Genomic DNA, 57,671 nt, shown 5'->3' on the forward strand with positions numbered 1-57,671 from the left:
TGTAAATGAAGCAGATAGAATTAAAGATATAGTAGAACAGCAAAAAGGTTTTATTGGCGGAGAATTTCGTTTAGGAATTATCCCAACGATTATGCCTACTCTTTTACCTATGTTTCTAAATAACTTTATAAAAAAATATCCTAAAGTAAAACTCTTAATCGAAGAATTAAATACGGATGAGATTATTATAAAATTAAAGAACGGTCATTTAGACGCTGCAATTGCTGCAACTCCTCTGGAAGATGAAAAAATAAAAGAGATCGTTTTATATTTCGAGCCATTTGTGGCTTATATTCCGGAACATCATGTGAGTTTCCAGAAAGAAGAAATTGAAGTTGCCGATTTAAACATTAATGAAATCCTGCTTTTGCAAGACGGACATTGTTTTAGGGACGGAATCCTGAATTTATGTAAAAACGGAACTGATATCGACCAGAATAATTTTCAGATACAAAGCGGAAGCTTTGAAACTTTAATAAAACTAGCCGATGAAGGTTTGGGTACAACGTTACTTCCGTACTTGCACACCTTAGACTTAAAAGATTCCGACAAACTGAAACTACGAAATTTTAAGGAACCAAAACCTGCCCGTGAGGTAAGTTTAATTTACCCAAAGAGCGAATTAAAAATGCAAATCATTGACGCCCTAAGATCTACAATCGCCGGAGTTGTAAAAGGGGCAATTGTTTTTCAGAACGTTCAAATCGTTAGTCCGCTACAAAAGAAATAGAAATAAAAAAGGAGCCAAATTGGCTCCTTTTTTTATACTTTAATTAGTAGTAAACTTTGTTTTAGTTCTGGTTTTTCAACAATAAAGTTCAATAACCATTCTTGTAATTGCTCCATCTCGTATGGTAACAGTGTTTTGATAGCTTTCTCTAGTTCTTTACAGAAAAGTATCGGATCGAAACTTACTCTCTCAAGTATTGATTTCGTGTAATCAAACATCATTTTTGACATAATAAAATAAGATTTTTGGGGGTTATCTATATTTTTAAACTCGCACAAATTTAATCAAATATCATTCATACGCATTCATTTTAACTATTTTTTTTAAAAACTTTAGCAACGAATACGTTTTCTTAATATATATAAATCAATATAGAACGATTCTAAACAACTCATTTAAACCTTTTTAAAGGCTCTAAACATTTCTCGTTTTCCCGGAGGACCTGCTAATTTTTCGACAGTAAACCCAACTTCGATCATACTTCTTTTAACAACTCCGCGAGCTGCATAAGTTACCAGGACTCCGTTTGGTTTTAAACTATTATACATTTTCCTAAAGATTTCAGTACTCCAAAGCTCCGGTTGGACCCTATATCCGAAGGCGTCAAAGTAAATCAAATCAAAAATTTCAAAATCGTTTATTTCATCAAAAAATTGTTTCCTTTTGGTTAACGAAAAAGCATTGCAAATTTCAATTTTTTTGTTCCATTCTGATTTATGCATTTTCTCAAAAATGTTCTCAAATTCCAATGCGTTCAGTTCACTCACATAATTCATTTCTAAAACTTCTGCCGCTTCAACAGGATAAGCTTCTACTCCAACATAATCAATTTTCTGATTTTTTTGATTTGACTCTAAAAAAGTGATAAAAGCATTTAATCCTGTTCCAAAACCTATTTCAAGAATATTTACCGGATTATTTTCAAATAAAGAAAGTCCGTTTTTTATAAAAACATGTTTTGCTTCCTGTATAGCTCCATGTTTTGAATGATAACATTCATCCCATTCTGCTAGATGAATTGTCGTTGAACCATCTAGCGTTTTAATTATTTCTCTTTTCACTTTTTTCGGAATTTATAATCTGATTTTATTGGTATTCAGCGCTTTTTGCGAGTCAAATTTAGTCAAAACAAATGCGTAAAGCCTTAAAAAACGGCTGTTTTTTCATAAATTCTTTATAAAAATGTCCTAATTTTTTCACTTTATTATAAGATAAATAAATCTCAGTTAAAGCCCATAAATAATGCAGTTTTACTAAGCAAATTATATATTTTTATTTAATTTTGCATTTATTAAATTCTATTTTACACCAAATCATTACTTTAGAATCTTCTATTGAAATGAAAATTACATAAAAACTTTATATAATTATGAGTACAACTCAAACAAGCAAAATTGAAATCAGAAAAGCCACTTCGTCAAAAATAAGCGGAGTAGACTTTCAAAACTTAAGCTTTGGTGCTGTTTTTACAGACCATTTATTCGAATGTGATTTTAAAAATGGAGAGTGGCAAAACCCGGTCATTAAGCCTTATGCTCCAATTTTAATGGATCCTTCTTCAAAAGTCTTTCATTACGGACAAGCTATTTTTGAAGGAATGAAAGCTTATAAAGATGACAATAATGATGTTTGGTTGTTCAGACCTGATGAAAACTTCAAACGTTTTAATAATTCTGCAGTTCGTATGGCAATGCCAGAAGTTCCGGAAGCTATTTTTATGGATGGTCTAAATGAATTATTAAAAATTGATCAGGAATGGATTCAGAGAGGAAACGGAAGCAGTATGTACATTCGTCCTTTTATGATTGCTACAGGTGCCGGTGTTGTTGCCAATCCTTCTGACGAATATAAATTCATGATTTTACTTTCTCCGGCACAATCTTATTATGCAGGCGAAGTAAAAGTCATTATTGCTGAACATTACAGCAGGGCAGCAAATGGCGGTATTGGAGCTGCAAAAGCTGCAGGAAACTATGCTGCACAATTTTACCCAACAAATTTAGCTAATAAAGACGGCTTTCAGCAAGTTATCTGGACAGATGACGCAACGCATACTAAACTGGAAGAAGCGGGAACAATGAACGTTTTCTTTAGAATTAACGATACATTATTGACTGCTCCTACAAGCGAAAGAATCTTAGATGGTATTACCAGAAAAAGTTTGATTGCAATGGCAGAAAAAGAAGGTCTTAATGTAGAGGTTCGTCCTCTTATTGTTTCAGAATTGGTAGAAGCGGCTAAAAACGGATCTTTAAAAGAAATCTTTGGCGCCGGAACTGCTGCAGTTATAAGCGTTATTAAAGGTTTCTCTTATCAGGATGTTTATTATGAAATGACTCCGGTAGAAAATTCATATGCTTCACAATTGAAAGAAAAACTAACTAATCTTCAAAACAAACTTTCTGAAGATACTTTTGGCTGGACTGTAAAGGTGCAATAACCAAAAAAGTTTATAAAATAAATACAAGCCCGACGTACGAATGAATCGAAACGTCGGGCTTATTTTTTATATTTGCTTTTCAAACCTCATCAAAGAATGATTCAAAATCTGGTTTTACAAAATATTGCTAAACATATTTCGCTTGACGAAAATGAAACAGCTTATTTTCTGTCTATTCTAAAAGAAAAGAAATACCCAAAAAAGAGTATTATTTTAAAAGAAGGTGAAATTTGTAAAACGATAAATTTTGTTCAATCCGGAATTTTACGTGCATTCTACAGAGATCAGGAAGGAAAAGAATCTACTATTATGTTTGCTATTTCGGACTGGTGGATTACAGATATGGCTTGCTTTATAAAGCAACAACCTGCGATGCTCAATATTGAAACAATTGAAGACAGTCAGGTATTTTTTTTACAAAAAGAAGATTTGGATGAATTGTATCTCAAAGTTCCAAAATTCGAGCGTTTTTTCAGGATTATCATGCAAAATGCCTACATAAGAGAGCAGTTAAGAGTTATTCAAAATCTATCACTTTCTGCAGAACAGCGTTATTATATCTTTCTGGAAAAATATCCTCAGGTTGCAAAACAAGTTACACAAAAACAAATTGCATCATATTTAGGTATTACTCCTGAATTTTTAAGCATGATTCGCGCTAACAAAAATAAACAGGCATTTTCTTAAACTACATTATTTTTTTACAATAACAACTTCACGTGCTTTGTAAAAAATATAAAGACATGCTTATACTTATTGCAGGACCATATCGTGGTGGGACAAATGATGATCCCAAATTAATTCAACAAAATTTAGAAAAATTAGAAGCCGTAGCGCTGCCTTTATTCAGAATGGGACATTTGCCCATAATTGGCGAATGGCTTGCGTTGCCTTTATTGAATTTAGCCGGTTCTAAATATATTGGTGATAGTGTATGGGACGAAATACAATATCCTGTTGCACACAGGCTTTTAGAAAAATGCGATGCTGTTCTTCGTCTCGAAGGTGAATCAAAAGGAGCTGACAACGATGTTAGAATTGCTCAGGAAAGAGGTTTGGAAATTTATTATCGTTTAGAAGATATTCCTAATGCGGAATAACAAATCTAAAAAACAAAAAATCCCTAATAGGTTTTAGAAACTTATTAGGGATTTGTATTTATAGAAGTTTAGAAAAATCAGGTTTAAAATAATTCGGCCCTTTCATTACCTTACCGTCTTCTCTGTAAATAGGTTGTCCGTCTTCACCTAATTTACTCATATTACTACGCTGAATTTCATCAAAAACGGCTTCAATTTTATCTTGCAGACCGTGTTCGATAATTGTTCCGCACAAAATATACATCATATCACCAAGAGCATCAGCAATTTCGACTAAATCATTATTCTGAACTGCTTCAAGATATTCTTCGTTTTCTTCTTTCATCAAATTATAGCGAAGTATTTTCTTTGTTTCGCCTAAATCAGCAATTGGGGTCTGACTATGACCAATTTTAAAAGCAGTATGAAATTCTGTTACGGCATCAAGTTGTTTCTTCATGATATTATTTGATTAAATGAGATGGCAAATTAGCAACTATTCGTGTACAATTCTCTAAATTTGTCAAAAATAATTTTCAACTATGTTTAGTCAAGGACAATTAATATTCGCTCTCTGTTTTTTTATTGCATTTGTAATCGTAATGATATTTGCTTACCGTAAAGATCTCGCTTTGCATAAAGTTTTTTATAAAGGAAATTACAAAGTTTTAATTGTATTCTTGATTTTTATTGCTCTTCTATTTGTTATTAAATTCTTCTTTAAAAGATAATTTATAGAATTTATTGCTATATTTAGAATAAAATAATTTTAAGAGCTTTTACAATTAAACATCTTCAAAAACGTTTATTTAAAAGCTTTTTTTGACCAATATAATTTATAAAGTGTACTTTTATTGCTCCGCTATTATTGCGACAGGTAATTTAAATTTATAACTTTACGACACAAAATAAACGACTACAATGAAGATTCTAAAATATTTATTTCTACTATTATTATTAAGCTTAGTTGCTCTTACTGTTTTTGTCGCTACCCAAAAAGGGATTTTTTCTGTTGAAAGAAGCAAAGTGATTAATTCGCCAAAAGCAACAGTTTATAATTACATAAATGATTTTAGAAATTACGAAGATTTTGAATCGTGGTATGTCGAAGACTCATCAATAAAAATGACATTCCCTAATAAAACATCCGGCAACGGGGCTTCTTATTATTGGGACGGAACTGAAGGAAAAGGAAATTCCATTACCCTAAAAGCAATTGACGGTGAAAGTATTCAGCAAAAAATGAAATACGACGGTACAGAAGCTGATGTAAACTGGACATTTAAAGATACTTTAGCAGGAAAAACAAAAGTGACCTGGAAAGCAAGCGGAACAATGAGTTTTTTATTTAAAGTTTATACTGCCTTAAACGGAGGTTCTGATAAAGTTATTGGAACTATTTATGAAAAAAGCCTTGCCAACATCGACAAAAATTTAGACTACGAAACCAAAACTTTTGCGATTAACGTAAATGGTGTCGTAAAGAAAACTGAAACACCATATATCAAACAGACTTTTACAAGCGAAATCTCTAAAATAAACAAAAATGCGAGAATTGTAATTCCGAAACTTATTGAGTTTAGTAAAAACAATGGTTTATCTACAAACGGAAAACCTTTTATAATTTATCACACTTACGATACGGAAAAGGGATTAGCAAAAATATCGATTTGTTTACCTACAAATAAAGAAATCATGACCACATCCGGAAGTGATATTTTAGGAGGAAAACTCAATGGTTTTGAAGCCGTAAAAACAACTCTAAAAGGCGATTACACACATTTGAATGCCGCAATTGCAAAAACTACAGCTTTTATCAACAAAGAAAAAATTACGCCTGAGTTAAGCTGGTCTCATCTTGAAATTCTGACTATTAGCAAACTGGATGTAAAAAGCCCTTCTAAATTGATGACAGAAATTTATTTTCCTGTAAAACCTAAAGTAGTTCCTGTAGTCAAAACTCCTGTATATACTACTCCAACAGCAGAACCTACAACACCTAAACCTGCAACGGAAACACCAAAACCAGCACCAAAACCTACTACGGAAGAAGAGCAGTCAGAATTTTAAAATAAATGATGCATTAAACCTTTTGTTTAAAGTTCATTCTAATAAGATAAATCGAAAAATTTGACAGACGAGAAGGAATTTATACAACAATTATTAGATCCTAAAACGCAGAATACAGCGTTTCAAAAACTCTTGTCTGATTACCAAAAACCATTATATTCTCATATTCGAAACATTGTTTTGAACCATGATGATACAGATGATGTATTGCAGAATACGTTTGTAAAAGTTTTTCAGTATTTAAAGAATTTTAAGGGAGAAAGTAAACTCTTTTCCTGGATGTACCGCATTGCAACTAACGAAGCCCTAACTTTTTTAAATCAGAAAGCCAAATTAAACGGATTAACATCTGAAGCATTACAAAATAAAACCATTGACAATCTGAAAGCTGATGTTTATTTTGATGGCGACGAAATCCAGATAAAACTTCAAAAAGCAATTGTAACCTTGCCGGAAAAGCAACAATTGGTTTTTAAAATGAAATATTTTCAAGAATTAAAATACGAAGAAATAGCTGAAATTCTGGGAACTTCAGTTGGCGCTTTGAAAGCATCTTATCATCATGCCGTAAAAAAAATTGAAATATATGTTACATCAAATTAAACCTTTTGTTATAAAACATATCTTATAGACATTATGAAAGCATTTAAATTAGAAAACGAACCGAAAATAACAACTGGATTTAAAACTCCGGAACATTACTTTGATAATTTTTCGGCAAAAGTTTTACAACAAGTAAACGAAGAAAAAGAAGTAAAAGTAATCCCGATTTACAAACGTAAAAAAGTGCTTTCGCTTCTTGCTGCAGCAGTTGTTGTTATTGCATTAATGATTCCTATAATAAACAATTACAATAACACTTCTAAAGATCTTGATGAAGATACCTTAGAAACTTATTTATCTTACCAATCGAATTTAAATCAATATGATTTGATTCAAAAATTAGATACAAAAGACATTCAGGAACTAAGTAAAAATGTTGCAATTGAAGATGAAACCCTGGAGGATATTCTGGCAACAAATCCAAATATTGAGCATTTAATATCCGAATAAAACAATTAAAAAATGAAAATCAAAAATATACTTCCGATAATACTCTTTCTGATTAGTTTTTCGTTTTATGCCCAAAGTGGTAAAACGGATGAAAAACGAGAAAAAATTAAAGCTTATAAAGTTTCATTTTTAACGACTGAGCTGGAATTAACTTCTACAGAAGCTGAAAAATTCTGGCCCATTTATAATGCTTATGACGATAAACAATTTGAATTAAGACATCAGAAAATGAAAACGTACATGCGCAAATTAGATGATGACAATATCAATTCAATGTCTGAAAAGGAAGCCGTAACACTTTTATCACAGATGGAAAGTACAGACAAAGAATTGTATCTTTTGCGCGATAAATACATGACGAATTTAAAGAAAGTACTTTCAGCAAAAAAAATACTAAAACTTAAAAAATCAGAAGACGATTTTAATCGCAAATTACTGCAGCAATATCGAGATAAAGCAGGTAAAGATTAAAACACATTTTACAGTACAACAGCGACAGGAACCCTATATAATAATACTTACTTTATTATTTAGGGTTCTTGTTATTTAAAATTAATTCGAACCATTTTATTATAACCTGCAGCAATTGCAGTATTTTTATTTAGAAAGCGAATTGTAAAAAGTTTGGTATCATCTGACAATTGCACCCATGAAGCTCCGTTATCAGTTGAATATTGCAATCCTCCTGATCCCACACACACGAGTTGCTGTCCATTTGTTCCCGGAACATACTGCACACAAGAAGCATAACCAAAACCTTCATTTTGTCCTATCAAATTCCATGTTTTCCCCCCATCTTTTGTAAAGGCTTTATTATCCTTTTTTTCATCTGGTAAATCATAATCGCCTCCGGCAATAAAACCGTTTTTTGCATCATAAAAATCAGCCGTAAAAATTCCGGTCATTTGTTTACCCTGAACTATCGGAGTTTCAATTACTTTCCAGGTTTTACCTTTATCCGGAGAATAAAAAGTCCTGGCTTTTTTTCCGCCTGAAAAAATCCAGGTTTCATTTCCTTTTATAATAATATTCGAATTACTGGCTGCAAAGGCTGACTCGCCTGTAGCGTTTGTAGGTAGTTTATCAGACAATAATTTAGTCCAGTTTTCGCCTCCGTCGCGTGTAATAATAATTGAAAAAGTATCTTCGGTGGGATCACCTACAGCAATTCCTTCTTTATCATTCCAGAATTGCATACTATCATAAAATACTTTATCATGTACTTCTTTGTATACTAATTTTACTTTTTGAGTTTTTTTAGAAACCTGATAAAGTAGTGCGGGATTTCCTATACTTAATAAAAAAACATCGTTTGAAGTTTGGGCTATACTTCTAAATTCTAATTTTAAAGTATCACGATAAATATGTTCTTCAAATTTCTCATTTTTATCTAAATCATAGTATCCAAAACGAGAATTATCGCCGCCGTACCAGACCTTATTTTTATCTATTGAGATGGCGCGAATACTAATTTTATCCTTAAATAAAGTATCAATTTTCACAGTCGAAAAATAACCATTCAACCCTATTTTATCACTGTAATTCAGCGTCTTAAAAGACATAAACAAAACGAAAGCGCAACAAAATAAAATTAGTTTTTTCATAATAAATTAAAGTTTATTCGGCGCTAAAATACAATTATTTACAAAATATAAAATAAGTTAGGTGTTTTTTTCTGGCACAGTAATTGGATATCTCACAATATTAATCTTAATATGATTTAAAATGAAAACTAAACTACTTTTTATAGCCCTGCTAACACTAGGTTTTAGTTCTGTACAAGTACAAAGCCAAACTACTGTATATGCAAAAAATTCAGATATAAGCGATAATTTAGATTTAAGAGCTGTGGCATCTATGTTTGGAGAATCAGCCAATCTTCAGGATTTTGAAAGAAGATTGAATGACCCAAAATATCAAATTTCAAATCTTGACTTAAATGACGACAATGAAGTTGATTATTTAAGAGTGATAGAATCAGTAGAAAACAGAACCCATGTTGTAATTATTCAAGCAGTTCTTGATCGTGATGTTTATCAGGATGTTGCTACAATTGATGTAGAAAGAGATAATTATAATAAAGTTAGCGTTCAGGTTGTTGGTAACACTTATTTGTACGGAGACAATTATATCTACGAGCCGGTTTATAGCGTTGCTCCGGTAATTTACAGCTCATTTTGGGTTACAAATTACAGACCATATTATTCTACATGGGGTTGGAATATGTATCCAACTTATTATGCAGCATGGAGACCTTACCCAATTTACAGATATAGAAACAACATCAATATATGTATCAACGTAAATAATCATTACAATTATGTAAATACAAGAAGAAGTTATGTTGCACCGGTTTTATACCAATCCAGACGTACCTACGGTTACGAAACAAGGCGTCCTGACTATAGCTTTGCTCAAAGACATTCGAATGTGTCTAACAGATATGATCTGGATCAAAGACGTGTTGCAAGCAGAGAATCAGGCAGAAGCCAAAATTACGGCACAAACAGATCAAATACAGGAAGAGTATCTTCAACAGACAACAGAACTGCTCCAAACAGAAATTATGCTGAAAACAGAACTAATACTGACAGAAGCTATAATACGAATCGTTCAGTGTCTTCAGACAGAAACACATCAAATTCCGTAAACAATTCTCCAGTAAATAATCCTGTAAGAGTTGAAAACACTCAAAGAACAGAAAACAGAAGAGATTATAGTCAGAACAATTCGAATGTTTCAAGAGGAAATTCACAAAATCCTGTAAATACTAACAGACCTGCTCCAACTCAAAGAACTGAAACTTCCAGAAGTTATTCTGATAACAGAGGAAATACTGAAAATAGAGGATCTTCAATGAGAACTCAAAATACGCAACGTTCTGAAGCTCCAAGAGCAAGTCAGGAATCAAGAAGCAGCCAGCCTCAAAGAGAAAGTGGTGCGGGAGGAAGAAGCTCAGGAGGAAGAAGAGGTTAATAATAAATTCGCATTTCTAAATAAAAAACTAAAGCACAATTTGACGATTGTGCTTTTTTTTATCTTTTTAATTATAATTGATGCTAATTTGTTTTAAAACAGTAAATTTGCAACCGTCTTTTATAAAAACATACATGAGCGCATCGCATAAAAACTTACATAGTAAGTTGTCTATAGGGGGTTTATTGATAACATTAGGGATTATTTATGGGGATATTGGTACTTCTCCATTGTATGTAATGAAAGCCATACTTGGTGAATACGCCATTAATTCTGATATTGTTCTGGGTGGAATTTCTTGTGTTTTCTGGACTTTGACCCTACAAACTACCATAAAGTACGTTCTTATTACCTTAAGCGCTGATAATCACGGCGAAGGTGGTATTTTTGCACTGTACGCACTGGTCAAAAAAACTAAAATTCAATGGCTCATTGTGCCCGCCATAATTGGAGGTAGTGCTTTGCTTGCCGATGGAATTATAACCCCTCCTATTTCGATATCTTCAGCAGTAGAAGGAATCAGAGCTTTTTATCCTACCATGCAAACCGAGACAATTGTATATATTGTTATCGGAATTTTGTTCATATTATTTACCATACAACAATTTGGAACCAAGCTGGTTGGAAAGTTTTTTGCTCCAATGATGCTTATCTGGTTTGCCATGTTGGGAACCCTTGGAACTATCCAGATTATAAATCATCCGGAGGTAATAAAAGCAGTAAATCCTTATTATGCTTACCATTTATTATCTATTCATCCTGATGGTTTCTTCGTACTTGGTTTTGTGTTTTTATGTACAACAGGTGCAGAAGCTTTATACTCTGACATGGGACACTGTGGAAGAAAAAATATCAGAATTAGTTGGATTTTTGTAAAAACAACTTTAGTACTAAACTATTTTGGCCAGGCAGCTTATTTAATTCACCACGAAGGAAGCACTTTACAGCAATTAGGCGGAGAAAACGGGAACCCTTTTTACCTCATCATGCCACATTGGTTTCTTCCGTTTGGGATTGTCGTTGCAACTTTAGCAGCGGTTATTGCTTCTCAGGCACTTATTAGTGGTTCATTTACTTTGATAAATGAAGCAATGCGATTGAATTTCTGGCCAAAAGTAAAAATCAAATATCCTACTGAAGTCAAAGGACAATTATATATCCCGTCGATTAACTGGTTATTGTTTTTTGGTTGTGTTGGAATCGTTCTGCATTTCGAAAAATCAGGCAATATGGAGCACGCCTACGGTCTTGCTATCATTCTTTGTATGATCATGACTACCATTTTACTTAATTATTATTTAATAATGAAACGAGTAAAATTGTATTTGATGGTACCGCTTATCACGATTTATTTATTGATAGAATTTAGCTTCTTAATTGCTAATATCACCAAATTTGCCGAAGGTGGTTATGTAACACTTATCATTGCAATGATCCTTATTTCGATTATGACAATTTGGTATTTGGCTAAGAAAATTAATAAAAGCTATACTAAAATCATCAAAATTGACGATTATAAAAAAGTATTAATGGAGTTGAGTGAAGATCTATCAATTCCTAAATATGCCACGCATTTGGTTTACATGACCAATGCAAATCGTGTTGATGAATTAGAGGAAAAAGTAATTTATTCTATATTACAAAAACGTCCTAAAAGAGCTGATATTTATTGGTTTGTACATGTAAACATTCTTACTGAACCTTATAAAACACAATATAAAGTTACTGAGATTGCAAAAGATGATATCTACAGAATCGATTTTAACCTAGGTTTTAGAGAACCTACAAAAATCAATTTAATGTTCAGGGAAGTAATTCGTGATATGGTAAAACGCGGAGAAGTAGATATTACAAGCCGTTACGAATCATTGAACAAAAACAATATTATTGGTGACTTTAAATTTGTATTGTCTGAGAAATTCCTATCGAATGACAACGATTTAAGATGGCACGAAAACATTATCATGAACTCTTATTTCTTTATCAAGAAACTGAGTTTATCTGAAGAAAGAGCATTTGGTTTAGACAGTAGTTCTGTAAAAATAGAGAAATTTCCAATGGTGCTTCACGCTCCGGAAAATATCGGATTAACGAGAATTATAAAATAAGCACTTATAAAATACATCAAAAAAACACTCTTTTAAACTTTATCAGAGTGTTTTTTTTCTTTTTAAAAGAAGTTAAAATAACAAACAAAATTAAAAATTTAACTTTCAATCAATTAATAGTACCTTTGCAACTCAAATAATTAAAATGAGATTACACAGAAATTTAGTTTATACTACCATCGATTCTTTAAATGCAATTTTCAATGAAGGAGAATATGCAGACAAAGTGGTAGCAAGAGCATTAAAAAAAGACAAACGTTGGGGAAGTTCTGACAGGAAGTTTGTTGCTGAAACGATATACGAAATTGTTCGTTGGAAACGATTATACGCAGAAATTGCCGAAGTAAAAGAGCCTTTCGACAGAGAGAATCTATGGAGAATGTTCGCAGTTTGGGCTGTTTTAAGAGGATATCCTATTCCGGATTGGAAACAACTGGAAGGAACTCCTGAAAGAAAAATAAAAGGACGTTTTGATGAACTTTCTAAAATCAGAGCATTAAAAGAATCTATTCCGGACTGGATGGATGAATTGGGTGTGAAAGAATTAGGCGAAAAAGTTTGGGCTACAGAAATTGCTGCTCAAAACCAACCTGCCAAAGTTATTTTAAGAACTAACACACTTAAAGGAACTAAAGAAAGCCTTAGAAATACGTTGATGGATTTGAATATTGAAACAGAATATTTGAAAGATCAACCGGAAGCTTTAGTTTTAAAAGAAAGAGCAAATGTATTTTTGACAGATGCTTTTAAACAAGGACTTTTTGAAGTTCAGGATGCAAACTCACAATTAGTTGCCGGTTTTATGGATGTAAAACCAGGAATGCGTGTTGTAGATACTTGTGCCGGAGCTGGAGGAAAAACATTGCACATTGCTTCTTTAATGGAAAACAAAGGACAATTGATTGCAATGGATTTGTATGAAAGTAAATTGAAGCAATTAAAATTAAGAGCAAAAAGAAATGGCGCTTTTAATATTGAATACCGTATCATTGACACTACAAAGGTTATTAAAAAATTACACGAAAAAGCAGATCGTGTTTTAATTGATGCACCATGTAGTGGTTTAGGAGTTCTTAAAAGAAATCCAGATGCTAAATGGAAATTACAACCTGAGTTTATTGATAACATTCGCAAAGTTCAGGCAGAAGTTTTAGAAAGTTATTCTAAGATTGTAAAACCGGGCGGAAAATTAGTTTATGCAACTTGTTCTGTTTTACCATCAGAAAATCAGGAACAAGTAGAAAAATTCTTAAAAACAGAAATCGGAAAACAATTTACTTTCATAAAAGATCGTAAAATTTTAGCTTCAGAGTCTGGTTTCGATGGATTTTACATGGCATTATTAGAACGCAAAAATGCTGTAATAGCTGAATAAATTCAACATTACTTTATAAAAAAGCCTTTAGAAACAATCTCTAAAGGCTTTTTTATTTTCATTATTATATAGTATTACAGCAAACTTGGTTTACGTAACAACTTTCCGTTTTCATTTTCTTTAAATTTAGGAACAAAAACAATTTCCTTTGGCTTTTCGTATTTATCAAGAACATCAAAAAAGCCTGAAGCAAAATCCTGCTTTTCGCCTTCGATAACCAAAATCAATTTTTCGCCTAAATTCGTATCAGGAACTCCGGTAACAAAAAATCTCGTGTTTATTTTACCAATCAGCTTTGCTTCGATCTGCTCCGGAATTAGCTTTACTCCTCCACTATTTACGACATTATCAATTCGACCCAGGAATATAAATTGATTTTCTCTTACTACCTCAACTAAATCATTGGTAACAATAGGCTCTTCAGAAATAGTTGGAACCGTAATAACCAAACATCCACGATCATCCTGGGCAATTTTTACATTTGGTAAAACTGTAAAAACATTTTCTCCCACTTTCTTTGCTGCAATATGAGTAATGGTTTCAGTCATACCATATGTCTCGTAGACTTCTGTTTTAACTAATGGCAAAACTTTTTCTTCGAGTGAAGCATCCATTTTAGCTCCGCCAACTATTAATTTTTTAATATTCTTTAGCGCTTCAATAGAATTTTGAACTTGCAAAGGAACCATGGCTACAAAATCATAAACTTTTGAATTTAATGCCAATGGATGTGTACTTGGTTCTACAATATCCAGTTCAAGTCCTAAAATTATACTTCGCACCAACATCATTTTACCCGCAATAAATTTTACAGGCAAACAAAGTAAAGCTTTATCTCCGGGCTCTAATCTAAAAAAGTCACCTGTGGCTAAAGCTGACTGAATCATAGCTTGCTTTTCTAATTGCACTAATTTTGGTAATCCGGTAGTTCCGGAAGTTCTCATTTCGATATATTCTTTATCATCGAACCAATCCAGTAAAAATTCACCAATCGCCTGTTCGTTGCTATTACCTTCTTTTATATAATCATAAGCAACACGGCGCAACTCTTCTGCGTTTAAATGAAAACCATTTATTTTAAAATAATTGTGAACATTTTTATGTGTTAAATGTGACATGATATTATTGATTTGAAATTTCTAAAACATTTATTTTACCTGTTAATTTTTCTTTCCAGTTTGTCCAATTGTATTTTCTGCTAAAAATAAAAAGCAAAATAGGATAAATCACTACGATAGGAAGTATTACATCAAGACCGGCAGATGGATCTGACATGTCTTTAAAAAGAGAGTGTGTTTGAAAAACTGACCAATCTGAAGTAACCAGTAAAGCACCAACCAAATTATTGGCAGCATGAAAACCTAAGGCCAATTCTATACCTTCATCCATAAGGGTAATAACTCCTAAAAATAATCCTGTACCAATATAATAGATCATAATAACGTAACCCATTTTTGTTACTTCCGGATTAAAAACGTGCATTGAACCAAATATAAGCGACGTCATCAATAACGGAAACCATCTGTTGTGTGCCAAATTAGCAAATCCCTGCATCAAATAACCTCTAAAAACATATTCTTCGGTACTGGTTTGTATTGGAATCAAAATCGCCCCTACAGCAACTAAACATAAAAAAGGAATTAATTTAAAATTCCATATAAAATTCTCAGGAGATTTTAAATATACAGCCAGAAAACTTAAAACTGAAAAGAAAGACCATAAGAAAAAAGAAAAACTAACACGTTTCCAATCTACTTTATTTCTTGAGGTTGTAATGGACAAAAATGTTTGATGATGCAAATATTTTACGACATAATAAATTCCTGCAAGCGCAAAAGCAAAAGATATCATTACCAGAAACAAGGTCATATTGGGCTCGAATACTTTCATAACAGCAGCATTATCTGTTGGGAAAACCTCTTTACTGCTAAAAGTTTTATATAACACTGCAACCGAAAAAGGAATCTGACCAATAAATGACGCAATAATAATTAAAACGGATCCTATAAGATAGAGCCAAAATTTATTCTGAGGTTTAATTCCTTGTTCTAAAAACATATTTATAATAATTTAAAAATGAGAATTCGATTTGATAAGTAAATCTTATTTTTGGTCTTGCTAAAATACCGATTTTTTAGTTTAATTATCTTACAACACTTTAAATTTAGTAAAATGATACAAATTTACCATAATCCTCGTTGCGGAAAATCAAGAAACTGTCTTGCCTTTATTGAGCAAACAAATCAGGAATATGAAATAATCCCTTATTTAACAGAAACTCCAAATTTTGATGAATTGAAAAAACTTCTGGAAAAACTAAATCTTCAACCAATTGAATTAGTTCGAATTAAGGAAAAAATCTGGATTGAAAATTATAAAGGAAAAGAACTCACAAACGAACATATTATTCAGGCTATGATTGATAATCCAATTTTGATTGAACGTCCAATTGTAATAAAAGACGGAAAAGCTATTATAGGCCGGGATTTAGATCGTGTAGCCTCTTTTTTAGATTGATTATAAAGAACCATATTAACATATTTTTGTGATTTTCCTCTTTAAACCAAAAGCTACATTTGCGGTCTAAAAAGTAATTGAAACCAAAAATAACAATGAAAAAAATCAAATTTGCTGTATTGCTTGTATTCTTTCTTACAAGTTTTTACAACTATGCACAACAGGAACCACCTGCCAAGAATAAGGTAAAAGTAACGGGAAAAGTTTTCGAAAAAATAAGTAAACAACCCCTTGAATATGCAACAATTTCAATCACTGCGCCCAATGACACCAAAGTTATTGCAGGCGGAATTACAAATCCGAAAGGAGAATTTGATATAGCGGTTGCACCGGGAACTTATGATATAAAAATTGAATTTATTTCGTTTAAACCTACTGAAATCAAAGGAAGAAACATTCAGGATGATACCAATTTAGGTGTTGTAAATTTATCTGAAGATGCAGCACAATTAAATGAAGTTGTTATACGTCAGGAAAAATCGACTGTAGAAATAAAACTGGACAAAAAAGTATACAATGTTGGTCAGGATATGATGGTTAAGGGCGGAACAGTAAGTGATGTTCTGGACAACGTTCCATCTGTTTCTGTTGATACCGAAGGGAATGTAAGCTTAAGAGGAAGTGATAATATCAGAATATTAATTGACGGAAGACCCTCTAATGCCATCAATGTTGCCGAAGCTTTACGCCAGCTTCCAGCTGATGCGATTGACAAAGTAGAAGTAATCACAAACCCATCTGCGCGTTATGATGCTGAGGGTGGATCAGGGATTATCAATATTATTCTTAAAAAAGGAAAAAATCAAGGCTTCAACGGAACTTTTATTGCCTCAACAGGTCTTCCGGAAACTTATGGTGCAAGTGCCAATTTGAATTATAAGACTGAAAAATTGAACTATTTTACTACTGCCGGATATAACTACAGAACAAATGAAGGAGCTGGTTTAACTAATTCTGAATATTTTAATCCGGACGGTACAACTAAAAACTTCCTTGATGAAGATCGTGATACCAAAAGAACCAGAGAAGGTTTTAACGGTAGAGCTGGTATCGAATGGACTGTTGCACCAAATACATTCTGGACAAATGCCATTAATTACCAAAAGAATACTGGTGAAGACAGAGATTTAATCAATTATAACAACTTCGATGCCGGTCGCAACTTTACCGGTTCAACTTATCGTTTAAATACCGGAAATACCGGAAGTGAAAACGTAGAATATACTTCGAACTTAATTAAGAACTTCAACGATAAAGGTCATAAATTAACTGCTGATTTATCGATTTCAAGAAATACTGATGACAGTAATAGTGTTATTACAGGTTCTGACGATTTTAACAATACACTAAACAATCAAGTTCAAAAACAAGTACAATTACAGGCTGATTACGTTTTGCCATTAGGTAAAGGAAGTCAGTTTGAAGCTGGATACAAAGGAAGTTTTGGAGATTTGAATAACGAATATTTTGTTCGTGATGATCAGGGAGAAGCACTTCCTAATTTATCAAATACCTTAGAATATAAAGAGAACATCAATGCACTTTATGCTTCATATGGTTTTAAAGTTAATAAATTCTCTTATTTATTTGGTTTACGTTGGGAAGACACAAACATTCAGGTTAATTTATTAGACACAAACGATTTTAATACTAAAAAATACAACAACTTGTTTCCAAGTGCATTTATTAGTTATGAAATCTCTGATCAAAGCAATTTTACTGCAAGTTACAGCAAGCGTTTATCAAGACCAAGAGGACGTTTTATGAATCCGGCGGTAAACTACTCCAGTAATATCAATATTTTTCAGGGTAATCCAGACTTAGATCCATCTCTTACAGATAAATACGATATAGGATTTATCAAACGCTGGGATAAAGTAACCTTTAATACCTCAGCATATTTTGAAGACACTAAAGATGTTTTCAGTTTTGTTCGTTCTCCTACGGGCGAAGACGTAAATGGAATTCCTGTTATTTTGAGCAGACCTATTAACTTAGGAAAAGAGCAAAAATTCGGTTTTGAATTTACACTAAATTATACTCCGTTTAAATGGTGGAAATTAAACAGTAACTTCAATTTTTACAATGTAAAAACAACTGGAGAAAACAGTTATACAGATGCAAACGGTTTACTTGTTGTACAAAATCTGGACAATCAGGCAAACTCATGGTTCGCCAGAATCAACTCAAAAGTAACTTTACCATACAAAATCGACTGGCAATTAACCGGTATGTATAACGGAGAGCAAAAAACGGCTCAGGGTAAAAACTTAGGTCAGTTTGGTATGAATACTGCTTTGAGCAAAGATGTCCTAAAAGATAAAGCTACAATTGCTTTTAATATTAGTGATGTTTTCAATTCAAGAATCATGAAATCATACACGTATCTAGAGAACCAAACGTCGTATGGAGAAATGCAATTTCGTAAACGTCAGTTCAACTTATCGTTTACCTATCGTTTCAACAAAGCTAAAAGCGATAGAGAAAAACCGGGAACACCTAAAAATGAAGGTGACGGCGGAGGAGAATTTCCTGGATAATCTTCAACAAATAATTTATAAGAGGACTCGTGAAAACGGGTCCTTTTTTTTTTGAGTTAAAAAACATAAAGCATAAAAAAAAGGACTCGTAAAAACGGGTCCTTTTTTTATGCAGACAATTTAAAATTAAATTGCTTGTTCTTGTTTCTTTTTTGCTCTTTTCTCTTTGATAAGTTCCCAGCTTGCTCCCGTAACCCAATAAGATACGAAACCAACTAAGAAAAACATCAACCAAAACCCTATAGTTAGTATGGTCAAGAAAAGTAAAAAACCTAAGTACTGTGAAAATTCAAACATGTTTTCCGGAATTTTTGAATGTAAGCACAAATGTATGTTTTATATTTTTCGTTAGCAATAAAATCCAAATCAATTTTCGTAAAATCACAATAATCCGTATATTTAAACTCATTTTAAATAAGGATTTTTTCAATTATTATTTAACTATCTAAACTATAAGAACATGAGTATTTTCAGGAGCTATTTCCCGCTATTCGTTACAATCTTTTATGATTTTTAAAGAAAAAACATAAAAGGATTTCCTCTTCTATCGCGGCTAGGATATACGTTTTTATAAGAAATCTTAAGCATCAGAATCTTAACAGACTTTTAAAGTGAACGAACAAGAGATAAAATCCATCTTAATCTGCGTCTTTACGAAGTAAATCAGCGTCATCCGCGTTCTATTTACACCAACATTAAACAATCCACATTTCAAATAATAATATATAACAACTCACATAAATAAAATAAAATGAAATACAGAATAGAAAAAGACACAATGGGCGAAGTTCAGGTCCCGGCAGATAAATATTGGGGAGCACAAACAGAACGTTCCCGAAACAATTTTAAAATTGGCGCTTCGGCATCTATGCCACAGGAAATTATCGAGGGTTTTGCCTATCTTAAAAAAGCTGCTGCTTATGCCAATGCCGATTTAGGAGTTTTACCAAGCGAGAAACGTGATGCCATTGCCGCAGTTTGTGATGAAATTCTGGCCGGAGAATTAAAAGACGAATTTCCATTGGTAATTTGGCAAACCGGTTCTGGAACACAAAGTAATATGAACGTAAACGAAGTCGTCGCCAATCGCGCGCAAGTTTTAAAAGGATTCAATATTGGCGAAGGTGAACCTTTTATAAAAGCAAATGACGATGTAAACAAATCACAATCTTCAAACGATACCTTCCCTACTGCCATGCATATTGCAGCGTACAAAATGGTAATTGAAACTACTATTCCAGGTGTAGAAAAACTTCACGCTACTTTATCAGCAAAAGCAACCGAATTTGAAGCTGTTGTAAAAATTGGCCGTACACATCTTATGGACGCTACTCCACTCACATTAGGACAAGAAATTTCAGGATATGCTGCTCAATTGTCTTTTGGATTAAAAGCATTAAAAAATACTTTAGCACATTTATCTGAAATCGCTTTGGGCGGAACCGCTGTAGGAACCGGATTAAATACCCCAAAAGGATACGACGTAAAAGTTGCCGAATATATTGCAAAATTCACAAATCTCCCTTTCGTTACTGCCGAAAATAAATTTGAAGCACTTGCAGCACACGATGCAATTGTAGAAACTCATGGAGCATTAAAACAACTGGCTGTTTCGCTAAACAAAATAGCAAATGATATTAGAATGCTGGCATCAGGACCACGTTCCGGAATTGGAGAAATTCATATTCCAGAAAATGAACCGGGATCTTCTATCATGCCCGGAAAAGTAAATCCAACACAATGCGAAGCTTTAACAATGGTTTGTGCCCAGGTTATTGGTAACGATATGGCCATTGCTGTTGGTGGAATGCAAGGACATTATGAGCTAAATGTTTTTAAACCTGTTATGGCGGCTAACTTTTTGCAATCAGCACGTTTATTAGGCGATGCCTGTGTTTCATTTGACGAACATTGCGCTCAGGGAATTGAACCTAACTACAAACGCATCAAAGAATTAGTAGATAATTCATTGATGTTGGTTACTGCCTTAAACACAAAAATAGGATATTACAAAGCAGCTGAAATTGCACAAACCGCTCACAAAAACGGAACAACTCTTAAAGATGAAGCCGTTCGTTTGGGTTATGTGACTCCGGAAGATTTTGATGCCTGGGTAAAACCGGAGGAAATGGTATAAAAAAGTTTTCAGTTTTTATTCTCAGTTTTCAGTTCTTCTAATTGGTCAAACTTTGTTAAAGTTCTGCACTGAGACTGAAAACTGAGACTTTTTACTTATTTCCCGTCTACATAATCTTGCAGATAACTAAATCTTTCTGTTAATTTTCCTTTTTCTGTAATTTTGGCGCGTTTTAGGATTCCGTCTTTATCATCATTAAAGAAAGCTGGAATCACGTATTCCATAAATTGTTCTCCAAAACCTTCACTGGCATCTTTTGGAATTTCACATGGTAAATTATCCACTGCCATTACTACAACTGCCGCCGGATGAAAAACCTCAACTTCTCTATCTTCCAAAGGAAAATATCCGTAGATAGGTTCTTCAATTGTCGAAGAACGCAATGTACAAGCGATTGGCCCTTTTACATCACAAGAAATATCAGCAACGACTTTTAGTTTACAATCACTGGCATTCAGCATTTCTCTGGTTAAAATCATTGGCGCGCCGCTAGCATAAAAATGTCCTGCAAAATAAATATCCGATACTTTCGTAAACTTTTCAAAGTCAGAAACATATTCGTCCGGATGTGCTACAAAATCATTAAAATCAATAACTTCTCCATCTATTCGTTTATTGTATTCTAAAACATCTAGCTGAACATAAACTGGCTGAGCATAATTTTTGCTTAAATAATTCTCAATCGTAATTTCTTTTACTTTAATAGCATCGAGAATTTCTTTTGCCCCGCTGCCCACTTTTCCGGTTCCGGTAAGTACAAATTTTAATGCCGGCAAATTGATACGTTTCAAGTGCATAATCAAGGCATCTTTTCCTGCAAGAGTTTCTGCTTTGGGTAATTTAAACAATTCGAATTTTATTCCAAAAGCACGAATTCCGTTATAAACACCAACCATTCCGGCATATTTACCAAAACCTATTAAACGACGATTTTGATCATCAACAATTGTTTCATGATCATAAAGGTCAATATTTTTTTCTAAAATTGCTTTTATCAACTTCTGATTATAAGGCTGTTTCTTTATGGTATGAGAAAAAAAGAAATAGGCTTTATTTGGAATCAAATTTTCAACAGGAACTTCTTTTACGCCAAATAGTACATCACATTCAGAAACGTCATCTGTAATCGTAATTCCCATACTTTTATATTGAACATCCGAAAAAATCCTAATATCCGAACTCTCTACCTCTATAACAGCATCATGATATGTTTGTTTAAGTTTTGCAAGTTCATTTGGTGAAAATACAACACGTCTGTCCGGCGGACTTTTTCTTTCTTTTATAATTCCAAATTTCATTTATAGCTGATTAAAATAATTATTAATATAACTTTTTAAGTTCAATTTGTTTCAAATATAACAAATTTAGTTAAAGTTTTGTTGTTAAAATACAATTTAGAATGTTTTGAAACCGTTAGAAGCTGACTTACAATCAACTAATTAAACAAAGTCTTAATTTTTTGTTAAAAAAACGTTTGCAATAATCGAAAAATGCCAAAACATAAATATTGAATTCTATATATTTGTTTTTAAAGAACGATGAAAATGATTTTCCTTAAAAAAACAAAGATACCACAAATACTTTTCTCAATACTAGTTTTGAGCTCTTGTGGTAATGACAAAAAGACTCAAACAAATACAACTCCTGAAGTCGAAGATACTTTACCTAAAATGAAACCATTAGGTCCGGAAACTAAGATTTCGCAAGCTTATATAAATTCAGTAACTGGACGAATAAATCATTTTTATGTTAAAAACTGGCCTAACAATAGTATGAACGGAAGTTTTTTAGTGGCAAAAAACGGTCAGATTATTTTTGAAAGATATAATGGTTTTGCTAATAAAAATGAAGGAACTAAAATTACGGCAGAAACACCGGTGCAAATTGCCTCTGTAAGTAAAGTTTTGACTGCAACAGCAGTTTTAAAATTGGTAAATGCCGGTAAAATCGATTTAGATCAAAAAGTAAATACAATCCTGAAAACATTTCCATATGAAGATTGTACGATCAGAATGCTTTTAAGCCATCGCAGCGGAATGCGTAATTACGCTTATTTTACAGATCACGATAAAACTGTTTGGGACAGACACAATCAACTTACCAATAAGGATATCCTAGATATTTTAGCAACAAAAGATGTTGGGTTAGAATCAAGAACCGGAACACGTTTTAGTTATTGCAATACAAATTATGCAATGCTTGCTCTTATTATTGAAAAAATAACAGGATTGACTTATAAAGAAGCTATGTCTCAAATGATTTTTAAACCTTTGGGAATGACACATACTTATGTTTTTGATGATGATAAAGACAGAAAAAAGATTGTTCCATCTTATAAAGGAAATGGTGTAGAAATTGGTTTTGATTATCTGGATAATGTTTACGGAGATAAAAATGTTTTTTCTACAGTACGAGATCTTTTAAAATTTGACAGAGCGAGAAATGCCCCGGGATTTTTAAAGCCTGAACTTTTAAAACAAGTTTATGCAGGTTACAGCAACGAACGCAAAGGAACAAAAAATTACGGTCTTGGTATTCGAATGATCAATTGGGATTCAGGACAAAACTATTACTTTCATAACGGTTGGTGGCATGGTAATACCTCATCGTATATTCCGTTGATGAAAGAGCATGTTACTATTATTGCATTATCAAATAAAATGACCAGAAACACTTATGCGGTTCGTAAACTGGCTCCTATTTTTGGTGATTATCCATTTAAATTTAAGGATGAAGAATAATATTATTTTTCTGCAAAATTTATTACAAACCTAACTTCAAATAGTATAAATTTGCAAACTCATTTTTGGGGTCGACTGGTTTTGACAGCAAGTCGAATTGAAAAGTAAGCACGTCGAGCATTGAGACCTTGCTCGTAAATATAAGATCTTACAATTTTACACGGCGAAAATAACTACGCTTTAGCTGCATAATCCGAATTATAGTAAGATTAAGCCACGTCCCTATCAGATAGGGAAGCTGGATTCTCCTTGAAAGCCTTGGTTTGTGGCGGTCAGTACAGGGGAACCGTAAAAATAGACCTAGATTTCCATGAGCTTCGGGTGGATATCGAAATTAAGAAGATAAGTGTTGAGTGGTTGTTCCTGACCTAGCTTAACATCGAAAATCCAATCAGGAAATAAACGCGTAGAAAGCTCTTTAGTTGCTTGTTTGGACCCGGGTTCGATTCCCGGCGACTCCACAAAAAAAAATCGCATTTACCTATAATAATGGTAATTGCGATTTTTTATTTTACATTTTAGCCTACATTATGCCGACAACATTTTTTTTAACTACTTAATATTGTACGGCAATTCAAAAGTAAAATAAAACCTTTGTATAATAGTGGATAATCTTTGCTCTTCAATTCCATTGTCGTTACGTTTTATATTTCCAACATTTAAATGAAGTACCAATGATTCTCTTGATGTCTCATTATAAATGTAACCTTCTAACTTCCCTTTGTTTATACGTACTAAAGCAAATGCTCCGCCGATAAAAATTTGTGCAAGGTTAGAATCGAAATGTTTATCAAGACTTTCGATAGCATACGTAAGCGTTGGACTAAATTCTAAACTAATTAATAATTCTTTACTATTAGGTTTATTAACAAAGTCGTAATTCGTTTGTCTTAATAACTTTAAAGTTTCTTCCATGATTTCCTGGATCATTCGGTCTTGTAAGATAGCCTGAGCAAATTTATGTTGATAAAAATCGAAATTACGCTCCTTTGGTCCTGTACCTGTTGCAAATTCATAAAGCAAAATAGCTACTGAGGCTTCGTAACTTTTTCTAAACAATGCTTGTTTTTCGTTTTCATGATCCAGTCTTCTAACTCCTGGATAAATTCGGTTTGCAGTTTTAGCCAATACGTTTCCAGCTATTTCATTAGGTAAATCACTAATTTCCTGCTTAATTTTTTCACGTATTTTTATTCTTTTTTCTTTTATTTTTTCTGCTATCTTTTCCTCTATTTTTTTTCTTATATCATTAATTTCTTTTATTTCATTATATAAATTTTTAATTAAATCAACATATGTTTCACTATAATGATCACTTAATTTCGTTCTTTCAAATTCTTCCCTAATTTCATCATAAAGATCTGTTAGGTCTGTTGTTACTTCTTCACCAATATCTATTAATGAATATATTACTTCTTCAATTGCAGAAATTCCAGTATTCAAAACAAGTATAACAACCTCATCTAAATTTGACAATACATAGATTACTTTTTCATTAAGTTTACCTTTTATTCTTGATAAACGCTCAAGTAACTTGTATTCTTTTAAATGTTTTGACTCTTCTTTTATTGCCTTTTTTGGATCAATCTTAAAATGCACAAACGTTTCAACTTTATATTTTCCAGGATCTTTCAGGATTTTATCAATATTATCCACTTTAAAAGTATCGCTCAGTTTTAAATAATACAATTCTTTTACCATCAATTGCCCAAGCTTTACCCTATCATCATATTTTGCAAAATTGAAAGTTATCTTTTTGTTTGTGGTAAAATGTTTTTCCATAATATCTTCTGTGATATCAGGAGCCATCCAAAGTGTAAAATTCTCATTAATCTGCTTAATAATAGCGTCTAATTCCTTATTTCCAGTAGTTTCTGAAACCTCATCTAATGATTTTTTCAGAAAACTATTGTTTAAATCATTAAAAGATGAATTTATATAATCCTGAACTAGAGTTTGTTCAAATTCTACCAATTTAAAATCTAATTCTTTCTGAGATAAATTTTTAAAACTTTGTTTATTTCCTTTGGCATCTATAAATTCTCCATTCAAACTTCCTTTACCTTCTAAAAGTAGTTTGACATTATTCATATTATCAGCAAACAAATATTTGTTTCCTCCTTTTAAGAAATCATCAGTTTCATCAGATAAGAACCAGAGATTTACAGGCATTTCTGGTGCTCCTAATGCCATTTCACCATCCATGGCAGTTCTAATAGACCCCATTGTTACTCTTGCTGCAGCATCAAACCATTCAGATATTATACCTTTAGTTTTTAAATAAGCATCAACGAATTGATAATACGCGTGACGCTGCGCAATTGTATGATATAAATAATGCTGACCATTAAGGGTATTATACAAGGATGCATCCCAAAAAGTAGATCCTTCTTTGGTTGGATTATCAATTCTGTCGTAGTCATACCATTCACCGGTTTTTAATGCGGGATAATTCCAAAATATATCACTTTCTATTTCACCTATACCATATTTAATCTCTACCTCATCTAACAATGTTCCTGACCAAATAAAATACATGTCTTCTAACCCAATGTTAGGGTACATTTTTTGAGGACTTAAGTTTGGATATATTACTTTTTGGGTCTGAATAGTTATTTTGCCAGGCAAATTAGGGAAAACTGATTTTAATAATAAGAATAATTCGTCATGTTCTGAAAATAGCTTTTGGACATTTATATCAGGATTTTTAATTTCTTTAATCATCCTTTTATAATATATTCTCAAATTTTCATTTGTTTCTTCCTTTGATAACTGCAATAATTTCAGAATCATTAATTCGCTTGTCTCTCCCCAATTTATATTATTAATTGCAGGCTCTTCAATTGTAGCGAGACGCCATTTTTGCAATCCAAAATACATTTTTGTAAAAAGTTCATGATCCTTTTTACCATTAAAATCCTGAACAGTGGCTCCTTTTTTAAAAGCCATAGTAATCTGTCTCCAATATGCTATTTCTTCAGTATTTTTTATTGCAATAGCAGCATCTAATTTCTTTTTGATTTCTGCTTTAATAGTTTCTAATGTAGGTTCATTGCTCTTTGTTTGAGGTATTGTTAAGGTTTGATTTACAGCAACACCCGCATAGGTCTGCGTAGTAATACCGTTACTGAAGTTTAATGTATTATTTCCTGCTCCTGATATCAGAGGAGTAATGTTGCCTGATGAGGAAGAACTCATTGTTGTTATTCCAGTGTTATCAGCAACGCCTCCCCCGATTAGAGCGCTTGAAGTTGTTTCTCCAAAAACCGAAGAAGTATTGCTAACCGATGTTGCTGTTTTTTTGATAGTTTCAGCAGTGGTATTGGCAGCGCCTTCTTCGATTGCGGTAGTATTTTTATTATTTTGCTCTTGCCATTCCTGCACTATATCTCTTTGCTGGCTCATTTCTTTGGAGACTTTGGCTAACTCTTTTATAATTGCATTGGTCAGTTCTTCTGAGCTTTTTAAATCAGCAGTATTTTTTATTGAAAGATTGAAATTGTGAATTGAATTTTTACTCATCGCTAGGTGTTTTTCTGAGTGTAAAAGTAATATCAATATTTAGGTTTTCTAAATTTTAAAACACTTGTATTCAGTAGTTTCAGCAGAAATACAACTTACTGAAACTACCGAATTCACAAGGCTTTTTTTTGCAGTTTTTCTATTCTTCTGTTCTACTTTTACACCCTCAAAAAAGTAACATTTATGCAATTTTTATTTGCAAATTCTGCTGTTATTTTCTTAAAAACAATCACCACATTATATATTAATCAAACTAAAAACGATAGCCATTATGGATTATTTATTATCGAAAGGCAGGAGAAAAATGCCAAAAATTCCAGACAAGAATAAATGTCAATATTCTTTTGATCAACCATTGAAAAATGTTGGTTTTCAGCAAAATTTATAATCTAATTAACTAAAAACAAGAAATATGGCCATACAAACATTAAGCACCATAAAAAACTGGTTTAGAACTGGTTTAAAACCAACACAGGCTCAATTTTGGGATACTTGGGATTCCTTTAGACATAAATACGAAAAAATTCCTGCAAAAGACATTGAAGGAATTGATGAATTATTAGCCGGAGATAAAATTATTCCGTCCGGACAGTTTTTAATTTTTAAGGTTAATCCAAATACAGCCAATGAATTAGAAGTTGGTGATAGCGTAATAGGATATTGTGAAGGTAATTTCCTTAACGAAGCAACTTATTACGGCGGAGATACGAGTTTGATGAGCAGTTTTACTAAATCAAATAATAGTGTAGGAAAAATTATAACATTCGGTTATAACGATCCAAACTATGGTGACTTTATAATTTATGAGCTTAATGATGAAATATTGCAAAGGGATTATAGCTGTGGAACATATAATGGAGTTACACTTATGTCTAAAAGACCGGGACAATTCGAATTTTCAGCAGAATATTTTAGTGCTTCCTACCCAAAAACATCGGTACAATGGCTTGAATTAACTCCTGGCACTATTATTAAATTAAGAGATACTATTGGTGATTTTGACGATTCGAAAGAATTTATAATACCAAACGTAGAAAAATAAGCATAAACATTAAAACAAATCAATATGAAAAAAGCAATTATACTGTGCATGTTAATCATCTGGATGGTGGCTGATGCACAAAATCAGATTACAACTAAACCACTACAACTTAACACAGTAAACAAAGGATTTGCCAGCGATAGTGTACTTGTATGGGGCAAAGATAAAATTGTGAAGTTTGTACCTAAAAGCAGTTTCAGAGCTGGCTCATCAACTCATATTACAGCTGGTTACAACATAACGATCAACGGATCTGGGGATATAAACAATCCATATATAATCAACTCCAGTTATCCAACAAATGGAGCAAGTTATTCTGATAATCCTTTTACGGCCTACTGTTTTATATATCCAGACAGAGGTTTTCAATATTATAAAAAAGAATCTCAAAGCAATGAAGGAAGATCTGCTCAGACAACTTATTCTGACTCAAGTATAAATTATTGGTTAGAAGGGAATGCTACATGGCCACAAAGTAATAATTCCCAATTAGAATTAAAATTTCCAAAACCTATTTCCGGTTACAATACTCACACCTTACCAATATCTGTTAATGGGAACTTTGCTGATTCAAGCGGTAACATTGAAATTTCAGAAGGTGGAGACCAAGTACCTAATTTAAGTCAAGTGCTAATATCAGGAAGCACAGATAGAACTGGGCAACTACTAAAATTTGAATCTCCAAATACAGGTTATATCGATAGTGCTTTTATGCTATATAATGGAATACATGTTTATGGAGCAAATAATGCTACACAAGTTTTCAATGATGGAATTAGTTTTAGCAACGAAATTTCAGATAGTTTCATAACTAATGTAAGATTAAAAGGATCACCAACAAAAGACAACACTAAAACAAGTACCTATAGATTTCCCGATAAGGTAAATGGAGAATACACCTTGGCTTCTACAGATGATTTAGGAACAATGGTTACTACAAATGGTACTGTTACCGGAACACAAACTTTTAAATTAGAAAGTAATGATCATATAACTTCAACTTACATGAAGAATAATGAGATTGGATCACAGAGTTCATCCGGAAAAGTTTATTTAAGAAATAATGCTTTGTCTTTTTTATCAGGAGGTTCATGTATTCAATTATCAAAATCTTCAACGCAAAGATCAAGCACACAAATTTTTGTCACAATGCCTGATAATAACGGTCAATTGGCCTTAAGAGATGAGTTTGCCTATGACAGTTCTGCAACTACAGCAATATCAGCAACAAATTTAAATTCAGACTTTACAAATGTCCCAAATGGTTTTAAAGTTAGAACGCAAATTGTAGACCCTTCTGACACATCAAAATTTATCATGTATGAAAAGACCTCTACAGGATGGATAGAATACTCATTTAAAAAAGTAACTCCTTAAAAATCAAAATATGAACAAAACAAAAATTGCAGTAATCGTTAGTTTATTAATTGTCTTAACAGGATTTATAGACACGAAGTTCGATCTTTTGCAAGAAGCAGGTTTTTCATTGATAACCATCAATAGAATCAAATTACTTGGGTTGTTTTTATCAGCTGCATTACCTGGCATTACACCTTTATTTTCGAAAGAAGAAAAGTAAAAACTGATTCTAAAAAGACTTAAAAATTTATTGAGATTTAAAAAAAACTCTTATCTCATTTAAACAAATATATCCAAGATTCTAAAGAGCCTAAATTTCCTAAGATCTTGGGTATATCTTGAAAGGTTTCCCCAAAAAAAACAATACATAAATTAAATTAAAAAATGGCAATACAAACATTAAACACGATAAAAAACTGGTTTAGAACTAGTTCAAAACCAACACAAGCTCAATTTTGGGATACTTGGGATTCCTTCCGACATAAATATGACAAAGTTCCCGTAAAAGATATTGAGGGAATTGATGAATTGCTTAAATCAAAAACAGAACAATCTGATTTTAAAACAATCAATGGTCAATCTTTAATAGGTTCCGGAGATATATCTGTAGGAGATGTGGGATCAGAAAATTTAGATCAGGTATTAACAAATGGTAATAGATCATCTCAAGAAATATTTATTGGAGAAGAATCAATACAGCAAGTTCATGTAAAAGATTATGGAGTATATATATCAACTAAAGACAAACAATGGGCTGAGTTTTCAAGCAATGGTTCATATCTGACTACTCAAAATGAAACAGAAGTTTTAACAGAATCTTCTTTTGGTACTGAACAATTATATTTTTCTGTTAATGGCGGAACAAGACAAGCTTTTTTTGGTCATCTTAATGGTCTGTTCTTAAAGATGGGACAAGGAGGTTCTTTTAATCTTAGATCTGACCTTCTTACTGAGGCGTTAACCGTAAATGTACCTAATACAGCAGGATACCAAACTATGCCGTTGTCTGTAAACGGAAACTTTGCAGATGAAACTGGAAATATTGTAATTGAAGGTGTTGAGAGTTCACAAACATTAGATCAAGTATTAGAAAATGGCAATACTTCCGGCAAATCTGCCAATATAGGAGGCGTCTGGATAAATCCAACACCAGGAAACAATGTACTTTTAGGATCTGCCAATACCGGACAGGGTTTACCTAATAGCAATTACAATACAATAGTTGGTATTGGAGCTGGAGCATATGCATCAGAAAATTATTATTCAAGTATGTTTGGAACTTATGCCGGACAATCAAGTTCAGGAATGAGTAATACATTTTTAGGATCTTTTTCTGGTAATCTTAATTCTGGATCAGGTGCAGTAGGTATAGGAATAAATGCAGGAAGAAGTAATACAAATAACAATGTTATAGTATTGTCCGGATTAAAATATGGAGATGGAGGTACTTTATTACCATCAAATGACCATCAATTTGTTATTGGATCTGTCGCTGACAAACCAATACGATTTAATACTAATGTAGAAACTCCTTTAGATTTTAATTTTCCATCACGATCAGGGACATTAGCAACCACAGATGACATAGCAGCAAACCCCACATTACAGCAAGTCGTTACACAAAACCCAATAATTTCTAATGGTCAAAACATTATAAATGAGCTTGGAGCAGGAAGAACGGTTGTAGGTCCCGGAGTTATATCAATATATGAATCTGGTACATTTGAAAAACACAGTCACTACGGAAGCCGTCATATACAGTTCCTTGACGGAACTGGTAATCACGCAACAATATGGGGAGAAGGTGGTAACGGAACTTATTTTATGCCAAATAAAGCAAATGGTAACTATACTCTGGCAACTACCAAAGATATTAAAATAGGGACAAATGCTCCCAGCTCATCTACTGATACAGGAGAGCCAGGAGAAATTAGATTAGTAGCGGGCTATATATACTGGTGTACGGCACCTAATACATGGTTTAGATCTGAAGCCTCATCCTTTTAAAAACAATCCCAAAAACTGTACTTTTTTAAAGAGTAATAATCTAAATTTTTCAAAATCTAAAATTCAATTACCTAGTAAATTCATTTATATGGCAACAAATATCACCACCATTCTCAACTGGTTTAAAACCGGTAAAAAGCCAACTCAGGAACAATTCTGGAGTACCTGGCAAAGCTTTTGGCACAAGGACGAAACAATCCCGCAAAGCAGCATAACAAATCTGGTAAGTTCACTGGATGCTAAGGAAAACTTAGGAAATAAAAGCTTAACCATTTCCTCATCATCAACAAACAATGATTATCCGTCTTCAAAAACGGTTTATGATTTTGTAAATGAATTTGTAAAAACCGAAAACAATTTAAATACTGAAGATATTTTAAATCTGGTTGAATCTAACTCTTTGATTCCGGGTAATTATTATTTGATAAATGATTTTCAAACCATTTATACAATTAACGGTTCAGACTCTGCTCCAAAAATAACAACAAAACGAATTGATTCTTTTCCGGCAAATTACGCTGCTCTAAACGGTGGATATGATTTAAATTTAATTGTAGGCAAAACTGTGGTAATTAGTAAGCTTCCGGCCGGTTATTCAGGGGCGTTAACCGTTGGTTCAAGCACAACTGTTTCCCTTTCATATATGGGTTATTATTTCCGTTTTGCTAATGGAATGCAAAATGTTTTAGGATTAGAATTTGAATATTCAATGCCCAGATATTCTAATGGAATTGCTGATAATTTAGTTGTTAACGATTCTAACGGAAAACCTGTAATACGCCCCGGAGGAGTATTAAATACTGAAGTACATAATGGTACGCAGTATATGAATATGTTAGCAGATGAAAACCTTGGAGTTCAGCTAGAATCAATTATTTTAAGGGCAAAATCCAGCAACGAATTTGAATTAGAAGGAAAATCAATCACATATCCTGACGATATTATCGAATATAGATTGCCTGTTGCAGGCAATGTTGCAACAAAAGGCACAATATTAAGACGATACAATAATGCTCTTAATATTGATTTAAAAATTGACTGGAGAGTGCAACGCTATCGCAGATGGAAAATTTCTGCTGATTCAATTTTAAAAATACTTAATCAAGATCAACCAGTTACTTCGTTAACCGGATTTGCTGGTGTTTACCAATTTACAGCGACAAACTCAACTAAAACAACAACTGAACGTTTTTATATAGCGTCAGATTTAGATAGTGAATCATTAGCTATAGATGCTGACACAAAGATTATTGATTTCACAATGGAGGTTAGTTCTTATGATCAGGCCAAAGATTTTACAATCTTTAAAATAGATCAAAATCATCAACCCGTCAATATTAAAATGATGAAGGTTTCCGGATCTTTTGACAATACCGTGATTCAAAATAATTTAAGTGAAATAAATTTTGATACTAATATAGATGCTGAAGTATTAAGCAATACAACATTTGTATGTTCTGTTACAATCAGCGGAACTTTTAGTAAAATATATGAAAGCTTATTTTTAGATAGTTTTCATATCACATCTGATAATAGTAAGGCAGAAATCGTGATTAGTAAAATAAAGTCATTACCGTACTTCATGATTGAGGGAGCAAATTCTTCGCAAATTTTTAATTCTGTAATTGGGGTTAATACTAATAATTATAGTAGTGCTCCTAATCCTTCTGTTAGATGGTTAAGAATAGAAAACATACAAGGTTCATTTTTAAAAAAAGTACTTTTAGGCGGTTCATCAACTTATTATAATTTTAATAATTCTCAAATTAACAACTGTACTTTGTTTTTCTATTATAATCAACGTAATGAGTATTCAATATTATTTTATGAAAACAGCAAATTAATATTTAATAATTGCCTCATGCTTTCAATGTCAATCTTCAACAGATCTAAATTGGGTAATGTCATATTTAATGATATACTAAGCAACGTTTTTTATGCACCGCCATCTGTGTCAGGAAGGGATATTTACACCAATTCAACAGATTTAAATGAAATTCAAATTAAAATGAATAAATACACTCATAAGTTATACTATGAAGAGCGCGATGCATTAGATGTTTTAACCGTTAAGACATATGCAACTCCTTTGCCATAAAATGAAATTATAATTAGAGCATAAAAACAATTCATTACCATTTTAAAATAAACATCCAAGATGCCTGAGAATATAAATTCTCTGGCTTCCTGGGTATTTTTGCTTCTGCGTATTTGAGAAAAACATGATTGTAATTATTCTAAAATATTTAATAGATTATCTGAACAAAAAAAACTTTTAAACACTGATAAACAATAATTTACAAACATTTTTTTCTTACTGAAACTACTGAATACAGACCTTCATTTTTTCGTTTTTCACACTCTTCCGCCGTATTTTTACATACTCTAATTCCAACAATTGGTTTGCCTGAAAGGCGAAAAAAAATTACTGCTTTCAAAATATTTGTGAAAGTGGGCACCTCAACTATACAAATAACTTTTAGCAATCATAGTAACAATTAAACAATAACTAATCATGGATTATACACCCAGAGATTTAGGAGAAACACCTAAAACACCAGACATGAGTAATTTTAAAAATCCTTTAATGCAAGCATCAGAAGGAAGCATTTTTATAGAAAGTTTTAATATCACGCCTTTAAATCTATCCGAAAAAGGAGAAAACCTGACCGAAATTATAAAAAAAGAAAGCAGGGACAGCAGTATTTAAATATTCTAAAGCTTTCAACCCACAATTCTGCATCACAAAAAAAACAAAATCTAAAACCCTAAAAAATGCCAGACGAAATAGCCATAGAAAAACTAAAAGAAAAATACGGAACAGTATTAAAACTGACTTCTGATGATCAATTAACAACTACTTACTGCAAGAAACCATCCTTTAACACATTTATAAAGTATCAAAATAAATACAAAGACAATCCGCATGAAGCGATCTTGTTTTTATTTAAGGAATGTGTTCTTGACAAGCAAAATTATGATGATGAATTTATGCTTTCGGCAGGAAATTCTATTGTAGCAATGGTCAAAAACGATAGCGAATTCACCATCGATTCGACGCCAAAAAAAGATGAATTCAAAAAATCTGCTGCGCTTATTCGTCATGCGTTTCAGGTAGATCCGTATCAATTATCAATAGATGAGTTTTATAAACTACTTGAAGAAGCTCTTTGGCTGCAAAAACATAACGATAAAAGACTGGAAAACACCTTCATGACAGCTCTTGCACAAACATTTTCAAATTAAAAAACAAAAAATAAATCATTATGAAATTCAATTTTAATGTAAACGAAATTTTAAATACAAAAGACACTGAATATAGCGGTATAAATTATAACGAATCAGAGTCGAAAGATTTTATTATCGACAAAACCGGAGGTGAATTTAATCTAAGGGTTTTTGCTCCTTTGGTTTTTGAACCTCTGATAAAAACAGATCTAAATTTACCCTCTCTAAGAATAGATGCTGTTACGGTTAATCTGAATCGTTCAAAAATTATAAAAAAAGAAGGGATAGAAGGAAGAGATTCAACTATTAAGGAACATATTACAAATGGTGATTTCAGCATTTCGATAGAAGGATTAATCGCCAGTGAAACAGGAGATGAATATCCAAAGGAGAAACTTTTTTTACTGAAACAATTCCTGAATGCTCCTTATGCCTTAAGAGTAACGCATGCGATTTTGAACCGATTTGGTATTTATGAATTGGTGATAGACTCCTACTCTATTCCTTCTATTTCTGGAACAAAAAACATTCAAAAATTTACTGCCAGCGCCACATCAGATGAAACTGTAGAACTAATAATTAGAGACAATGCTTAAACTAAATGCTAAAATTAGAGTTTACGAGACAGTAAAACTTATCCCAACTCCTAAATTTTATGAATTTACCTATGTAAAAAATGTAGACATAAGCAGTTCATACAAATCCCTTACTGATACAGCCACTATTGTAATGCCTCAAAAAGTATATACAGATACAAAAGGATTTGATCAGAGCTTGTTTACAATTGCAAACGGTACCGAAAAAACAATTCATGACTTTTTTAAACTCGAAAATTTCATAGAAATATTTTTAGGCTATGATGGAGATTACAAACCTGCTTTTAGAGGTTATATTACAGGAGTACAAGCTGATATAAATGCTGTAATAACTTGCGAAGATGCAATGTATGCTTTTAAAAAAGTAAAGGCAGTAAAAGATGATGATGTTCAGGATAAGAATGATACTCTGAATTTTGTGGCTACAAATCCAACTACGAATGTCGAAAATTTTAATCCAAAAACCTTTTTCGAAAAGAGAATCAAAGAATTGAAATTACCTTTTAAAGTAAATGCCCTTGACGAAGAATTAGGAAATATAATGATCAACAGAAACCAAAGTCTTGCCCAGGTTTTTGAGATGCTAAAAGAAAAAGGAATATTTACTTATTTTAAAATCGAAGATGCTGCGCCAGTACTTACAATTACTAATAATCCGCAGCAACATACTGCAGTTGAATTAGCCGGTTTTATAGATCGAAATTTTATTAAAAGTCCGTTAGCAGGAGCACTTGTAAAAAAGTTGATTAATCAGGGGATTTCTCTTTTAAGTGCTCAATTAAGTAAAGCCACTCAATCCCTTTCTGATCGTTTTTTAGGACAAGTACGTTTTAGGTTTCGTTATAATATTATCGAAGATAAATTAGTTGTGGTCAAAGAGTCTACAAAAAATACACGTTTACGAGTAGAAAAATACTTTAAAAACTCAAACACTCCAATTTATATTGAATTGGGCGATCCGAACGGGCAATTAACAAAAACCCATGTTTTACATAATGATACGGATGATTTGCCAAATGATCCAACTGCTTTCAAAAAAGCAACGACACAAATAGCTTCAGAATTGTATCAATATGCTGCTTTAAGAGCAATGGAATCTAAACCAAGCGGGTTTGAAGGTTCTTTTCTAACATTTGGAGAACCGTTTGTACGACCTACAGATCAGGTAATTCTTGAAAACGCAAAGGATAAAGAAAAAAACGGCACTTTTCAGGTCGAAAAAGTAGAACGAAGTTTTGGCGAAAGCGGTTATCGACAAAGGATTTTTATAGGACGAAGAGTAGAAGCAATTTAAAAAAACAAAAATGGGAAATATAACAGATCTAATAAAAGATGTCGCCAATAAAAATCAATTGATTGAAACTTTTGCGGCAAAAGTCATCGAAATAAATAAGGAAACAGAATCACCTCATAATACAAATGATGCTTATACGGTAAATATTATGCGCGCTGATGGCGCCATACTTAAAAACGTAAGATTGAAAGCTTCAATCCTTGATGTAGAACAAGGAATTATTACCATTCCTAAAAAAGACAGCTGGGTTTTGGCCACAATTATTGACAAAGTAGAAACGAGAGCGTTTGTTTCGCAATTTTCTGAAGTTGAAAGACTTATGGGAAGAATTCAAGGAACAAATGAACCAAAATTGCTTTTTGATTATAGCAGCGATGGCGAGTTATTACAAATTCGTTATGTAAAAACTGACATAATAACAGAAACCGACGAAACAAAAATTATTGATGTAGCTAAAATCGAATTTAACAAAGATAAAAACTTTAAGGTAAGCTACTTTGATGACGATGAAAAACCATTGGCAACTACACATTTTACATCTGAGAGCTTGACAACAACTTTTAATTCGATTAAAGACAAGCAAGTAAAAGAACGTGTGGCATTCACTCTTAGACAAGGAGAAGCTACCTTAAAATTAAATAATCAAGAAGGTAAAAAACAAAGTACTATCACAATAGATCAGAATAAAATTTCTGGTTTACTATATGATGATCAGGAAGCTGAAAAATTAGTTTTTGAATTAAATAGTGAGAATGACAGTATCCAATTAAGGAAAAACGATAAGAATTTAATCGAACTGAAAGGAAAAACAGCCATTACTTTAAAAAGCGAAGGAGATATTAACATTGAAGCAAAAAATATTAATCTGAAATCGACTGAAAAAATCAATATAAATGCCACAGGAGATACTATTATAAGCGGAGAAAAAGTAAAAATTAATTAAATTATGGCTACCAAATATGTATGCAACGGTGCGTTATGCGTCTGCAATAAGGGCGCTACAGGAGGCGTTTTAGAAGTAAAATCTCAAAGCAACATTTTTATTCAGGAAAAATTGATGGCTACTGATAGTGATTTAACTTTCGAAGTTCCTCTTACTGGACTCTGTTCAATAACTCAAAAAGCATGTAAACCTGCTTTATTGACTAAATGGGAAACACCTGCAAGTAATGTATTCGAAGGAGATAAAAAAGCTCTTTTACAAACCTCAACCTTAAAATGTGATGTTGGAGGGGAGATTAGTATAACAGATCCACAACAAACTGGATCTAGAACTGTTATATTTGATAATTATTCAGCCTCGGAAATCATAAAAACAAAGCAAATTGTAAGTGCTTCCTGGATGACTGGAGATTTTAAAAACAATATAAAAAATGCCTCATATAATGAAAAAATAAGTCTTTTAGTTAAAACTATTAATTATGAAGCCGGAGAAACAATCACTATAATTGTAGATGAAAAAGATGGTAAAGATATAAATCAAGGTATTAAAGAAATTAGTTTAAGTGGAATAGTCAATGAAAATGGTTTTGCAGAGTTGAAAGAAATTATAGAAATCGAATCACCAAAACAAAATACAACATGGATATAACACTTCAAATAAAAGAAATTAGTGGTAATACTAATTTTAAACAAGTTTCTTTAAAAATTAGTAATCCAGTAGAAGGAGATTTTTTTGATGTGTCTGGAAATTATTTGGGTTCAACGAAACAAAGCAAAAAAGAGATTTATATTTTGGGTAGGGATTTTATAAAAAATCCCTATTCCAGAAATAATCTTCCCAAAGATTTTTATGACAAACAAGTATCCTTTGATGGGCGAGGCAATATAGTAAACAGTAAAATTGGTGGTCAATACGGAACTATAATTACTGATTTATCAATTGAAACCAAATCAAAAATCGTTGAAAGAATTTTTAATCATTACTATACTGAGGCAGGTTTTAATTTGAATGAATTAAAATATAGAACAATTACAGATGCAGATGACTTAGACAGACATTTAGATAAGGCTGAAATTCAAAGACGAAATGATAAATATACGGAAGGTAGAAGACTTCAACTCGAAGGCACCGGATTTGCAATAACCAGAATTGGAGGATATACTAATTATTCTGATTATTTGAAAAAATTTGAAGGTGAAATAAGCATCTGTTATTCCCATCTTGGATTTAATTTTGACACCGGTTATGACATTATGAGTATTTGTGCACATGAACATAAACATCTTGAAGATTGTATAAAAGATTTACAAAATAATACCAAGATAAATTCAGAAAACAGAGCATATACTCATCAAACTCTAGTTGACAAAAATTGGCCTTTTGTGTCATTTCGATTTAAAGCTGGAATGTATTTTAATACTCCAGCAAGCTCAAACATGTATAAAGATGACTTTAAAAAAGCATTTGGAAAACAGGAAGATTATCAAGGATTTATTGAATATGTACCAGGTAAAAACATCACTTTATGAAAAAAATATCATTTCTATTTTTATTTTTATTAGCTGTTTCTTGCAGCAAAGATAAAAAAACACAACCTCTTACCTCTATAGAGAAAATCGAGTATATCGACTTAGATTACGAAAAACAGCCAGGTGTAATTATAGATATTCAAGTCAATGACTCAATTATAGCTAAAAAGTTTGAAAATAAAGAACTAAGAGAATTTATAATATATTCAATCAAAAAGGAAGATAGAAATTATTTTTCTTATGAATTGTGGAAAGCTCCAATAAGAAAAGGGAATGTTTTTTCATTTTTAATTCGTACAAGTTATTTTTCTCAAAATATTTCGGATAAAGGAAAAAAAGAAAAAAAAATTTGGAATAAAGATAATATTACAAAAGCATTAAGTGGTGATATAGGTTTAATTTTTAATAAAGATACTATTCATGTTAAACCTAGTAAAGATCGGAAAATCGTAATACAAGAACTAAATAATTGAAAAACTAAAAAAAAGAGAAAATTTCAGGTTAACTGAAATTTTCTCTTTTTTTAGTTTAATTCAGTTTTTTTCTCAAACTTTCTTCCATTTCATAGAATTTACTTTCAAGATCGTGAATCTTTTCGTAAATATTAATAGGATCCGGCATTTGTTTAGAGGCATACATACTTGCGTACCAAACTTCCAGGATATCTTCGGCATAAATAGAATACATGGGGTAATTTCCGTCTCTGTTATCAGATTTCAGGATTAATTTTCCGCTTTCCCTAATTCGATTTAAAACCCTTTTTACCACTACTCCATCATTTTTACTGATGATTACATAAATTCTTCCGTCAAGAATATCATCAAAATTATCTACATATTTTCCAAAAAGATAATCTCCGTCATGTATCGTTGTCGACATTGAGTTCCCTTTTATTTCAAAACATCGATACGTTCCGTTTTTTAGCATTGGCATACTAAACGAAGGAAGGCTTTCCATGTATTCAGGATCAGCATAACCGTCTAAATATCCCGCACGTGCCTTAACTCCAACAAAATTAATATTTTCTTCTCCAGCTTCATTTACCGTAATAATCTTTGGTAAATGCAATCCAACTTCAGCATTGGGTTTAGTAGTAAATATTTCATCACTTTCTCCAAAAAAATAATCCGGATTTACGTTACAGTGCTTAATTATACTTTGAAGGAGATCAAATCCAGGTTTTGTTCTTTTTCTATCTCCATCTGCCTGCAATCGTCCAATCGTGATACTATCAATTGTTGTACTTGTAACTCCTATTAATTTCGCAAATGAGTTATTGTTTAACTTCATCTCGTCTATAATACGTTTTATCTTAGTATGTATTTCCATGTTATAATTGCATTTATTTTTTTTATGTAATATGTTTTGAATATTATCAAACATTCCACTATATGTTGCAAAACTAAAAAATATAATGCAAATAACAGCACTCTTTTATATTTTTTTAATAAAACAACTGATTTTCAATACAATTGTAACCTCTTTCTTATTGTATTACTAGAACATATGGCATAAAAAAGCAAATCATATTACTGAAACTATTGCATTTTTTGTCTCAATATGTTGTATATTTTAAAACATATGTTGTATATTTGTAAAAAATAATCCATCATATGATTTTAAAAGAATTTTATAACGAGAAAAAGAGCGCAATCGAAACGGAGTTTTCAACGAATGCGCCAACAGTACAGCTTTACAGTGATGCTGTTTTTAAAACTGCTATTGAAGCGCCTTTAGTAATGTTTAAATATGATTCTATTTCATGGGAAACATCGTCTGAGAAAAACTATAAAGCAGATGTCTCTTTTTGTTTATACATTGTATTACCTATTGGTTCTGCTTCCTCTACAAGTTATGAAGAAGTATTCGAAATGGCACATCGCTTAGACAAAGCCGTCTTGTCTGCAACGAGCAATAATGCTTTTATAGATACCAATTCGACTTTTAAAGTAAAAGAAAAGCAATACAATAACGAGGAAGTTTACTGGAATAAAAATGACCATTTTATTTGGGAGATCACTTATAAAACAACATTAATTGAAAATATCCTAAAAAAGAAATATATCCTTTTTAATAATGGCTTAAGTAATGAAGCATTAGAAGAATTGGGATATGACCTGACTTCCGGAATAATAGGAATCAACCCTAATCAAGTTGAAGGAAATATAGAGTTAGATACCACAAGATAATCTAAACGGTCTATTAATTTACAGATAAATGGCATAACAATACCACAGCATACAAAACCAGATCTTAAATAAAATTAACCCATCCTTATTAAAACCCCAAAAATGAAAAGAAGCAGAACACTATTAGACAAAAGGAGAGATTATGTGATCAACTACCTAAATAGAAATCAAGCTAAACAAATGAAAGTTGTGGTATCTGAACTTTCGGATACTTTGTTCCTCACAGAGCGCACTATTTATACCATTATAAATGAAGGACTCGCTACAGAGGCCCGAGCTTAAAACACTGAAACTACTGGCTTTGACAACCAAAAAAATTGGAAAAAGCAACCTTGAACCTTAAATTTGTACCCGATATCAAAAGCAAATTTATCTCTTGGCCAAGAGCAAAATTCAATTGAAAAACCAGTTTTTATAAACCGTCCAAAAATACCAATCTACTTTTTGGATTCCAGATTACGAATACTTTTTCTTAAAAATTAAATCATTGATAATAATAAGCTTAGCAACTTGTTACAGTCCTTCTTTTGCCTTTTTTCAGGCAAAAACCAAAAACAAATTTTAAACAATTAAAACAATTTATATTATGAGTACATTAAACGATGTAGTGATTAACAAACTATCAGGCGGATTAGGAAGAAGAAATCCAGACCAGGATATGGTTTCAGGATTACTTTTTGACGGTGTTGCAACTACAAAATTAACAGTAAACAAAATTGAGCGCCTGGTTTCTCTAGAAGATGCCAAAGCATTAGGAATTACTGCTGATTATGATGTAAATGGACAATCAGCGTATTACCAAATTCAACAATTTTTTAGAATGAACCCTTCCGGAGACTTGTACATCATGGCATCTACAGGAGCTTCATACGCAGAGATTGCAGGAAAAGCAAAAGAAATGCAGGAAAAAGCAAACGGAAACATTCGTCAAATGGCAATTATATATTCTGGAGCGGCAACATTTGAAGATACTTTAGACGCTGCGGCTGTAGCAAAAACGCAAACTGAGCTTGCATACGTAGATTACATTCCTTTTGAAGTTATCCTTGAAGGAAAAGGATTTGATGCTGACTCTGCTACTAGTTTAGCCGAATTAAACGCAGAAAACGTATCTGTAGTAGTTGCTATGGATGTCGAGAAAGCGCTTGAACAAAAGTTAGTGAGAGAGGACAATAATACGGTTTACAATCTGGCTCCCGGGGAGAAATTGGCCCGAATAGAAGACACAAATGTTTTTAACGTAAAAACTAAAGACGGTTACAAAGAAGAAGATGGCGCTTTTCTTGAATTCACTTTTAGAGAGGTATACAAAAACACAGCAGCAGTTGGACTTGCGTTAGGAGCTGTATCAAGAGCAAAAGTATCTGAAAACATTGCCTGGATCGAAAAATTCAATCTTACCGGTGAAGGTTTTTCAAAAGCTGGTTTCATTGGCGGACAAGAAATTAAAACCCTTGGAACTTTAAGTGAGCTAAACGATAACAGATTCATTTTTGCAAAAACGCATACTGGCTTAGCAGGTGTTTATTTTAATGACAGCCACACTTGTACTACAGGAACATCTGACTTTGCTTATGTAGAAAACAACCGTACAATCAATAAAGCAACCCGTTTATTGCGTACTGCTTTGTTACCAAAATTAGCTTCTCCGGTTTTAGTAGACATTGATGGAAAATTGCCACAATCCGTTTCAAAAAGCTTTGAAGGCTTATGCAGAAGTGCTCTGGAAGGAATGGTAGCTAATCAGGAAGTTTCTGCTTTTGATGTGTATGTAGATCCAAAACAAAACATTTTGGCAACATCAGAATTAAAAGTAAAAGCAGAAATCACACCAATTGGAACTGCCCGTAAAATTACTGTTGATTTAGGGTTCAAAAATCCTTTTGGAATCGAAAAAGCATAATTTATTGAATTTCTTATAATTCAAAAACAATAAAATTTCATCAATAATATTACCACATTTCAATTGTTTAAAAACAAAGGTGATAGTTCCTGAGCGTTATCAGGATTAATAAAAAACAAATCAAGATACATATGAATAAATTACCATTAATTAACGGACAACAACACAGCTGGTCATCTATCGAAGTAAGTATTGCAGGTAACATCGTTACCGGAATCACAGCTGTAAACTATAGTGACTCAGTTTCTAAAGAAAACCATTACGGAGCCGGAGATATGCCGGTACACAGAGGCAGAGGAAAATATGAGGCAAAAGCGTCAATTACTTTATATAACTACGAAGTCGAAGCTATTTTGGCAGCTTTACCAAAAGGGCAAAGATTGCAGGATATTAATCCGTTTAGCATCATTGTGAGTTACCTTGATGACAGCAACGAAGTAATTACACACACAGTAAGAAACTGCGAATTCAACTCAAACAGCAGAGGAATTAGTCAGGGAGATACTAAAATTGCAGTTTCTTTTGACTTGATTTGTTCTCACGTTGAATGGAATTAATCATCCTGATAAATTCCTAAAATTATAATCCCCATTCCCCTCTAAAACCGACTTAAAAGAGAAACCCAATTCTATTGCGTTATGCAAAAAAGGAGTTCCTGGAACATGATTTTTGCCAGCAAATTTATTCTACAAGCTCTTTATTAGTCCGTTTAAAAAGGGAACCTACTTCAAGAGGCTGTTTTGAGATTATTCAACTCAAAAAAAATAACTCAGGCAGCCTCTTTTTTACCCGTGTCTAAGAAACAACAAAAAGACACCACTAAATCAGACATCAACTTACCTCTATCATACAACCCATAATAAGTTTAAAAATGGAAATAGCAAACTCAAAAAATATCGACGTTCTTGACGGAAATATTACTCAGGCACAACTCAACCAATGGAAATACAAACATAAAAAAGTAATTAAACTCACCATTGCAGATGATGACGAAACAATCTTATTTGCCTATTTCAAAAAACCGGATATCAGTATTCGTTCAGCCGTATTACAAGCTTCAAAAATGGATGAATTTAAAGCGCTTGAAGTATTATTTAAAAATTGCTATTTGGGCGGTGATGCCAAAATTGAGCAAGAAGACGATTTACGTCTTAATATTACCACAGCATTCTCAGATCATATTCAGCCAAAACCGGTTAAAATAGAAATTCTATAGTAAATACCTTTTTGCCCTTTCATAAAAAACCATCCTAATGAGTACCAGAAAACATATTATAGAACTAAAAGATACTAGTGCTTCTGAAATGGCCCGTTTTAGACGAATTATGCTTGGCATTTGGCGTCAGCAGATCGAAGATGATAAAAATGCTAGTGAAATGGAGAGATTTATTAATGAGAATATTGGATCTTTAATTAAAAAAGATTCAAATATTGATTATTATACAATAAATGATCAATCTGAATTAACTGATCCAAATTATAAATATTCTGGAGACTTCTATTCAAAAGACGGTCGTTATTTGGGCAATGAAGGCCTACCTGAAAACAAAGTATATATAGTTGAAAATGATGGCTATAAAATTCATAATACTGGTAAAGGAACTGCCGAAATAAGAATGGATAAGAGCAAAATAACTAATTTAACTGAAAAAACAGGGCTGACTCATTCGCAAATGTTAGATAGAGCCAATTGGATATACGCTGAAGGTGGATACAAAATACCAGAGTTTTATGCTTATACAATCGAAAATGCCTATAATGATAAAAACATTGCAAAAAAAAGGGAAAGCAGACTTTATCTATATTTGATGCAAGATGCAAGTGGAAGACTAGAAAAAGATAAATATTTCTCTGGCGGATATAAAAATCAAACTGGTAAACGTTTTTGGGATGCACGTGGTACAACTTCAATGGACAGCGACATGCAAAATACAATAGCTGCGGTAATAAAATCCAAACTATTTCCCGAAAAAGATCCAACTGGTGGTACAAATTCCTGGCTGGGTTATGAAAAAGGGATTCATCAAGGAGAATATTATATTGAATCACTAGGTTCCAGACATTTTTTTCAAAAGAGAAAACCTGGCAAATCTCTTAAGAAAACAACCATTAAAAAAGAATATAAAATAATAGATTAAAAAAATTATTATTCTCTATTATAAATCCGTTTTTCTGATCTGGAAAAATGGATTTTTTTTATCATTTATCTTGATTTTCAACCCAAAAAAATCAAGATAATCTATTGAAACTACTGACTTAAAATACATTAAAATTTTTAAAAAACACACTATTTCGGCGTATTTTTATATTATAATTAAAACACTTATTCCATTAAAATCACATTTTTAAAAAGGAATATTTACATCATTTACTTAAGAAATTCTTTCATCTTAAGTAAATCTCAAAACACAAATAATCTTACTAAATACTAAAACTTCAGATTGTCTTCAAACAATCAGAAAGGCTTTTTATTCTCAAAATTTAAAATCTTTAATACATACAAATATGGATCAAATAACAAAAAAACACATTGATTTGCTTCATCCTTCGGTTAGGGAAGAAGTTACTAAAATCATCGGGGAATGTGATCTTGCCTTAACCGGAAAGGCTAAAGTTCGCATTACGCAAGGACTCAGATCATTTCAGGAACAAGAAAACCTTTATGCTTTTGGCAGAACGAAACCCGGAAAAAAAGTAACAAATGCAAAAGGCGGACAATCCATTCATAATTATGGTTTTGCAGTAGACATTTGTTTAATTATAGATGGTAAAGTGGCTTCTTGGGATACGGTGAAAGACTGGGATAATGATCAAATTTCGGATTGGCAGGAATGTGTCAAAATTTTCGCCAAATATAATTGGAATTGGGGTGGAGACTGGAAAACATTTAAGGATCTTCCGCATTTTGATAAAAAAGGATATAGCGACTGGAAAGTACTCAGCAAGCTAAAACGCGACAAAAAAAACTATGTAATCTTATACAAATAATCAGATGAAATATTTAAAATTAAAACATACTGTATTTTTAATTGCCATCACTTTTGCAATTAGCTCTTGTACCTCAACCAGAACTGCCCTATTTGATCCTTACTCTTATCAAAAAACAACAGAGTTAAAAGTAGAAACTTCTAAATTAATGACTAAGGCAAATACACCTTATACTAATTATAAAGAAGAGATTGAGACTTTACAGCTCAACATTGAAAAATTGATCGAATACGAAAAAAACAAACCCAATAACGAAATCTCTTTTGAGATGTGGAAAATTCTAACCAATAAAGAAAAAAATCTTTTATCCGGATTTTTCAAGCGTTGGGAAACGAAAGTTATTTTATCTCCGCTTTTTATAGAAGAATCCAAAAAACAAATTTCAGATGCTTTGGATTTACTGATTCAATATGAAATTAAAAAAGACAAAGAGTCAAAAGATGCCCTTTTAGATTTAATCAACAGCAATACCTAAAACCATGAATAGCGAGCAACTTATAGAAGAGTTAAAAAGTAAATTAATAACGATTATAACAAAAAGTTATAAAGACAACAAAGCCGAATTAGAAAAAGATCTAAATGCGTTTTTAGAAACATCTAAAGAAAAACTGGAACGCTGGATGATTCTTTTTGCTTCTGGAAATCTAACCGAAGAAGAATTAGAATGGCTCTTAAAAAGTCAACTCGATTTAGTGGCATTACAAGCGCTTCAAACTACCGGAATTTCAAAAATAAAACTGAATGCTATTAAAAACAACATCATAAAAATGATTTTTAAAGTGATTATCGACATGATCATTCCTGGTGTTTAAAGATCTGGTTTTAGACTAAAAAAAACTAAATCAATTATCTGATTTTAAAAACTTTAACTACAAAAATCAACTTACTGAAACTACTGATTACTACCCCTTAAAATCTTGGTTAAAGGCAAATCATGGCGTATTTTTACAGTATCAAATAAAACATCATCTTTTGAGTATGGCGCGCAAATTCAAAGGAAGATATTCATTAATAAAAACAATAAATAATAACGACATATGAAAGATTTTATCATAGATGAGGACTTGTTAATTACAAATGGAGATTTCGCCATTAATGAGGCAGATCAGCAAAATATAGAACATCTATTGTTAAGCCAGAAAGGAAGTTATAAAGAGTTTCCTATTCTGGGAGTAGGAATAAAAAAATACATTAACAGTCCGGATGCAACCTCCAGGCTTAGACTAGAAAACGAAATAGACAAACAATTATCGTATGACAACTTCTATGTAAAAACATTAGACGTCAACGATTTACAAAACATTAAAATCGATGGGAACTATTAAACCACAAGAAAACCAAAACATTTTTGACATCTCTTTACAAGAGTATGGAAGTATCGAAAAAGTATTCGATCTTTTAGAAGACAATGACCAGTTTAACCTGACAGATGACATTTCTGTATACGAAGATTTAAAAATAGGCAGAGAAGCGTTTAAAAAGGATATTGTCGAATATTATAATTCGAGAAACTTAAAACCTGCAACGGCCATTTCTGACGAAGAGCAATATTTACTGGATAACTTCTCCGGAATTGATTACATGATTATTGAAGATGATTTTATCATTTATTAATAAACTATTCCTCATTTAAATTTCACCTTTTTAGAAATTTAAAAAACTGAAACTACATCTCTGTAGCATTCACAAAAAAAAAACATAAACAATTATCTATAAGCATATTACATGTCTTACAGGCTAATCTATATTAAAAAATCAAAATATGGCACGTACAATTGCTGAAATACAGAATGAAATTCTGATTGAGAAAGGGAAACAATCTTCCCTAAACGGCTTAACAGATTCATTATCGAATTCAAAGACTGCGATTTGGAAACTTTGGATTAATATCGTCGCTACTGCGATTTGGGTTCACGAAAAAGTGGTAGAAAAAAATGCCCTGATATCAAGACCTCACACTCTAAACTGGTATCGCGAACAGGCTTTAAATTTTCATTACGGAATGCCTTTAGATCCGGATTCGAGTAACGGAATGTCACTTATCTGGAAAGATGGTTCATATCAATTTGATACTACAGATTTATCTGAAGACGAAATTGAACAGGCAAAAATAATAAAATATTGCGCTGTTAGCGAAATTGACTTAGAAACAGTGCTTAAACCCAATCGCGATGTACAAGAAATTTTCTCTGATTATTTCCACAATAAAGTTGGGGTTGTTTTTATAAAAGTGGCTACGGTAAAAGAAGACAAAATTTCGAGAATCGATGTACCAAACGAGCTTTTTGCTTTTAAGGAATATATCGCTAAAATTAAAGATGCGGGAAATCAGGTTTTCATCACATCTGATCAGGGCGATAATCTTAAATTAAATCTGAATGTTTACATCGATCCTTTAACGATTTATATTAATCCAAAAGACATTGAATATTATCAACTCAAAAGTTTAAGCAGGGATTTAAATGACGAAGAACAAATCAAATTAGCGGCTTACGAATTAGCCTTATTAGAAGAACCATTAGATACAAGAAACGGCTCATTAATATTAGAAAGTGAAGTTTTTCCGGTATTGGATGCAGCAAAAGATCATTTAAAAAACATTGAGTTTAATGGCGCTTTTGTAAAAACATATCTTGTTGATGCCGTTCAGAAAGCAACGGGAGTTAAAATTCCGATATTGAAAAAGGTCGAAACGGGCTGGGCAACAAATCCCAGCGATGATCCTGAAACCCTTAAGGATGTAACCAATATTGAATATTTTATTCCAAATGCAGGATATTTTGATATGGATACACTTCAGGTTGAGGTAAATTACATTCCTTATACTTTCTACCGAGATAAACAATAGTCTAATATATATAAAATGAATAAATACACCGTTTTAAAATGGGAAAAGCTGTTGTTATGGCTCATCCCTCCTATTCTTCGAAAAAAAACACATTTTGACTGGCTCGATGTTTTATTGACTCCGCTTCATACCATTTACGAGGAGATTCTGTATAAAATGCAGCATACAGGTCAGGTTATTTACCTGGAAAAAGTGCTGAACGACACCTATAATCCAACGAAAATCTACAATCCTAATTTAAGCACCGAACAGAAACGATTAGAAGAGTTAATTTATATAGACGAATCGGTCAAACCAACTTTACAGTATGTATATCTGCACAAAGAGTATTACGAACCAGATGGCACTTTAATAATTCCGCAATTAAAAGTTTTTACGCATGAGGAATATAAAAACAGAAACAATAAAACTGTTTATCTCGCTCATCGTTCAGATTATACCACAATTGCTTACGCCAATTTCAGGGTATTTATTCCGGAAAGTTTAATAACAAATCAAACTATAATTGTCGAGCCCAATAAATCTGTACAATCAGAAGCAATTAAGGTTGCTAATATTGAATACCACAATTTGTTAAACTTTTATAAACTGGCTGGTAAAAGTTACGAAAGCTATTCGTACACATCAGGAAATAGAATATAAAAGCAAGACAACAAAATACTATAAAACAACAGACATTTAAATCCATAAAAATGAAACAAGTAAATTTTAGTCATTCAGGAGGATTTCCTCTCGAGCAAGAAACTTTAGAAAGACTTCAAACCGCGTACAGATCTGAATTATTTGGAGCTTTACAAAGCCATTTAAGCATCAATACAGGTTATAATTATATTGTAGCTCCAGCAACTAATGCTGCAAAAGGCTGGGCTATTATCCAACAAGACGAAAATAACCTCAAAGATTCCGGAAGGGCACTACCTCAAACAGAAGGAATTTTATACCCTATTGCCAAAGGTACTGATACTGGTTATCTAAAAACCACCAGAACAGGGGTAAATCTGGTATACGGAACCGGAGTTTCGCAAACTGCTTATTTTGATTATGAAGCAGAATACATCACTGAAACTGAATATGGTAACGGGATTTCTCAAAATAGCGATGCATTAAGAATAGAATATTATGATTTGGCAAATTTTAAAATCGTAAAAGATATTCAGTCGATACAAGCTGATATTGATACTATTAATCAAACATATCTCCCTCTGGATGGTTCAAAGGCAATGAAAGGCGATCTGGATTTAGACATTTATCAATTGTCAAAATTAGATATAAAAGAAACCCCTACAGCCAATGTAAGAGTTACAGATTTTAGATTGGGATCAACCTTAGGCAGAGCATTAGTAAACAATAATACAAAACTTACATTAAATTATAATTCAGATTGGCAAAATACTTCTATTGGAGGAAAAGTCTACTTAGAGAATTTAAATACATCAAATTCTATTGGCTCTTTCTTAGCAATAGACAGCTCAAATCAGGTTACTAAAAACAATATGGTAATCGATTTAATGGATCGTATTACAGCTTTAGAAAGCAAAATTACAGCTGCTGTCGCTGTCCCTATTGGAATGATAGCTATTTGGGGTAAAACAGATCCTATTCCGTCAGGTTGGGAAGAATATGTGCCATTAAAAGGAAAAATGCCTGTAGGGTTATTTAATCCAACTCCACAAGAGAGAGGTGATCTTCTGGATGGAGACGGAGGTAATGGTATAACGTATTACAGAGATGCTAATGGTTCTGTAGTATTTCCTTTTGATACTATGGGGAAAACTGCTGGTAGAATAGGCAGAATATTGAAAAAAGAAAATATCCCACCACTAGATATAACTTTACCAGTTTCGGCAGATGATAATAGCGGTGGTAATTATTACTATGTTAATGCTTCAGATGAGCAATATGGAGGTTTAAAAACATATACAGGCGCAGTAAATAATTCAAATGTTGCTGCACCTATAGATTTTACAAACCCTTACAGAGTAGTTCAGTTTATACAATATACAGGAGGATCTAGTGATACAATCCCACCAACAGCTCCAAATTTAATAATATCAAATATTGGAACTACAAGTATAACTTTAAGATGGACAGCTTCAAGCGATAACGTAGCTGTTACTAATTATATTTTATATAGAAGTGGTGCTTTGCCAATTCCGTTAGGCAATGTTCTTTACTATGATGCTAAAGGATTATCAACAGGAACAACTTACAGTTTTTATATTACAGCAGAAGACGCAGCCGGAAATATATCAACTTCCAATACTGTAAAAGAAACTACAAAGTCAATTGTAGAACCAACAACTCCGGATAATTTCACTGCTGCGTTAACGGGTGTTAATAGAATAGACCTTTCATGGATCATAAATACAAATAATAACATTGGGGTCGTTTATGAAATTTATAGAAAAGAGACATACCCCAATACACTTTTTGAACCAATTCATCAAACGAGTGAAACATATTATATTGACAGAACCATAAATAGTGATTTAAATTATACTTATTACGTAGTCGTATTAGATGCTGATGGAAAACCTACTTCTCATTCTACTAATGCAATTGAAGTAAAAGGGGACCCAAATATAAAAGATGAATAAAAATTGACCGATACAATTAACATCTAGGCATTGGATTGAAAAATTTAAAAATAAATCTAAATATCTAATTATAACGATCTTTTGGGGCTTGAAAACCCCAAAAGATTATTTAACTAAATCACTAAAAAAAAGAATTGTGTTTTACATATGCCACAATCGAATGGAAAGAGTTTTAAAGAAATTTAAGAAAAATTAGTTTATGCATTGACATAAGCAGAACATATGATGCGGAGCATTATTAAACGACAACTTTATTATGGAATCTTCAACAAATAAGTTTGGTGCTGTTCAGGAAACCATAAGTGATAATTTAGGCGAATGAAAAAGATAAAACACTATGGATTTTAGGAAAGAAATTTACCAACTTACTTGACGTTATTAGTTTTGATTACGCCCAAAAAAATCTATCGTAGAAGATTATAACCTATAAAAAACGGTGATGCATAAAATTTCAGAATATTCAAACGAAATAAAACTATTGCTTTACGGAATTTTTATTTACTTAGAAATGGATATAGAAATTGTTAAAGTACTGTTTTACCTTATGGTAATGGATACTTTTTTAGGCATTATCAAAACCATAGTATTAAGTAACGCTTTTAGTTTTAAAAAATTGGCTTTAGGATTTGTATCCAAATTAGCCGTATTGCTAATTCCAACTGCATTGGCATTAATGAGTATAGGACTCAATTACAACTTTAAATGGTTCGTAACCGTAGTAATGGACTTATTGATAGTGAGTGACGGAATTTCGATAATCAGCAATATTATTGCTATAAAGACAAAAAAAGAAGTAGAAAATTTCGACGCAATGACATTGATCCTCAAATCGGTAAGAGATCGATTAATACAACTCTTTAAAAAACTTTTAATTACAATAGATCCAAAATTTCACATAGAAAAATAAAAAAAATAAAAAGCAGGGAAGGTGTTTCAATATCTTCCCTGCTTTTTTTATGTTTAACTTAAAATAATACAAATTAAGAAATCAAATAGTGTAACATAATATGCTTTTAAACAGTTACATTTGAAACATACTAATTTAAAAATTTCATTATGAATACTTTAAATAATAAAAACAATGTTTCAAGTGCCAGAACATCCGATAAAAAAATGATATCAAAATCAATTTCATCGAGGACAAATGAAAAGAATAGTATCGAAATAAACAAAACGAAACAAAATCTAAACACGTTATAAGAGATTCTATGTTCGTTTACTTCTATAAACTTTATAAAAAAGCCTGTAAACACTAAATTTACAGGCTTTTTTATTTTCAATATTAGACAATCCTAAATCAAAATCAATCCGGATTTGCCAGTATTTTATACAATTCAGCATTCGAAATATAAAACTGATTCTCGATACTAATCTGAGACAGTTTTGCACTAACCAAATTATTTTCACGCGAATTAATCAGGAATATCGAGCTTTCACCAAAAGAGAATAACTTTTCTTCTGAACTTAGCATCGTCATATAATCTTTGACCAGATTGTCTATCACTGCTTTTTGTCTTTTTAGTGATGCAATTTCAGTTTGCTGCGCTTTTATTTTGTTTTTAAGCTCGAGTCTCTGCTGATCGATATCAAACTTTAAATCCTGAATTTTTAGTTTGGCTAATTTTAGACCTCCGCGTTCTTTCCTTAGAAAAATTGGAATACTAAAATCGATATTAAACTTGTAATCATCGGCATTAAAAGAATCAAAATAAGACGGTTCAGAAATATAATTGTACCCCACATTTACCTTTGGCAACAGCGAATTTGCTTTAAGCTGTCTATTAATTTCGAGCATAGACATTTTAGTTTCCAGAGCCTGGATTTTAGGATGTGTTTCCAGTGTTTCTGAATTTACCATCATTGCTGCCGTTTTTAGCGTTTCTTCAAGTGTCTGAATTAAATTTTGTTCCGGTTTTACATTATCTTCTAACTCAACCGGAACACTTTCGATCCATAAATAATTAGAAAGATTAAGTTTTGCTTTTGCCAGTTTCAGATTTCCGTTTTCTACATTCAGCTCTCTGTTTCTAACCGTAATTCCTGCCTCGACGCTATCTATTGCAGGAGAATCTCCATATTCTATCAGTTTTTTTACGCCTGCAAAACGCGTACTTGCAAACCCAAGATAACTTTTATAAAGCTGGGCTTCGTTATAACTTTTTCTCCATTCAAAATACGCTTCACTTGCTTTGTACAAAACCTCGATTGCTCGTAACTTTCGCTGCGCATCACTCAATTTTATCTGCAATTTTCCTTCTCTTACATCCGCCATTCGCTGGTTGATAAACATTCCCTGACCTAAGGCAAGGTTAATTCCTAGAGAAGTTAATCCTGCTTCGGGAGTACGATTTTGAGGGTTGTAATATTGTCCGTCGGTTTGGTCAAAACCTGCTTTGATTTCGACACCATACCAGGTAGGAATTTTAAAACTGCTGTTTAACAGCGAATAATATTCTGTTCCTTTAAATTCTTTTTTATTATAATCTACTTCAATTTTTGGATCAAATCCACCGCGGGCAGCCATAAGCATTGCCTGTGCACTGCTTACTTCAAGATTAGCCTGTTTTACCAGCGGATGATACTTTTTTACATATCCCAAAAATTCGCTGTAACTTAATTCCTCTTTATTAAAATCCTGACTATAAGATGCCGAAAATCCAAATAGAAATAAAAAGGAAAACAATTTTATCATATCCTTCATCTTATTTTTTCTCCTTTCCTTTTTCTTCTTTTGCATCAGACTTGTAATAATTAGGCGGAAAACCATTTAGGTTACGCCATATTTCATACCATACAGATACGGTTTCCAGTAAGGCAATACTTTGCGCACCGGCTCCTATGCTCAGTTCTTTTGGCCATTTTTCTTCTTTATTACCATCTGGAGCAATGAGCACCCTGTATTTTCCGTTGGCACTTATAAAGTTCTCGATTGCCACAACTTTACCTCCAAAAGTTCCGTACGACAATCCCGGCCATCCTGAAAATACGATTCTTGGCCATCCGTCAAACCAAACCCTAACTCCTGCACCACGATGTACCAGCGGTAAATCGATAGGATCTACATAAGTTTCAACCGCAATATCATAATCTGCAGGCATTATACTTACTATTGGCGTTCCTTCTTTGATTGTTTCACCAAGACCCGTCAATAAAGCACGATTTATGTAGCCACTTTGAGGCGCTGTAATATAATACATTCCATTTCGCATGCTATAATTTACATATTGATTCTGTAATTTATTGACCTGGGCTTCTGTATCATATTGGGTGCTTAAAGCGGTAAACTTATCACTTCTTGATTTCGAAATTTTTTCAGAATACTCTGCCGTAATTCGGTTTATCTCAACTCTCGCATTTATAAGTTCATTTTTACTGCTTAGCAATTTATTTTGCTGCGTGATAATATAAGCCTCGGATTCTTGTAGTTTCAGTTTTTTCTGTTCCACATCTGTAAGCGGTTTTAATCCTTCTTTGTTAAGTGCCGTCGAACGGGTAAATTGTGTTTGGGCAATTCGTAACTGCGTCTTAATCGCTTCAAGATCCATACTGTCACTTTTTATTTTCAGTTGGGCTTGTTTGATTTTATTTTGCGCTTGCTGTAATTTTAATTCCCTTTCAGTATTCAGCGACTTTGCCTGAACATCAAGCGAAGTCACTTTATCGCCATAAGATTCTACAGCCATTTTTTTAGCATCAACCTGATCTTTAGTATTTCCAACCAAATTGGGATCTAAATAATCTTCTTTGGTTTCTGAAATAAAAAGAATCGTATCGCCTTTTTTTACATAATCACCTTCTTTTACAAACCATTTTTCGACCCTTCCGGCAATAGCATTGTGAACCGTTTGCGGTCTTTGGTCTGGTTTTAAAGTCGTAACTGATCCGCTTCCTGAAATATTCTGTGTCCACGGAAGAAAAAGGCAGGCAAATGCAAAAATCAAAAACCCAATTATAATTCTGTTTAAAATTTTATAGTGCGGTCTTCTCGCAACACTGGTGATCGACGCGTATTGTCCCGGCGTTATCAGTATATTATTATCTTTAGATATGTTGAGCATATGATTAAAGCTTTATGTCGTTAATAATTTTTCCATCATCAATCGTGATCATACGGTCGCATTTATTCTTCCAGATATCGTTTTTAGAAGTAATAATTACCGTCCAGTTATTTTCTTCAGAAAGTAAAAAATCAACAATTTTATTCGAAGTCAGTTCGTCCATTTTATCAACAGGATCTTCCAGGAATAATATATTAGGTTTATGGACAATGCTTCGTGCCAAAAGAATTTTTTGAATATCTGATGCCGAAAGTTCACTTCCGCCCGGATGAATCTGATTTTCCAATCCGTTAGGAAAAGTTTTAATATACGGCGTAAGACACACATTATCAAGCGCCCATTTTAAATCATCATTATTAATGGTTTGATTTCCAAAAAGAATATTTTCCCTAATCGTACCCGCAAAAAGCGTATCACCCTGCAGGAATGTTCCCGCCTGTTCCCTGTAAGTATCTTCGTTAAGACGGTTCATATAATTATCTGTAACATACATATCACCACTTTCCGGTTCGAGCAAACCTGAAAGTAAACGCAACAGCGTACTTTTTCCTGCACCGTTTGTTCCTTTTAATATAATTTTCTCTCCCTGAGATATTTTAAGGTTGATGTTTTTTAGTGACTTTTTATTGTGATTAGGATAATTATAGGCAATACTTTCTGTCTCAATATTAATTCCGGTATTGCTTACGGCTGAGGTTTGCGGAATACCTGAAATCTCCATATCTGTAACCTGTCCAATTTTTTCTACCGAAGTCAGAACATCATAAAAAGATTCTAACCCAAATATGATTTTTTCTACCGAGTTAATCAGTAATACAATAACAATTTCTGCTGCCACAAACTGCCCAATGTTCATTTGATGATGAATTACCAGAAAACCACCAATCGACAAAAGGGCAGCCGTAACAATAACTTTAAAAATGGTAAGCTGAATGTATTGCTTTTTCATGACCTGAAAATGCTTCTCGCGATTATTTACATATTGGCTTGCATAACCGTCGTTTCTGTTCAATGCATATTCAAAACCGCCTTTTCTTCGAAAACTTTCGCGGTTACGAGCGATTTCCTGAATCCAGGCCGCGACTTTATATTTAAACTTAGATTCATTAAGACTAGTTTCCAAACCGTCTTTATACGAAAATTTAAAAATGATATATAAAATAACGATAAACAAAAGACCAATTACCGTAAAAAAGGAATGATATAAAACCAATAAAATGATCCCGAGTCCTACTTGCAAAAAAGCAGTACAAAAGTCTAAAAGCAGTTTCGCCGTTCCTTTTTGAACCATTAATGTATCAAAAAATCGGTTGGCTTTTTCGGGAGCATATTCAGAATACATTTCTTTAAATTTGATTAAAGGCATTCTGTAAGCAAATTCAAATGAAGATCGCACAAAAATTCGCTGTTGCAGGTTTTCAACAATTCGAAGTTGCAAAATCGTCAGAACACCGCCAAAACCAACACCCACAGTCACCAGAAAAACCAGTACTACCCAGGAAACGCTGACTTGCCCACTTTGAATAAAATTAATAATAGCCTGAATTCCTAAAGGCAGAGAGAGATTTACAATACCGCCAAACGCAGCATAGAATATAATTTGATATACGTCACGCTTATCAAGCGCCAGTAAATTAAAAAAACGTTTTAATGGTGTCATGAATTTATAGTATAAATACAAGATTAATATTAGACATTAATATACGGTAAATACCATACAAAGGATTATAGAATTTATCTACTCCTATCAAAATTAAGCATTTATAAAATAGCGCGGGGTGGTCTTAAATGTATTTTTCCAT

The 57,671-nt window shown here is 32.5% G+C and carries 58 protein-coding genes and 1 other RNA gene (2 of these 59 running past the window's edge); 45 read left to right on the forward strand and 14 right to left on the reverse strand.

What is annotated here, in order from left to right; all coding sequences use genetic code 11:
• Window positions 1-730, forward strand: partial view of a LysR substrate-binding domain-containing protein gene (locus BXU01_RS09770; protein WP_083693021.1) — the 3' portion only. Its footprint begins 212 nt before the window's first position; 730 of the gene's 942 nt are visible here — the last part of the coding sequence; the start codon falls outside the window, past its left edge; its stop codon occupies window positions 728-730.
• Window positions 731-762: 32 nt separating this feature from the next.
• On the opposite strand, the gene BXU01_RS23855 is transcribed toward BXU01_RS09770, so the two are convergent.
• Both BXU01_RS23855 and mnmD read right to left on the reverse strand, forming a co-directional pair.
• Window positions 763-960: a hypothetical protein gene (locus BXU01_RS23855; protein ID WP_056252939.1), complete on the reverse strand. Its 198-nt coding sequence runs from the start codon at window positions 958-960 to the stop codon at window positions 763-765.
• Window positions 961-1,125: 165 nt separating this feature from the next.
• Window positions 1,126-1,791 carry a tRNA (5-methylaminomethyl-2-thiouridine)(34)-methyltransferase MnmD gene (gene mnmD, locus BXU01_RS09780; protein ID WP_083693023.1) on the reverse strand — a complete coding sequence of 222 codons (666 nt, stop codon included), beginning with the start codon at window positions 1,789-1,791 and terminating at the stop codon, window positions 1,126-1,128.
• 308 nt (window positions 1,792-2,099) lie between these two features.
• Here mnmD and BXU01_RS09785 point away from each other — a divergent pair, with 308 nt between their 5' ends.
• The 3 genes from BXU01_RS09785 (at window position 2,100) to BXU01_RS09795 (ending at window position 4,270) form a co-directional block, all read left to right on the forward strand.
• On the forward strand, window positions 2,100-3,170 hold the full coding sequence (locus BXU01_RS09785; RefSeq protein WP_083693025.1) for a branched-chain amino acid aminotransferase: 1,071 nt from the start codon (window positions 2,100-2,102) through the stop codon (window positions 3,168-3,170).
• Between the two features lie 96 nt (window positions 3,171-3,266).
• The gene (locus BXU01_RS09790) at window positions 3,267-3,857 is read left to right on the forward strand and encodes a Crp/Fnr family transcriptional regulator (protein WP_083693027.1); all 591 of its coding nucleotides are present in this window, start codon (window positions 3,267-3,269) and stop codon (window positions 3,855-3,857) included.
• 56 nt (window positions 3,858-3,913) lie between these two features.
• Window positions 3,914-4,270: a DUF4406 domain-containing protein gene (locus BXU01_RS09795; protein ID WP_083693029.1), complete on the forward strand. Its 357-nt coding sequence runs from the start codon at window positions 3,914-3,916 to the stop codon at window positions 4,268-4,270.
• 58 nt (window positions 4,271-4,328) lie between these two features.
• On the opposite strand, the gene BXU01_RS09800 is transcribed toward BXU01_RS09795, so the two are convergent.
• On the reverse strand, window positions 4,329-4,709 hold the full coding sequence (locus BXU01_RS09800) for a nucleoside triphosphate pyrophosphohydrolase family protein (RefSeq protein WP_055096002.1): 381 nt from the start codon (window positions 4,707-4,709) through the stop codon (window positions 4,329-4,331).
• Window positions 4,710-4,791: 82 nt separating this feature from the next.
• On the opposite strand from BXU01_RS09800, the gene BXU01_RS23860 reads away from it, so the two are divergent.
• The 5 genes from BXU01_RS23860 to BXU01_RS09825 all read left to right on the forward strand — a co-directional run bounded on the left by BXU01_RS23860 (window position 4,792) and on the right by BXU01_RS09825 (window position 7,843).
• Entirely contained in the window at window positions 4,792-4,980 is a 189-nt protein-coding gene (locus tag BXU01_RS23860; RefSeq protein WP_055096000.1) for a hypothetical protein, read from the forward strand.
• A gap of 190 nt (window positions 4,981-5,170) precedes the next feature.
• Window positions 5,171-6,319 carry an SRPBCC family protein gene (locus tag BXU01_RS09810; RefSeq protein WP_083693031.1) on the forward strand — a complete coding sequence of 383 codons (1,149 nt, stop codon included), beginning with the start codon at window positions 5,171-5,173 and terminating at the stop codon, window positions 6,317-6,319.
• A 60-nt stretch (window positions 6,320-6,379) separates the two neighbouring features.
• On the forward strand, window positions 6,380-6,922 hold the full coding sequence (locus BXU01_RS09815) for an RNA polymerase sigma factor (protein ID WP_055095997.1): 543 nt from the start codon (window positions 6,380-6,382) through the stop codon (window positions 6,920-6,922).
• A 33-nt stretch (window positions 6,923-6,955) separates the two neighbouring features.
• On the forward strand, window positions 6,956-7,372 hold the full coding sequence (locus BXU01_RS09820; protein ID WP_083693033.1) for a hypothetical protein: 417 nt from the start codon (window positions 6,956-6,958) through the stop codon (window positions 7,370-7,372).
• A gap of 12 nt (window positions 7,373-7,384) precedes the next feature.
• On the forward strand, window positions 7,385-7,843 hold the full coding sequence (locus BXU01_RS09825; protein WP_055095993.1) for a hypothetical protein: 459 nt from the start codon (window positions 7,385-7,387) through the stop codon (window positions 7,841-7,843).
• Between the two features lie 71 nt (window positions 7,844-7,914).
• On the opposite strand, the gene BXU01_RS09830 is transcribed toward BXU01_RS09825, so the two are convergent.
• Window positions 7,915-8,976 carry a hypothetical protein gene (locus BXU01_RS09830; protein WP_055095991.1) on the reverse strand — a complete coding sequence of 354 codons (1,062 nt, stop codon included), beginning with the start codon at window positions 8,974-8,976 and terminating at the stop codon, window positions 7,915-7,917.
• A gap of 121 nt (window positions 8,977-9,097) precedes the next feature.
• Between BXU01_RS09830 and BXU01_RS09835 the strand changes: the two genes are divergently transcribed.
• The 3 genes from BXU01_RS09835 (at window position 9,098) to BXU01_RS09845 (ending at window position 13,831) form a co-directional block, all read left to right on the forward strand.
• Window positions 9,098-10,348: a hypothetical protein gene (locus tag BXU01_RS09835; RefSeq protein WP_083693034.1), complete on the forward strand. Its 1,251-nt coding sequence runs from the start codon at window positions 9,098-9,100 to the stop codon at window positions 10,346-10,348.
• Between the two features lie 134 nt (window positions 10,349-10,482).
• A complete protein-coding gene (locus tag BXU01_RS09840; protein WP_055095987.1) occupies window positions 10,483-12,456 on the forward strand; it encodes a KUP/HAK/KT family potassium transporter in 1,974 nt (657 codons plus the stop codon).
• 145 nt (window positions 12,457-12,601) lie between these two features.
• Window positions 12,602-13,831, forward strand: a complete 1,230-nt coding sequence (locus BXU01_RS09845) for an RsmB/NOP family class I SAM-dependent RNA methyltransferase (protein ID WP_083693035.1) — start codon at window positions 12,602-12,604, stop codon at window positions 13,829-13,831.
• 74 nt (window positions 13,832-13,905) lie between these two features.
• On the opposite strand, the gene BXU01_RS09850 is transcribed toward BXU01_RS09845, so the two are convergent.
• Both BXU01_RS09850 and BXU01_RS09855 read right to left on the reverse strand, forming a co-directional pair.
• Window positions 13,906-14,949: an AMP-binding protein gene (locus BXU01_RS09850; RefSeq protein ID WP_083693036.1), complete on the reverse strand. Its 1,044-nt coding sequence runs from the start codon at window positions 14,947-14,949 to the stop codon at window positions 13,906-13,908.
• Window positions 14,950-14,953: 4 nt separating this feature from the next.
• On the reverse strand, window positions 14,954-15,889 hold the full coding sequence (locus tag BXU01_RS09855; RefSeq protein WP_083693037.1) for a CPBP family intramembrane glutamic endopeptidase: 936 nt from the start codon (window positions 15,887-15,889) through the stop codon (window positions 14,954-14,956).
• A 114-nt stretch (window positions 15,890-16,003) separates the two neighbouring features.
• On the opposite strand from BXU01_RS09855, the gene BXU01_RS09860 reads away from it, so the two are divergent.
• The gene (locus tag BXU01_RS09860) at window positions 16,004-16,348 is read left to right on the forward strand and encodes an ArsC/Spx/MgsR family protein (protein ID WP_083693038.1); all 345 of its coding nucleotides are present in this window, start codon (window positions 16,004-16,006) and stop codon (window positions 16,346-16,348) included.
• Window positions 16,349-16,443: 95 nt separating this feature from the next.
• Entirely contained in the window at window positions 16,444-18,888 is a 2,445-nt protein-coding gene (locus BXU01_RS09865; protein ID WP_083693040.1) for an outer membrane beta-barrel family protein, read from the forward strand.
• A 126-nt stretch (window positions 18,889-19,014) separates the two neighbouring features.
• On the opposite strand, the gene BXU01_RS23475 is transcribed toward BXU01_RS09865, so the two are convergent.
• The gene (locus BXU01_RS23475; RefSeq protein WP_055095973.1) at window positions 19,015-19,185 is read right to left on the reverse strand and encodes a hypothetical protein; all 171 of its coding nucleotides are present in this window, start codon (window positions 19,183-19,185) and stop codon (window positions 19,015-19,017) included.
• Window positions 19,186-19,639: 454 nt separating this feature from the next.
• Here BXU01_RS23475 and fumC point away from each other — a divergent pair, with 454 nt between their 5' ends.
• Window positions 19,640-21,025: a class II fumarate hydratase gene (fumC, locus tag BXU01_RS09870; protein ID WP_083693042.1), complete on the forward strand. Its 1,386-nt coding sequence runs from the start codon at window positions 19,640-19,642 to the stop codon at window positions 21,023-21,025.
• Between the two features lie 95 nt (window positions 21,026-21,120).
• On the opposite strand, the gene BXU01_RS09875 is transcribed toward fumC, so the two are convergent.
• Window positions 21,121-22,323: an NAD(P)-dependent oxidoreductase gene (locus BXU01_RS09875; RefSeq protein ID WP_083693044.1), complete on the reverse strand. Its 1,203-nt coding sequence runs from the start codon at window positions 22,321-22,323 to the stop codon at window positions 21,121-21,123.
• A gap of 240 nt (window positions 22,324-22,563) precedes the next feature.
• Here BXU01_RS09875 and BXU01_RS09880 point away from each other — a divergent pair, with 240 nt between their 5' ends.
• Together BXU01_RS09880 and ssrA are read left to right on the forward strand one after the other, a co-directional pair.
• A complete protein-coding gene (locus tag BXU01_RS09880; RefSeq protein WP_083693045.1) occupies window positions 22,564-23,766 on the forward strand; it encodes a serine hydrolase in 1,203 nt (400 codons plus the stop codon).
• Window positions 23,767-23,833: 67 nt separating this feature from the next.
• Window positions 23,834-24,230, forward strand: a transfer-messenger RNA (tmRNA) gene (ssrA, locus tag BXU01_RS09885).
• An 88-nt stretch (window positions 24,231-24,318) separates the two neighbouring features.
• Here ssrA and BXU01_RS09890 read toward each other — a convergent pair.
• Window positions 24,319-27,288: a hypothetical protein gene (locus BXU01_RS09890; protein ID WP_083693047.1), complete on the reverse strand. Its 2,970-nt coding sequence runs from the start codon at window positions 27,286-27,288 to the stop codon at window positions 24,319-24,321.
• Window positions 27,289-27,471: 183 nt separating this feature from the next.
• On the opposite strand from BXU01_RS09890, the gene BXU01_RS23655 reads away from it, so the two are divergent.
• The 14 genes from BXU01_RS23655 (at window position 27,472) to BXU01_RS09955 (ending at window position 39,759) form a co-directional block, all read left to right on the forward strand.
• The gene (locus tag BXU01_RS23655; RefSeq protein WP_165689774.1) at window positions 27,472-27,618 is read left to right on the forward strand and encodes a hypothetical protein; all 147 of its coding nucleotides are present in this window, start codon (window positions 27,472-27,474) and stop codon (window positions 27,616-27,618) included.
• 82 nt (window positions 27,619-27,700) lie between these two features.
• On the forward strand, window positions 27,701-28,330 hold the full coding sequence (locus BXU01_RS09895; RefSeq protein ID WP_083693049.1) for a hypothetical protein: 630 nt from the start codon (window positions 27,701-27,703) through the stop codon (window positions 28,328-28,330).
• Window positions 28,331-28,354: 24 nt separating this feature from the next.
• Window positions 28,355-29,707 (forward strand): hypothetical protein, encoded by a 1,353-nt coding sequence (locus BXU01_RS09900; RefSeq protein ID WP_123774011.1) that lies wholly within the window; start codon window positions 28,355-28,357, stop codon window positions 29,705-29,707.
• Window positions 29,708-29,717: 10 nt separating this feature from the next.
• Window positions 29,718-29,909: a hypothetical protein gene (locus BXU01_RS09905; protein WP_083693053.1), complete on the forward strand. Its 192-nt coding sequence runs from the start codon at window positions 29,718-29,720 to the stop codon at window positions 29,907-29,909.
• 164 nt (window positions 29,910-30,073) lie between these two features.
• Complete coding sequence (locus BXU01_RS09910; RefSeq protein ID WP_083693055.1) at window positions 30,074-31,696, forward strand: hypothetical protein; 1,623 nt, start codon at window positions 30,074-30,076, stop codon at window positions 31,694-31,696.
• A gap of 88 nt (window positions 31,697-31,784) precedes the next feature.
• On the forward strand, window positions 31,785-33,794 hold the full coding sequence (locus BXU01_RS09915) for a hypothetical protein (protein WP_083693057.1): 2,010 nt from the start codon (window positions 31,785-31,787) through the stop codon (window positions 33,792-33,794).
• Window positions 33,795-34,211: 417 nt separating this feature from the next.
• Entirely contained in the window at window positions 34,212-34,406 is a 195-nt protein-coding gene (locus tag BXU01_RS09920; protein ID WP_083693059.1) for a hypothetical protein, read from the forward strand.
• 65 nt (window positions 34,407-34,471) lie between these two features.
• Complete coding sequence (locus tag BXU01_RS09925) at window positions 34,472-34,942, forward strand: hypothetical protein (protein WP_083693061.1); 471 nt, start codon at window positions 34,472-34,474, stop codon at window positions 34,940-34,942.
• 20 nt (window positions 34,943-34,962) lie between these two features.
• On the forward strand, window positions 34,963-35,520 hold the full coding sequence (locus BXU01_RS09930) for a DUF6046 domain-containing protein (RefSeq protein ID WP_083693063.1): 558 nt from the start codon (window positions 34,963-34,965) through the stop codon (window positions 35,518-35,520).
• A complete protein-coding gene (locus BXU01_RS09935) occupies window positions 35,513-36,814 on the forward strand; it encodes a hypothetical protein (protein WP_083693064.1) in 1,302 nt (433 codons plus the stop codon). Before BXU01_RS09930 ends, BXU01_RS09935 begins: the two co-directional genes overlap by 8 nt.
• A gap of 10 nt (window positions 36,815-36,824) precedes the next feature.
• On the forward strand, window positions 36,825-37,757 hold the full coding sequence (locus tag BXU01_RS23865) for a hypothetical protein (protein ID WP_083693066.1): 933 nt from the start codon (window positions 36,825-36,827) through the stop codon (window positions 37,755-37,757).
• A 3-nt stretch (window positions 37,758-37,760) separates the two neighbouring features.
• Complete coding sequence (locus BXU01_RS09945; RefSeq protein WP_083693069.1) at window positions 37,761-38,405, forward strand: DUF4280 domain-containing protein; 645 nt, start codon at window positions 37,761-37,763, stop codon at window positions 38,403-38,405.
• On the forward strand, window positions 38,396-39,286 hold the full coding sequence (locus BXU01_RS09950; protein WP_083693071.1) for a hypothetical protein: 891 nt from the start codon (window positions 38,396-38,398) through the stop codon (window positions 39,284-39,286). Before BXU01_RS09945 ends, BXU01_RS09950 begins: the two co-directional genes overlap by 10 nt.
• Window positions 39,283-39,759, forward strand: a complete 477-nt coding sequence (locus tag BXU01_RS09955; protein ID WP_083693073.1) for a hypothetical protein — start codon at window positions 39,283-39,285, stop codon at window positions 39,757-39,759. The genes BXU01_RS09950 and BXU01_RS09955 overlap by 4 nt, the downstream gene beginning before the upstream one ends.
• 55 nt (window positions 39,760-39,814) lie before the next feature.
• Here the strand turns inward: BXU01_RS09955 and BXU01_RS09960 are convergent, their stop codons facing one another.
• Window positions 39,815-40,615, reverse strand: a complete 801-nt coding sequence (locus BXU01_RS09960; RefSeq protein WP_083693289.1) for a S24 family peptidase — start codon at window positions 40,613-40,615, stop codon at window positions 39,815-39,817.
• A 284-nt stretch (window positions 40,616-40,899) separates the two neighbouring features.
• Here BXU01_RS09960 and BXU01_RS09965 point away from each other — a divergent pair, with 284 nt between their 5' ends.
• The 14 genes from BXU01_RS09965 (at window position 40,900) to BXU01_RS10030 (ending at window position 52,718) form a co-directional block, all read left to right on the forward strand.
• A complete protein-coding gene (locus tag BXU01_RS09965) occupies window positions 40,900-41,475 on the forward strand; it encodes a hypothetical protein (protein ID WP_083693075.1) in 576 nt (191 codons plus the stop codon).
• A 586-nt stretch (window positions 41,476-42,061) separates the two neighbouring features.
• Window positions 42,062-43,378: a DUF2586 domain-containing protein gene (locus tag BXU01_RS09970; RefSeq protein WP_083693077.1), complete on the forward strand. Its 1,317-nt coding sequence runs from the start codon at window positions 42,062-42,064 to the stop codon at window positions 43,376-43,378.
• A 131-nt stretch (window positions 43,379-43,509) separates the two neighbouring features.
• Window positions 43,510-43,935, forward strand: coding sequence for a hypothetical protein (locus tag BXU01_RS09975; RefSeq protein ID WP_035684757.1), 426 nt, complete (start codon window positions 43,510-43,512; stop codon window positions 43,933-43,935).
• A 314-nt stretch (window positions 43,936-44,249) separates the two neighbouring features.
• Window positions 44,250-44,594, forward strand: a complete 345-nt coding sequence (locus BXU01_RS09980) for a hypothetical protein (RefSeq protein WP_083693078.1) — start codon at window positions 44,250-44,252, stop codon at window positions 44,592-44,594.
• Between the two features lie 37 nt (window positions 44,595-44,631).
• Window positions 44,632-45,516: a hypothetical protein gene (locus BXU01_RS09985; RefSeq protein WP_083693079.1), complete on the forward strand. Its 885-nt coding sequence runs from the start codon at window positions 44,632-44,634 to the stop codon at window positions 45,514-45,516.
• 367 nt (window positions 45,517-45,883) lie between these two features.
• The gene (locus BXU01_RS09990) at window positions 45,884-46,366 is read left to right on the forward strand and encodes a M15 family metallopeptidase (protein WP_083693080.1); all 483 of its coding nucleotides are present in this window, start codon (window positions 45,884-45,886) and stop codon (window positions 46,364-46,366) included.
• A 4-nt stretch (window positions 46,367-46,370) separates the two neighbouring features.
• On the forward strand, window positions 46,371-46,841 hold the full coding sequence (locus tag BXU01_RS09995) for a hypothetical protein (RefSeq protein ID WP_083693082.1): 471 nt from the start codon (window positions 46,371-46,373) through the stop codon (window positions 46,839-46,841).
• Window positions 46,842-46,845: 4 nt separating this feature from the next.
• Window positions 46,846-47,178 (forward strand): hypothetical protein, encoded by a 333-nt coding sequence (locus BXU01_RS10000; protein WP_083693083.1) that lies wholly within the window; start codon window positions 46,846-46,848, stop codon window positions 47,176-47,178.
• Between the two features lie 225 nt (window positions 47,179-47,403).
• Window positions 47,404-47,691: a hypothetical protein gene (locus tag BXU01_RS10005; protein WP_055095925.1), complete on the forward strand. Its 288-nt coding sequence runs from the start codon at window positions 47,404-47,406 to the stop codon at window positions 47,689-47,691.
• A complete protein-coding gene (locus BXU01_RS10010) occupies window positions 47,678-47,980 on the forward strand; it encodes a hypothetical protein (protein ID WP_083693084.1) in 303 nt (100 codons plus the stop codon). The genes BXU01_RS10005 and BXU01_RS10010 overlap by 14 nt, the downstream gene beginning before the upstream one ends.
• 148 nt (window positions 47,981-48,128) lie before the next feature.
• Window positions 48,129-49,214 (forward strand): hypothetical protein, encoded by a 1,086-nt coding sequence (locus BXU01_RS10015; RefSeq protein WP_083693085.1) that lies wholly within the window; start codon window positions 48,129-48,131, stop codon window positions 49,212-49,214.
• Between the two features lie 15 nt (window positions 49,215-49,229).
• Window positions 49,230-49,856, forward strand: a complete 627-nt coding sequence (locus BXU01_RS10020) for a hypothetical protein (protein WP_083693086.1) — start codon at window positions 49,230-49,232, stop codon at window positions 49,854-49,856.
• A 50-nt stretch (window positions 49,857-49,906) separates the two neighbouring features.
• Window positions 49,907-51,811, forward strand: coding sequence for a fibronectin type III domain-containing protein (locus BXU01_RS10025; protein WP_083693087.1), 1,905 nt, complete (start codon window positions 49,907-49,909; stop codon window positions 51,809-51,811).
• Between the two features lie 439 nt (window positions 51,812-52,250).
• Complete coding sequence (locus tag BXU01_RS10030) at window positions 52,251-52,718, forward strand: phage holin family protein (protein WP_083693088.1); 468 nt, start codon at window positions 52,251-52,253, stop codon at window positions 52,716-52,718.
• A 396-nt stretch (window positions 52,719-53,114) separates the two neighbouring features.
• Here the strand turns inward: BXU01_RS10030 and BXU01_RS10035 are convergent, their stop codons facing one another.
• From BXU01_RS10035 to BXU01_RS10050, 4 genes are all read right to left on the reverse strand, one after another.
• Window positions 53,115-54,512 (reverse strand): TolC family protein, encoded by a 1,398-nt coding sequence (locus BXU01_RS10035; protein ID WP_083693290.1) that lies wholly within the window; start codon window positions 54,510-54,512, stop codon window positions 53,115-53,117.
• 1 nt (window position 54,513) lies between these two features.
• Window positions 54,514-55,869, reverse strand: a complete 1,356-nt coding sequence (locus BXU01_RS10040; protein ID WP_083693089.1) for an HlyD family secretion protein — start codon at window positions 55,867-55,869, stop codon at window positions 54,514-54,516.
• A 4-nt stretch (window positions 55,870-55,873) separates the two neighbouring features.
• Window positions 55,874-57,529: a peptidase domain-containing ABC transporter gene (locus tag BXU01_RS10045; RefSeq protein WP_083693090.1), complete on the reverse strand. Its 1,656-nt coding sequence runs from the start codon at window positions 57,527-57,529 to the stop codon at window positions 55,874-55,876.
• A 101-nt stretch (window positions 57,530-57,630) separates the two neighbouring features.
• Window positions 57,631-57,671: the 3' portion of a hypothetical protein gene (locus BXU01_RS10050; protein WP_255373734.1), read on the reverse strand. The gene runs 295 nt beyond the window's last position; only the last 41 of its 336 coding nucleotides appear in the window; its start codon lies beyond the right edge, outside the window; it ends in the stop codon at window positions 57,631-57,633.

It is taken from the genome of [Flexibacter] sp. ATCC 35103, assembly GCF_001975985.1.
Taxonomy (GTDB): domain Bacteria; phylum Bacteroidota; class Bacteroidia; order Flavobacteriales; family Flavobacteriaceae; genus Flavobacterium.

What these genes read in the sequence shown, in the direction of transcription:
- BXU01_RS23855 (WP_056252939.1), bottom strand. Translation starts at nt 960, where the DNA reads ATGTCAAAAATGATGTTTGATTACACGAAATCAATACTTGAGAGAGTA.
- BXU01_RS09785 (WP_083693025.1), top strand. Translation starts at nt 2,100, where the DNA reads ATGAGTACAACTCAAACAAGCAAAATTGAAATCAGAAAAGCCACTTCG.
- BXU01_RS09790 (WP_083693027.1), top strand. Translation starts at nt 3,267, where the DNA reads ATGATTCAAAATCTGGTTTTACAAAATATTGCTAAACATATTTCGCTT.
- BXU01_RS09795 (WP_083693029.1), top strand. Translation starts at nt 3,914, where the DNA reads ATGCTTATACTTATTGCAGGACCATATCGTGGTGGGACAAATGATGAT.
- BXU01_RS09800 (WP_055096002.1), bottom strand. Translation starts at nt 4,709, where the DNA reads ATGAAGAAACAACTTGATGCCGTAACAGAATTTCATACTGCTTTTAAA.
- BXU01_RS23860 (WP_055096000.1), top strand. Translation starts at nt 4,792, where the DNA reads ATGTTTAGTCAAGGACAATTAATATTCGCTCTCTGTTTTTTTATTGCA.
- BXU01_RS09810 (WP_083693031.1), top strand. Translation starts at nt 5,171, where the DNA reads ATGAAGATTCTAAAATATTTATTTCTACTATTATTATTAAGCTTAGTT.
- BXU01_RS09820 (WP_083693033.1), top strand. Translation starts at nt 6,956, where the DNA reads ATGAAAGCATTTAAATTAGAAAACGAACCGAAAATAACAACTGGATTT.
- BXU01_RS09825 (WP_055095993.1), top strand. Translation starts at nt 7,385, where the DNA reads ATGAAAATCAAAAATATACTTCCGATAATACTCTTTCTGATTAGTTTT.
- BXU01_RS09830 (WP_055095991.1), bottom strand. Translation starts at nt 8,976, where the DNA reads ATGAAAAAACTAATTTTATTTTGTTGCGCTTTCGTTTTGTTTATGTCT.
- BXU01_RS09835 (WP_083693034.1), top strand. Translation starts at nt 9,098, where the DNA reads ATGAAAACTAAACTACTTTTTATAGCCCTGCTAACACTAGGTTTTAGT.
- BXU01_RS09840 (WP_055095987.1), top strand. Translation starts at nt 10,483, where the DNA reads ATGAGCGCATCGCATAAAAACTTACATAGTAAGTTGTCTATAGGGGGT.
- BXU01_RS09845 (WP_083693035.1), top strand. Translation starts at nt 12,602, where the DNA reads ATGAGATTACACAGAAATTTAGTTTATACTACCATCGATTCTTTAAAT.
- BXU01_RS09850 (WP_083693036.1), bottom strand. Translation starts at nt 14,949, where the DNA reads ATGTCACATTTAACACATAAAAATGTTCACAATTATTTTAAAATAAAT.
- BXU01_RS09855 (WP_083693037.1), bottom strand. Translation starts at nt 15,889, where the DNA reads ATGTTTTTAGAACAAGGAATTAAACCTCAGAATAAATTTTGGCTCTAT.
- BXU01_RS09860 (WP_083693038.1), top strand. Translation starts at nt 16,004, where the DNA reads ATGATACAAATTTACCATAATCCTCGTTGCGGAAAATCAAGAAACTGT.
- BXU01_RS09865 (WP_083693040.1), top strand. Translation starts at nt 16,444, where the DNA reads ATGAAAAAAATCAAATTTGCTGTATTGCTTGTATTCTTTCTTACAAGT.
- BXU01_RS23475 (WP_055095973.1), bottom strand. Translation starts at nt 19,185, where the DNA reads ATGTTTGAATTTTCACAGTACTTAGGTTTTTTACTTTTCTTGACCATA.
- fumC (WP_083693042.1), top strand. Translation starts at nt 19,640, where the DNA reads ATGAAATACAGAATAGAAAAAGACACAATGGGCGAAGTTCAGGTCCCG.
- BXU01_RS09875 (WP_083693044.1), bottom strand. Translation starts at nt 22,323, where the DNA reads ATGAAATTTGGAATTATAAAAGAAAGAAAAAGTCCGCCGGACAGACGT.
- BXU01_RS09880 (WP_083693045.1), top strand. Translation starts at nt 22,564, where the DNA reads ATGAAAATGATTTTCCTTAAAAAAACAAAGATACCACAAATACTTTTC.
- BXU01_RS09890 (WP_083693047.1), bottom strand. Translation starts at nt 27,288, where the DNA reads ATGAGTAAAAATTCAATTCACAATTTCAATCTTTCAATAAAAAATACT.
- BXU01_RS23655 (WP_165689774.1), top strand. Translation starts at nt 27,472, where the DNA reads ATGCAATTTTTATTTGCAAATTCTGCTGTTATTTTCTTAAAAACAATC.
- BXU01_RS09895 (WP_083693049.1), top strand. Translation starts at nt 27,701, where the DNA reads ATGGCCATACAAACATTAAGCACCATAAAAAACTGGTTTAGAACTGGT.
- BXU01_RS09900 (WP_123774011.1), top strand. Translation starts at nt 28,355, where the DNA reads ATGAAAAAAGCAATTATACTGTGCATGTTAATCATCTGGATGGTGGCT.
- BXU01_RS09905 (WP_083693053.1), top strand. Translation starts at nt 29,718, where the DNA reads ATGAACAAAACAAAAATTGCAGTAATCGTTAGTTTATTAATTGTCTTA.
- BXU01_RS09910 (WP_083693055.1), top strand. Translation starts at nt 30,074, where the DNA reads ATGGCAATACAAACATTAAACACGATAAAAAACTGGTTTAGAACTAGT.
- BXU01_RS09915 (WP_083693057.1), top strand. Translation starts at nt 31,785, where the DNA reads ATGGCAACAAATATCACCACCATTCTCAACTGGTTTAAAACCGGTAAA.
- BXU01_RS09920 (WP_083693059.1), top strand. Translation starts at nt 34,212, where the DNA reads ATGGATTATACACCCAGAGATTTAGGAGAAACACCTAAAACACCAGAC.
- BXU01_RS09925 (WP_083693061.1), top strand. Translation starts at nt 34,472, where the DNA reads ATGCCAGACGAAATAGCCATAGAAAAACTAAAAGAAAAATACGGAACA.
- BXU01_RS09930 (WP_083693063.1), top strand. Translation starts at nt 34,963, where the DNA reads ATGAAATTCAATTTTAATGTAAACGAAATTTTAAATACAAAAGACACT.
- BXU01_RS09935 (WP_083693064.1), top strand. Translation starts at nt 35,513, where the DNA reads ATGCTTAAACTAAATGCTAAAATTAGAGTTTACGAGACAGTAAAACTT.
- BXU01_RS23865 (WP_083693066.1), top strand. Translation starts at nt 36,825, where the DNA reads ATGGGAAATATAACAGATCTAATAAAAGATGTCGCCAATAAAAATCAA.
- BXU01_RS09945 (WP_083693069.1), top strand. Translation starts at nt 37,761, where the DNA reads ATGGCTACCAAATATGTATGCAACGGTGCGTTATGCGTCTGCAATAAG.
- BXU01_RS09950 (WP_083693071.1), top strand. Translation starts at nt 38,396, where the DNA reads ATGGATATAACACTTCAAATAAAAGAAATTAGTGGTAATACTAATTTT.
- BXU01_RS09955 (WP_083693073.1), top strand. Translation starts at nt 39,283, where the DNA reads ATGAAAAAAATATCATTTCTATTTTTATTTTTATTAGCTGTTTCTTGC.
- BXU01_RS09960 (WP_083693289.1), bottom strand. Translation starts at nt 40,615, where the DNA reads ATGGAAATACATACTAAGATAAAACGTATTATAGACGAGATGAAGTTA.
- BXU01_RS09965 (WP_083693075.1), top strand. Translation starts at nt 40,900, where the DNA reads ATGATTTTAAAAGAATTTTATAACGAGAAAAAGAGCGCAATCGAAACG.
- BXU01_RS09970 (WP_083693077.1), top strand. Translation starts at nt 42,062, where the DNA reads ATGAGTACATTAAACGATGTAGTGATTAACAAACTATCAGGCGGATTA.
- BXU01_RS09975 (WP_035684757.1), top strand. Translation starts at nt 43,510, where the DNA reads ATGAATAAATTACCATTAATTAACGGACAACAACACAGCTGGTCATCT.
- BXU01_RS09980 (WP_083693078.1), top strand. Translation starts at nt 44,250, where the DNA reads ATGGAAATAGCAAACTCAAAAAATATCGACGTTCTTGACGGAAATATT.
- BXU01_RS09985 (WP_083693079.1), top strand. Translation starts at nt 44,632, where the DNA reads ATGAGTACCAGAAAACATATTATAGAACTAAAAGATACTAGTGCTTCT.
- BXU01_RS09990 (WP_083693080.1), top strand. Translation starts at nt 45,884, where the DNA reads ATGGATCAAATAACAAAAAAACACATTGATTTGCTTCATCCTTCGGTT.
- BXU01_RS09995 (WP_083693082.1), top strand. Translation starts at nt 46,371, where the DNA reads ATGAAATATTTAAAATTAAAACATACTGTATTTTTAATTGCCATCACT.
- BXU01_RS10000 (WP_083693083.1), top strand. Translation starts at nt 46,846, where the DNA reads ATGAATAGCGAGCAACTTATAGAAGAGTTAAAAAGTAAATTAATAACG.
- BXU01_RS10005 (WP_055095925.1), top strand. Translation starts at nt 47,404, where the DNA reads ATGAAAGATTTTATCATAGATGAGGACTTGTTAATTACAAATGGAGAT.
- BXU01_RS10010 (WP_083693084.1), top strand. Translation starts at nt 47,678, where the DNA reads ATGGGAACTATTAAACCACAAGAAAACCAAAACATTTTTGACATCTCT.
- BXU01_RS10015 (WP_083693085.1), top strand. Translation starts at nt 48,129, where the DNA reads ATGGCACGTACAATTGCTGAAATACAGAATGAAATTCTGATTGAGAAA.
- BXU01_RS10020 (WP_083693086.1), top strand. Translation starts at nt 49,230, where the DNA reads ATGAATAAATACACCGTTTTAAAATGGGAAAAGCTGTTGTTATGGCTC.
- BXU01_RS10025 (WP_083693087.1), top strand. Translation starts at nt 49,907, where the DNA reads ATGAAACAAGTAAATTTTAGTCATTCAGGAGGATTTCCTCTCGAGCAA.
- BXU01_RS10030 (WP_083693088.1), top strand. Translation starts at nt 52,251, where the DNA reads ATGCATAAAATTTCAGAATATTCAAACGAAATAAAACTATTGCTTTAC.
- BXU01_RS10035 (WP_083693290.1), bottom strand. Translation starts at nt 54,512, where the DNA reads ATGAAGGATATGATAAAATTGTTTTCCTTTTTATTTCTATTTGGATTT.
- BXU01_RS10040 (WP_083693089.1), bottom strand. Translation starts at nt 55,869, where the DNA reads ATGCTCAACATATCTAAAGATAATAATATACTGATAACGCCGGGACAA.
- BXU01_RS10045 (WP_083693090.1), bottom strand. Translation starts at nt 57,529, where the DNA reads ATGACACCATTAAAACGTTTTTTTAATTTACTGGCGCTTGATAAGCGT.